Source organism: Spirosoma arcticum, assembly GCF_054779955.1.
The window spans coordinates 230687-288357 of the sequence record NZ_BAAGXG010000006.1; the positions used below are offsets into that span (position 1 = coordinate 230687).

At 54.8% G+C, this 57671-nt stretch carries 44 protein-coding genes (2 of these 44 running past the window's edge); 29 read left to right on the forward strand and 15 right to left on the reverse strand.

The window, feature by feature from the left end; all coding sequences use genetic code 11:
• The 3 genes from sov to ACYVHB_RS15450 all read left to right on the forward strand — a co-directional run.
• Positions 1-7106, forward strand: partial view of a T9SS outer membrane translocon Sov/SprA gene (gene sov / locus ACYVHB_RS15440; protein WP_461052920.1) — the 3' portion only. Its footprint begins 508 nt before the window's first position; the window shows 7106 of its 7614 coding nt (coding positions 509-7614); its start codon lies beyond the left edge, outside the window; its stop codon occupies positions 7104-7106.
• A gap of 318 nt (positions 7107-7424) precedes the next feature.
• Positions 7425-8582: a BamA/TamA family outer membrane protein gene (locus ACYVHB_RS15445; RefSeq protein WP_461052656.1), complete on the forward strand. Its 1158-nt coding sequence runs from the start codon at positions 7425-7427 to the stop codon at positions 8580-8582.
• A 99-nt stretch (positions 8583-8681) separates the two neighbouring features.
• The gene (locus ACYVHB_RS15450; RefSeq protein ID WP_461052657.1) at positions 8682-9740 is read left to right on the forward strand and encodes an aldo/keto reductase; all 1059 of its coding nucleotides are present in this window, start codon (positions 8682-8684) and stop codon (positions 9738-9740) included.
• A 71-nt stretch (positions 9741-9811) separates the two neighbouring features.
• Here the strand turns inward: ACYVHB_RS15450 and ACYVHB_RS15455 are convergent, their stop codons facing one another.
• The 5 genes from ACYVHB_RS15455 to ACYVHB_RS15475 all read right to left on the reverse strand — a co-directional run bounded on the left by ACYVHB_RS15455 (position 9812) and on the right by ACYVHB_RS15475 (position 14263).
• Positions 9812-10099, reverse strand: a complete 288-nt coding sequence (locus tag ACYVHB_RS15455) for a hypothetical protein (RefSeq protein WP_461052658.1) — start codon at positions 10097-10099, stop codon at positions 9812-9814.
• Positions 10100-10182: 83 nt separating this feature from the next.
• Positions 10183-10860 (reverse strand): pseudouridine synthase, encoded by a 678-nt coding sequence (locus ACYVHB_RS15460; protein WP_461052659.1) that lies wholly within the window; start codon positions 10858-10860, stop codon positions 10183-10185.
• A gap of 49 nt (positions 10861-10909) precedes the next feature.
• The gene (locus ACYVHB_RS15465) at positions 10910-11485 is read right to left on the reverse strand and encodes a DinB family protein (RefSeq protein ID WP_461052660.1); all 576 of its coding nucleotides are present in this window, start codon (positions 11483-11485) and stop codon (positions 10910-10912) included.
• An 87-nt stretch (positions 11486-11572) separates the two neighbouring features.
• Positions 11573-12604 carry a hypothetical protein gene (locus ACYVHB_RS15470; protein WP_461052661.1) on the reverse strand — a complete coding sequence of 344 codons (1032 nt, stop codon included), beginning with the start codon at positions 12602-12604 and terminating at the stop codon, positions 11573-11575.
• 330 nt (positions 12605-12934) lie between these two features.
• Positions 12935-14263 carry a DEAD/DEAH box helicase gene (locus ACYVHB_RS15475; RefSeq protein WP_461052662.1) on the reverse strand — a complete coding sequence of 443 codons (1329 nt, stop codon included), beginning with the start codon at positions 14261-14263 and terminating at the stop codon, positions 12935-12937.
• Between the two features lie 62 nt (positions 14264-14325).
• On the opposite strand from ACYVHB_RS15475, the gene ACYVHB_RS15480 reads away from it, so the two are divergent.
• From ACYVHB_RS15480 to ACYVHB_RS15500, 5 genes are all read left to right on the forward strand, one after another.
• Complete coding sequence (locus ACYVHB_RS15480; protein ID WP_461052663.1) at positions 14326-15654, forward strand: DEAD/DEAH box helicase; 1329 nt, start codon at positions 14326-14328, stop codon at positions 15652-15654.
• Between the two features lie 11 nt (positions 15655-15665).
• Positions 15666-16808, forward strand: coding sequence for a DEAD/DEAH box helicase (locus ACYVHB_RS15485; RefSeq protein WP_461052664.1), 1143 nt, complete (start codon positions 15666-15668; stop codon positions 16806-16808).
• 112 nt (positions 16809-16920) lie between these two features.
• Positions 16921-17814, forward strand: coding sequence for an alpha/beta hydrolase (locus ACYVHB_RS15490; RefSeq protein WP_461052665.1), 894 nt, complete (start codon positions 16921-16923; stop codon positions 17812-17814).
• A 73-nt stretch (positions 17815-17887) separates the two neighbouring features.
• On the forward strand, positions 17888-19288 hold the full coding sequence (locus ACYVHB_RS15495; protein ID WP_461052666.1) for a glycoside hydrolase family 88/105 protein: 1401 nt from the start codon (positions 17888-17890) through the stop codon (positions 19286-19288).
• A 114-nt stretch (positions 19289-19402) separates the two neighbouring features.
• Positions 19403-20119, forward strand: a complete 717-nt coding sequence (locus ACYVHB_RS15500) for an SDR family oxidoreductase (RefSeq protein ID WP_461052667.1) — start codon at positions 19403-19405, stop codon at positions 20117-20119.
• A gap of 3 nt (positions 20120-20122) precedes the next feature.
• On the opposite strand, the gene ACYVHB_RS15505 is transcribed toward ACYVHB_RS15500, so the two are convergent.
• Entirely contained in the window at positions 20123-20605 is a 483-nt protein-coding gene (locus tag ACYVHB_RS15505; protein WP_461052668.1) for an ankyrin repeat domain-containing protein, read from the reverse strand.
• A 181-nt stretch (positions 20606-20786) separates the two neighbouring features.
• On the opposite strand from ACYVHB_RS15505, the gene ACYVHB_RS15510 reads away from it, so the two are divergent.
• Positions 20787-22193, forward strand: coding sequence for a M16 family metallopeptidase (locus ACYVHB_RS15510; protein WP_461052669.1), 1407 nt, complete (start codon positions 20787-20789; stop codon positions 22191-22193).
• A gap of 3 nt (positions 22194-22196) precedes the next feature.
• Positions 22197-23594: a M16 family metallopeptidase gene (locus ACYVHB_RS15515; protein ID WP_461052670.1), complete on the forward strand. Its 1398-nt coding sequence runs from the start codon at positions 22197-22199 to the stop codon at positions 23592-23594.
• Positions 23595-23656: 62 nt separating this feature from the next.
• On the opposite strand, the gene ACYVHB_RS15520 is transcribed toward ACYVHB_RS15515, so the two are convergent.
• Complete coding sequence (locus ACYVHB_RS15520) at positions 23657-24454, reverse strand: cupin domain-containing protein (RefSeq protein WP_461052671.1); 798 nt, start codon at positions 24452-24454, stop codon at positions 23657-23659.
• A gap of 68 nt (positions 24455-24522) precedes the next feature.
• Between ACYVHB_RS15520 and ACYVHB_RS15525 the strand changes: the two genes are divergently transcribed.
• The 3 genes from ACYVHB_RS15525 to ACYVHB_RS15535 all read left to right on the forward strand — a co-directional run bounded on the left by ACYVHB_RS15525 (position 24523) and on the right by ACYVHB_RS15535 (position 29480).
• Positions 24523-27444: a M16 family metallopeptidase gene (locus ACYVHB_RS15525; RefSeq protein WP_461052672.1), complete on the forward strand. Its 2922-nt coding sequence runs from the start codon at positions 24523-24525 to the stop codon at positions 27442-27444.
• 108 nt (positions 27445-27552) lie between these two features.
• The gene (locus ACYVHB_RS15530) at positions 27553-28887 is read left to right on the forward strand and encodes a vanadium-dependent haloperoxidase (protein WP_461052673.1); all 1335 of its coding nucleotides are present in this window, start codon (positions 27553-27555) and stop codon (positions 28885-28887) included.
• A gap of 59 nt (positions 28888-28946) precedes the next feature.
• Complete coding sequence (locus ACYVHB_RS15535) at positions 28947-29480, forward strand: GNAT family N-acetyltransferase (protein ID WP_461052674.1); 534 nt, start codon at positions 28947-28949, stop codon at positions 29478-29480.
• Between the two features lie 11 nt (positions 29481-29491).
• Here the strand turns inward: ACYVHB_RS15535 and ACYVHB_RS15540 are convergent, their stop codons facing one another.
• Positions 29492-30835, reverse strand: a complete 1344-nt coding sequence (locus ACYVHB_RS15540) for a sulfatase-like hydrolase/transferase (protein WP_461052675.1) — start codon at positions 30833-30835, stop codon at positions 29492-29494.
• Between the two features lie 472 nt (positions 30836-31307).
• Between ACYVHB_RS15540 and ACYVHB_RS15545 the strand changes: the two genes are divergently transcribed.
• The 4 genes from ACYVHB_RS15545 (at position 31308) to ACYVHB_RS15560 (ending at position 34195) form a co-directional block, all read left to right on the forward strand.
• Positions 31308-32879: a serine hydrolase domain-containing protein gene (locus ACYVHB_RS15545; RefSeq protein WP_461052676.1), complete on the forward strand. Its 1572-nt coding sequence runs from the start codon at positions 31308-31310 to the stop codon at positions 32877-32879.
• Positions 32876-33394 (forward strand): RidA family protein, encoded by a 519-nt coding sequence (locus ACYVHB_RS15550; RefSeq protein ID WP_461052677.1) that lies wholly within the window; start codon positions 32876-32878, stop codon positions 33392-33394. The genes ACYVHB_RS15545 and ACYVHB_RS15550 overlap by 4 nt, the downstream gene beginning before the upstream one ends.
• A 183-nt stretch (positions 33395-33577) precedes the next feature.
• Positions 33578-33826 (forward strand): type II toxin-antitoxin system Phd/YefM family antitoxin, encoded by a 249-nt coding sequence (locus tag ACYVHB_RS15555; RefSeq protein WP_461052678.1) that lies wholly within the window; start codon positions 33578-33580, stop codon positions 33824-33826.
• Positions 33827-33883: 57 nt separating this feature from the next.
• Positions 33884-34195, forward strand: a complete 312-nt coding sequence (locus tag ACYVHB_RS15560; protein WP_461052679.1) for a type II toxin-antitoxin system RelE family toxin — start codon at positions 33884-33886, stop codon at positions 34193-34195.
• Between the two features lie 73 nt (positions 34196-34268).
• Here the strand turns inward: ACYVHB_RS15560 and ACYVHB_RS15565 are convergent, their stop codons facing one another.
• Positions 34269-35768: a hypothetical protein gene (locus ACYVHB_RS15565; protein WP_461052680.1), complete on the reverse strand. Its 1500-nt coding sequence runs from the start codon at positions 35766-35768 to the stop codon at positions 34269-34271.
• A gap of 161 nt (positions 35769-35929) precedes the next feature.
• On the opposite strand from ACYVHB_RS15565, the gene ACYVHB_RS15570 reads away from it, so the two are divergent.
• Positions 35930-37312 carry a glycosyltransferase gene (locus ACYVHB_RS15570; RefSeq protein WP_461052681.1) on the forward strand — a complete coding sequence of 461 codons (1383 nt, stop codon included), beginning with the start codon at positions 35930-35932 and terminating at the stop codon, positions 37310-37312.
• Between the two features lie 63 nt (positions 37313-37375).
• On the opposite strand, the gene ACYVHB_RS15575 is transcribed toward ACYVHB_RS15570, so the two are convergent.
• Positions 37376-38500 (reverse strand): helix-turn-helix transcriptional regulator, encoded by a 1125-nt coding sequence (locus ACYVHB_RS15575; RefSeq protein WP_461052682.1) that lies wholly within the window; start codon positions 38498-38500, stop codon positions 37376-37378.
• A 111-nt stretch (positions 38501-38611) separates the two neighbouring features.
• On the opposite strand from ACYVHB_RS15575, the gene ACYVHB_RS15580 reads away from it, so the two are divergent.
• On the forward strand, positions 38612-39664 hold the full coding sequence (locus tag ACYVHB_RS15580; protein WP_461052683.1) for a serine hydrolase domain-containing protein: 1053 nt from the start codon (positions 38612-38614) through the stop codon (positions 39662-39664).
• Between the two features lie 8 nt (positions 39665-39672).
• Here ACYVHB_RS15580 and ACYVHB_RS15585 read toward each other — a convergent pair whose 3' ends face one another.
• Both ACYVHB_RS15585 and ACYVHB_RS15590 read right to left on the reverse strand, forming a co-directional pair.
• Positions 39673-39993: a 2Fe-2S iron-sulfur cluster-binding protein gene (locus ACYVHB_RS15585; RefSeq protein ID WP_461052684.1), complete on the reverse strand. Its 321-nt coding sequence runs from the start codon at positions 39991-39993 to the stop codon at positions 39673-39675.
• A 124-nt stretch (positions 39994-40117) separates the two neighbouring features.
• Positions 40118-41122 (reverse strand): NAD(P)/FAD-dependent oxidoreductase, encoded by a 1005-nt coding sequence (locus ACYVHB_RS15590; RefSeq protein ID WP_461052685.1) that lies wholly within the window; start codon positions 41120-41122, stop codon positions 40118-40120.
• A 213-nt stretch (positions 41123-41335) separates the two neighbouring features.
• Between ACYVHB_RS15590 and ACYVHB_RS15595 the strand changes: the two genes are divergently transcribed.
• From ACYVHB_RS15595 to ACYVHB_RS15605, 3 genes are all read left to right on the forward strand, one after another.
• Complete coding sequence (locus tag ACYVHB_RS15595) at positions 41336-42667, forward strand: Gfo/Idh/MocA family protein (RefSeq protein WP_461052686.1); 1332 nt, start codon at positions 41336-41338, stop codon at positions 42665-42667.
• Positions 42668-42783: 116 nt separating this feature from the next.
• The gene (locus tag ACYVHB_RS15600; protein ID WP_461052687.1) at positions 42784-44670 is read left to right on the forward strand and encodes a heparinase II/III domain-containing protein; all 1887 of its coding nucleotides are present in this window, start codon (positions 42784-42786) and stop codon (positions 44668-44670) included.
• 44 nt (positions 44671-44714) lie between these two features.
• Positions 44715-45788: an amidohydrolase family protein gene (locus ACYVHB_RS15605; protein WP_461052688.1), complete on the forward strand. Its 1074-nt coding sequence runs from the start codon at positions 44715-44717 to the stop codon at positions 45786-45788.
• 21 nt (positions 45789-45809) lie between these two features.
• Here ACYVHB_RS15605 and ACYVHB_RS15610 read toward each other — a convergent pair whose 3' ends face one another.
• Together ACYVHB_RS15610 and ACYVHB_RS15615 are read right to left on the reverse strand one after the other, a co-directional pair.
• Positions 45810-46376 carry an SDR family oxidoreductase gene (locus tag ACYVHB_RS15610; protein ID WP_461052689.1) on the reverse strand — a complete coding sequence of 189 codons (567 nt, stop codon included), beginning with the start codon at positions 46374-46376 and terminating at the stop codon, positions 45810-45812.
• A 41-nt stretch (positions 46377-46417) separates the two neighbouring features.
• Positions 46418-46561: an SDR family NAD(P)-dependent oxidoreductase gene (locus ACYVHB_RS15615; RefSeq protein ID WP_461052690.1), complete on the reverse strand. Its 144-nt coding sequence runs from the start codon at positions 46559-46561 to the stop codon at positions 46418-46420.
• Between the two features lie 263 nt (positions 46562-46824).
• Between ACYVHB_RS15615 and ACYVHB_RS15620 the strand changes: the two genes are divergently transcribed.
• The 4 genes from ACYVHB_RS15620 to ACYVHB_RS15635 all read left to right on the forward strand — a co-directional run bounded on the left by ACYVHB_RS15620 (position 46825) and on the right by ACYVHB_RS15635 (position 52284).
• Entirely contained in the window at positions 46825-47562 is a 738-nt protein-coding gene (locus ACYVHB_RS15620) for a hypothetical protein (protein WP_461052691.1), read from the forward strand.
• Positions 47563-47700: 138 nt separating this feature from the next.
• On the forward strand, positions 47701-48108 hold the full coding sequence (locus ACYVHB_RS15625) for a VOC family protein (protein ID WP_461052692.1): 408 nt from the start codon (positions 47701-47703) through the stop codon (positions 48106-48108).
• Positions 48109-48519: 411 nt separating this feature from the next.
• A complete protein-coding gene (locus ACYVHB_RS15630; RefSeq protein WP_461052693.1) occupies positions 48520-49524 on the forward strand; it encodes a sterol desaturase family protein in 1005 nt (334 codons plus the stop codon).
• 24 nt (positions 49525-49548) lie between these two features.
• Positions 49549-52284: a T9SS type A sorting domain-containing protein gene (locus ACYVHB_RS15635; protein ID WP_461052694.1), complete on the forward strand. Its 2736-nt coding sequence runs from the start codon at positions 49549-49551 to the stop codon at positions 52282-52284.
• 49 nt (positions 52285-52333) lie between these two features.
• Here ACYVHB_RS15635 and ACYVHB_RS15640 read toward each other — a convergent pair whose 3' ends face one another.
• The gene (locus ACYVHB_RS15640) at positions 52334-53998 is read right to left on the reverse strand and encodes an ArnT family glycosyltransferase (protein ID WP_461052695.1); all 1665 of its coding nucleotides are present in this window, start codon (positions 53996-53998) and stop codon (positions 52334-52336) included.
• 236 nt (positions 53999-54234) lie between these two features.
• On the opposite strand from ACYVHB_RS15640, the gene pgi reads away from it, so the two are divergent.
• The 3 genes from pgi to ACYVHB_RS15655 form a co-directional block, all read left to right on the forward strand.
• Positions 54235-55893, forward strand: coding sequence for a glucose-6-phosphate isomerase (pgi, locus tag ACYVHB_RS15645; protein WP_461052696.1), 1659 nt, complete (start codon positions 54235-54237; stop codon positions 55891-55893).
• Positions 55894-56016: 123 nt separating this feature from the next.
• Positions 56017-56952 carry a mitochondrial porin family protein gene (locus ACYVHB_RS15650; protein ID WP_461052697.1) on the forward strand — a complete coding sequence of 312 codons (936 nt, stop codon included), beginning with the start codon at positions 56017-56019 and terminating at the stop codon, positions 56950-56952.
• Between the two features lie 180 nt (positions 56953-57132).
• Positions 57133-57671, forward strand: the 5' portion of a protein-coding gene (locus ACYVHB_RS15655) for a hypothetical protein (protein WP_461052698.1). 391 nt of this gene lie beyond the right edge of the window; only the first 539 of its 930 coding nucleotides appear in the window; the start codon lies at positions 57133-57135; its stop codon lies off the right edge, out of view.

A 57671-nucleotide genomic window follows, 5' to 3' on the forward strand; every position in this document is an offset into this window, starting at 1 on the left:
AGGGCAATTCTGGCAATGTACCCGCTCCTCAGCCGGGTGTGCCTGCCTTGCCGGACGCAACACCGGCTGGTACGCCGATACCTGGTCTGGCCCTGCCGCCCTCCCAGTTTGGAATGCCTTACCGACCGGCCGAAACGATCCCGTATTCGACCTATAACCGGCTTCAAAATCAGCGCGTTGAGCAGAACCTGTGGCGTGAGTTCGGTGCCCGGCGCGACGGACAGAGTGCGGTGAGCGGGCGTGGTCTGATTCCGAAACTGGAACTGCCGCCCATTGTCGACCGGCTGTTTGGGGGTAGCACCGTCGATTTTAAGCCAAACGGCTTCGTAACGCTCGATTTTGGTTATCTCTACCAGTTTCTCGACAGCCCGGTTATTCCAGTTCGGCAGCGTCGGCAGGGGAATTTTCTGTTCAACGAGCAGATCAGTATCAATTTCAACGGCAAAGTTGGCGAGCGGTTAGGCGTATTGGCCAACTTCGATACGAAAGCCAGTTTCAACTTTGAAAATGCCCTCAAAGTGAACTACAAGCCGGGCGGAGGACTGCCGGGCCTGGGCACGGGACAGGGTTTGCCGAACTTGCCCAGTGCACCCAATCTGCCGGGCGTGAACGGCCAAACGCCGGGCCTGCCGGGTTTCACCCCTCAGAACGAAAGTATTTTGCAGGGGCTGGAAGTGGGTAACATCAACTGGGCCGTTAACAGTCAGTTGATTCCGGGTGTGCAGAATCTGTTTGGCATAAAAACCCAACTGCGTTTCGGTAAACTCAACGCCACGGCGGTGGTATCGCAGCAGCGCTCGCGCAAGAGCGAGATTACCCTGCGGGGTGGCACCTCGAACCGGCCGTTCGAGATTCGGGCCGATCAGTACGACGAGAACCGACACTTCTTTCTATCGCAGTTTTTCCGTTCCATCTACGAAGGCTCCCTCAGGTCGCTGCCGCAGGTAACGTCGGGCGTGAACGTGACGCGCATTGAAGTGTACGTTACCAACCGGACCAACACGACCGAGACGCTACGCAACTTAGCCGGTTTTCAGGACCTGGGCGAAGGCAATCCGTACGCTCAGGCGAACCCGACGTTGCTGCCTTTCCAGCGTAACAACCGAACCCCCGCCGACAACCGGGCCAACGGTTTGTATGATAAGCTGATCAGCAACCCGTCCAATCCATTCCGGCAGGTCGACCGGGCGTCGGAAGTGCTGACAACGACGTATGGTCTCACCAAAGGCACCGACTTCGATTTGCTGCGGGGAGCCAAGCGTCTGACCGAGCGGGAGTTTAAACTACAACCCGAACTTGGCTATATTTCGTTGGTGACACCCCTGCGCAACGACGAGATTCTGGCTGTTTCCTACGAGTACACCTATCAGGGCCGACGGTACAAAGTCGGCGAACTGACGGAAGATTATCAGGCCCGCGACGACGACGAGGTGCTGGTGCTGAAGTTGCTGAAATCGGCCACGCTGCGCAACAATCTCCAGTTGCCGATGTGGAATCTGATGATGAAAAACATCTACTCGCTCAACACGGCGCAGATAACCCGGCAAGGGTTTCAACTCCGCATTGTGTATAAAGATGACCTGACGGGTGTCGACAATCCAAACCTACAGGAAAGTTCGTTGCGCAACGTTCCGTTGGTACAGGTCTTTAACATGGACCGGCTCAACCAGCAGTTAGACGCGCAGCCGGACGGCAATTTCGATTTCGTCGAGAACATCACCGTCGACAGTCGCTACGGGAAAATTATCTTTCCGGTGCTGGAACCGTTTGGTTCGTATCTGAACAGTAAATTCGGGCCGGGAGATGATGGGTCGATCCGGGCCAAGTACCTATTCAACGAACTCTACCGCACTACGCTGGCCGACGCGCAGCAGATTGCCGACAAGAACAAGTTTTTCCTGCGGGGGGCGTTCCAGTCGGGCAACGGGGCCGAGGTTCAACTGCCCTACGGCGTCAACGAGCAGTCGGTGACGGTGACAGCGGGGGGCGTACCGCTCTCGCCCGGCACCGACTACGTGCTTGAAGCCCAAACCGGACGGCTGCGCATTATCAACGAAAGCGTGACTAACTCGGGCCGCGAAATCAAGATCAGCTACGAGCAGCCCGACCTGTTCCAAAACCAGATCAGGACGCTGATTGGCACGCGGTTAGATTACGCCCTTAGCCGCGACGTTAGCTTAGGGTTGACGGCCATGCACATGAAGGAAACCCCCGCCGGGTTCCTGACCCGCGTGGCCATCGGTAATGAGCCTGTCAACAATACCATTCTTGGTTTGAGCGCCAACATCCGCAAAGACGCGCCCGGTCTGACGCGGCTGCTGGACGCCCTGCCGATGCTACAAACTAAGGAACCATCCACGGTTCAGTTCAACGCCGAAGTGGCGCAACTCTTCCCCGGCACCAATCCCCGCGCCCGCAACGACAGTTACTTAGATGATTTCGAGGCTGCCCGGACCATCTTCGACCTGACGCGCCAACCCACGCGCTGGCGTTTGGGAGCCACGCCCCAGCAGTTTCCGCAGGGCACGTTCCAGAATCCGCTGGAGTTCGCCTACAACCGGGCCCAAATCTCGGTTTATTCGGTCGATCCAAGTTTGTACACGCCCGGTAGCCAGGGTGTTACATCCAATGTGGACCCCGATGAGGTGAAAGGGTATGCGTACGAGCGGTTCTTCCTGCCGCAGGATTTGTTTCCGGGCCGCTCGACGCGGGTCGTGCAGTTGCCCGAGAGCATCTTAGACGTGTCGTACTTTCCGGCTGAACGGGGGATGTATAATTACAACCCGAACCTGAACGCCGACGGTACGCTCCCCAATCCCCGGCGCAACTTCGGATCCGTGACGCGGGCCATCGCGTCGGACATCGACTTCGACAACGCCAACATCGAAAATATCACGTTCTGGCTGATGGACCCGTTCGTTAAGGGACGGTTCGGTACGGTGCGGGGCAGTGCGGACGACAGCAAAAACACGCCGAACACCACGGGGGGCAAGCTGGTCTTTAACCTCGGCGACATTTCGGAAGACGTTATCAAGGACGGCCGGTACACATTCGAGAATGGCTTCCCGGCCGACGGCGACACTATGGGAGTCAATTCACGTAACGGTGGTACCGAACCCACTATTTGGGGCCGGGCACCCCGGCAGCAGTTCGTGACGAATGCGTTCCAGAGTGGTGGGCGCGAGAATCAGGACATTGGGTTGGAAGGGCTCAGGAATGATGCGGAAACAACGCGTTTCCAGCCGTACCTGAACGCCGTGCGGGCGCGGGTAACCGACCCCAACGTGCTGGAAGACATTACGCAGGACCCCTCCGGTGACGACTTCCGGTTCTACCTCGGCGACGAAGCCGACCGGCAGAAGTACATCGTGGCGCGGTACAAGCGGTATATGGGTATGGAGAACAACTCGCCCGAAAACACCTCGACTAATGCGTTTTTGACGCCCGCATCCACCACGCTGCCCGACATTGAAGACCTCAACATCGACAATACGGTCAACGACAACGAAGCGTACTATGAATACGAAATAGACCTCCGGCCGGACAGACTCGACGTTGGCCAGAACAAGTACATTGTCGACAAAGTAGTGGTGCCACCGGCCGACGGTGTTGGAGTGCCGGTGACCTGGTATCAGTTCAGGATTCCGGTGCGGGAGCCGCTGCGTAAAGTGGGCAGCATCAATGGGTTCAAGTCGATTCGGTTTGCCCGGATGTACCTGACCGATTTTGAGCAGCCGGTGGTGCTCCGGTTCGCGCAGTTGCAGATGGAAGCCAACCAGTATCGGAAGTACCTCGGCGATTTGAACCAGCGCGGACTACAGGAAGTCCCCGAACCCTACGATGCCGATTTCACCGTGTCGACGGTCAACATCGAAGAGAACAGTCAGCAGCAGGTGTCCCCAACGGGCGGTGGCAAATATGTATATTCAGTGCCACCGGGCTACGTCCGGGACCGCGATTTCACGCAGGTTAACCAGGTAGAACTTAACGAGCAGTCGATGCGGCTGAGCGTTACCAACCTGCGCGACGGAGACTCACGCGGGGCGTTCCGCAACACCAACATCGACCTGCAGTTTCGGGAGCGCATCAAAATGTTCATTCACATGCACAACACCGACAACGAAAGCGGGCAGGTGGGTGCCTTTGTGCGGCTCGGAACGGACTACACGGAGAATTACTACGAAATCGAAATTGGGGAGTTAGTCGCTACGGCCGATGGGAACCGGACACCGGAAGAAGTTTGGCCAGCCGCCAACGAACTCGACCTCGCATTATCTGAACTCATTAACCTGAAAGCGGAGCGTAACCGGAACTTCACCCGCCGGTCATCGCTGCCGTACACAATCACGTCGGCGAACGGACGGTATCGGCTGACGGTGGTGGGCAACCCGGATCTGAGTTCGGTGCAGTCGATTATGATTGGGGTGCGCAACCCGAAATCGTCCGACGAGCGGCCCAAAACGTTTACGATCTGGGTCAACGAACTGCGTGCCAACGGCTACGATCAGCAGGCGGGTGTGGCCGGTATTGCCGCGCTGAACATGAAATTAGCCGACCTCGCCACCGTTACGGCCTCGGGCCGCATCACCACGTTTGGCTTTGGGGGTGTGCAGACCAAAATTGGCGAACGCGCCCGTGAAACGACATCGGAGTTCGGCGTTTCGTCGGCCATTGCCATCGACAAGTTTTTGCCCGAGAAGTGGGGGTTCCGCATTCCGCTTTACGTCAACTACGACACCCGGAACGTGGACCCGCATTTCAATCCCCTTGACCCCGACACCCCACTGGAAACGTCGCTGACGACGCTGTCGGAAGGAGCCGAGCGTGACCGATACCGGAAGTTAGTGCAGGACAACACCACGCGCCGGGGTTACAACTTCTCGAACGTGCGGAAGGTGAAAACCAATCCGAGCGCCAAAGCGCACTTCTGGGACTTCGAGAACCTGGCGTTTACGTACGCCTTCAACGATACCAAGCGCACCAATATCCTGACCGACGAATACCTGCAGCAGCAGTACCGGGGCGGCATTGCGTACACGTTCGGCGCTCAGCCGAAAGCGTTTGAGCCGTTCCGCAACAAGGCCAGTTTCGATGCGCCGTACCTGCGGTGGCTCAAAGATTTTAACCTCACGCTGCTGCCGTCGTTAGTGTCGATACGGACCGATATGGACCGGAGTTTCATTAAAACCCAGCTTCGCAGCTCGGATTTAACGACCGACGGGATTACCCCGCAGTACGAAAAATATTTCCTGTTCAACCGCTATTACGACCTGACCTGGAACCTGACGCGAAGTTTAGTGCTGACCTACCGGGCGCAGGCCAACTCGATCATCGACGAACCGGCGGGCGACATCAACACCCAGTCCAAGCGCGACTCCATCGTGAACAGCATTCGGAATCTGGGCCGGATGAAAAATTTCGTGCAGGACATTCGGGCGACGTACCGCCTGCCATTAGACAAAATTCCGCTGCTCGACTGGCTGGCCGCCGACGCCATTTACGGCATTGGCTACCAGTTTCAGGCCAACTCGTTCGGTATTGCCGACACGCTGGGCGTACCGTTCGGCAATATCTTGCGCAACAACCGCGAACGGGGCATTACGGGACGGGTGGATTTGATTCGGCTGTACAACAAAATCCGGTACCTGCGCTTTGTTAATACGCCCGCGCCGGTACGCAAGAATTTTGCCCGCAACCCCGGCGACGTGGAAGACATTGTGCGGGGCGAAAGCAAGATCCTGAAAAACTTCACGCGGGCGTTGCTGACGGTGCGGGGCATCAACTTCTCATACACGGTGCAGGAGTCGACCATTTTGCCGGGCTTTTTGCCGACGCCGAGGTTCTTCGGCTTAGACGAAAACAACGCGCCGGGTCTGGGTTTCGTGCTGGGCAGTCAGAACCGGTCCATCCAGTACAAAGCTGCCGAGCGCGGCTGGCTAACGCCGAGTACGGTGCTCAACACGGCTTTCCAGCAGAACCTGACCAAAAAATTTAACGCCCGAACGACGCTGGAGCCGTTTAAGGATTTTAGAATGCAGGTCGAATGGCGGCTCGACCGGACCGATGCCTACCAGGAGTATTTCCGGCCTGGTGCGCAGGGCGGGCCGTTTGAGACCCAGTCGCCGGTGCGCAACGGGCAGTTTTCGATGTCGTTCTGGTCGTTCCGTACGGCGTTCGTTGGCTTGCGGGGGGATAACTCGTCGCCCCTGTTCGACCGTTTTGAAAGCTACCGTCAATTCTTTATCAACAAGTTGACGCAGTCGAACCCAGAAAAGGGTGGAGGCTACAACAAAACCTCGCAGGACGTGCTGATTCCGGCCTTCTTTGCGGCTTACAGCGGGCAGGACTCGGCGAAATTGGACAAGACAAAACTGAATCCGTTCTTCAATTTCCCACTGCCTAACTGGCGCATCGACTACAACGGCTTGTCAGGCTTAGCGTTTATCCGAAACCGATTTAGTGCGTTTACGGTTACGCACAGCTACACGTCGAACTACAGCGTTGGCAACTTCATCTCGAACTTGGAATATGGCGCGGCTTACGTCAATCTGGCCGTGCAGGGCTATCCAATGGCCAACCGAATTAATCAGCAGGGGCAGTTTGTGCCGGTGTTTGCGATGAGCACTATTACCATGTCGGAGAAGTTTGCGCCGATGCTGGGCGTTCAATTTCAGACCAAGAACCGCATTACTGGTCGGCTGGAATACAACCAAAGCCGCGACGTTGCCCTAAGCCTGTCGAACTCGCAGGTGGCCGAACTGACCAACAAGGACCTGACGGCGTCGGTGGGCTTCACGCGGCAGAACGTCCGGATTCCGTTCCGCATTAACGGCGCGTATAAGAAACTGAAAAACGATTTGACGTTCTCCTGCAACCTGACCCTGCGCGACACGCGGGCCATTCAGCGTAAATTAGACGATGAGTACATCATTACGGCCGGGAACGTGAACTTTCAACTCCGCCCGCAAGTGAGTTACATCGTTAGCCGCCGACTCAATTTCAATCTGTACTTCGACCGCACCTTCAACGACCCGCTCGTGTCGAATTCGTTCCGACGCGCCACGACGGCGGGTGGGGTGCAGGTAAAATTCAATCTGGCGGAGTAAGGCGGTACGAATCAACGGTCGTCCGGTTAGGTTGGCAAGTGCCCGAACCCAAACCGGGCGACCGTTTGTTTGCCGATCTGACAACCGGTACGTTTGTGGCATTAGACAGCAACAACGATGGAAACGTAGAACGAAGTGAAACCCAACGGTTGCGGCTTGGCGACAGGGTATCAACAACGAATTTTTTGGCTAGCAAACAGGCCGATGTTCACCGTTCATCAGCAGTCATCACCGTCGGATGAAATTAGGACCTGCTTTCGCCCGACCGGGTAACACAACGCCCCAGATTACGTTGGTAGTAAAAATAGGAACAGCGTTGTGAAAACAAGTCGATTGGTGGGATGTATGGTGGGGATAGCCTTGGCGGTGTCGTCGGCGTGGGCACAGCCGCAGACCGTGCCCCGATACGCTCAGCGTGGTGTCGGTCGGTTTATCTACCAAACACTCAACGATACCTCGTCGGCGGCTTCGTCGCGGGTGCTGGTTTTCCCGACGGCGGGGTTTTCGCCCGAAACGAGCCTGGAGCTTGGCGTCCGGGTCTTCTCATTGTATTTCGCTAAAAATGATACGACCGTCAACCGGCTCAGCGAACTGGTTCTCTACGGGTTCGTAACGTTGCGGGGGCAGTTCGGCGCTCAGCTTGAGAACGCGCTCTACACCGACAAAAACAAGTATTACCTGCTGGGCCGGGCGCGGTATCAGCAGTTTCCCCTGCTCTTCTACGGTGTCGGCCCCAACTCGAAACCGGATAACCCAGCGTTAGTGAATTCTAATTTCGTGCAGGTTCGGCAGCGGGCACTGCGGCAGATCATCGGAAATTTGTATGGGGGAGCCGAAGTCGACTTTCAAAGCCTGCACCGGGTGTCGTTTGAGGAGGTCGATCCTAACTCGTTCGACTTGCCGTTGGGTGGGGCGGGTTCAACTTCGTTCGAATTGGGTGGAGCGCTGGTGTACGACGACCGGAGAAACGTGCTGAACGTCAGGAGAGGGGCTTTCCTCGAAACAGCCGTGCTGCGGAACCTACCCCTCGGAAATGATTTTCAATTCAGTCGAATCTTGTTTGATGGCCGGATTTACCGGCCGCTGGGACGTCGAAACCGAGTGCTGGCGCTTCAGGCAACGGGCACGTTCATGCGGGGCGACGTGCCGTTTAACAACCTGGCGCTGCTGGGAGGTGAAAGCACGATGCGTGGTTATTACCTCGGTCGATACCGCGACAAAAACCTGCTGGCGGCCCAGGCCGAACTGCGCTGGCTGCCGTTTGGTTTCAGCAAACGCTGGGGTGGTACGCTCTTTGGCAGCTTGGGGACCGTGGCACCCACCGTCAGCCAGTTGCAACTCAACCAGGTGCGGTGGGCGGCCGGGGGTGGCGTTCGGTTTTTGTTCTTCCAGAAAAAAGACGTTTACCTGCGGGCCGACCTGGGCGTCACCCGCGAAGGCACCGGCCTGTATTTTTCGCTCGGCGAAGCGTTCTGACGTTCGTCACCAATTGAGGGGGCAACCTCTTTCGAAGCCATACGACTAACAATGTCGCTCGCTGACGGGTTGACCTACTGAAACCGCAACTACCAACTTATGAAATATAACCAACTCGGCAACACGGGTGTGCTGGTATCAGAAATCTGCCTCGGTACGATGACCTTCGGTGGTAACGGCTACTGGAAGGTCATGGGCGAACTTCAGCAGGACCCCGTCAACGACATTATTAAAACGGCCGTCGACAACGGCGTTAACTTCATCGACACCGCCAACGTGTACTCCTTCGGGCAGTCAGAAACGCTGTTGGGTCAGTCGCTGAAAACGCTGGGTCTGTCCCGCAATGAACTCATTATTGCCACCAAAGTGCGCGGCCGGATGGGAGAAGGCAAAAATCAGGTTGGCTTAGGTCGTTTGCAAATCATGCAGCAGATTGAAGACAGTCTGAAACGCCTGCAAACAGACCATGTCGATTTGTACCAGATTCATGGCTTTGATTCCATGACACCGTTGGAGGAAACCATGCGCGGGCTGGAAGACGTGGTCAGAAGTGGTAAAGTGCGCTACCTCGGCTGCTCAAATCTGGCGGCCTGGCAAGTAATGAAAGCCAACGGCATTGCCGAGAAGAACGGCTGGACCAAGTTCGTGTCGACCCAAAATTATTATTCCATCGCCGGGCGAGACCTCGAAAACGAGATCGTTCCGATGGTGCAGGACCAGCAGATGGGTATCCTGCCGTGGAGTCCGCTGGCGGGTGGATTTCTGTCGGGCAAGTACACCCGCACTAACAAACCCGAAGACGGATCGCGTCGGCTGAACTTCGATTTTCCGCCCGTCAACCAGGAGCGGTCTTATGACATTATCGAAGCGATGGAACCCATTGCTCAAGACCATGGGGTATCGGTAGCCCGAATTGCACTGGCGTGGGTGCTGGCCAAACCCGCCGTAACGAGTGTTATCATCGGGGCTAAAAACACCGATCAGCTCATGGATAACATCAAAGCCGCCGATCTCAGCCTGACCACCGAACAGCTTGACGCCTTAGACCAAGTCAGCGCGATGCCCAAGCCGTATCCGCAATGGATGATTGAGCGACAGGGTGGCGACCGGCTGGGACCATCGAACTTTGCGCCAAAACCGGTGGCGGAGATGAAATGAGCTTTGGGTGTTGTAGAACGGGTGTGTATCCTGGTCGTCGGTATGCCGCATCACCAGGATACACACTCGTTCTACAACACCCGGCCTGGTGAAGTGCCGTTTTGGCGGGACGAACGGCCCATGAGCCGGAGGGAAGCCCGCACATACTCGGTAGCGGTCTGGCGGATCAGGTCGGGGTCGTAAAGTCCTATGAACCGGCCCCGGTGCTCGTAGGCAGCCGTTTCGCCGGTCAACAGGTCGTAGGTGCCGCAGGGGAGGAGGTCGTGCTCTTCATACCCCCAGAACAGAAAATCGATGGCATCGGTCAGGTCCTCGAATCCAACCGCATGACACGTATCGAGTTGAATGAAAACGGCCATAAATCGCATACCGCCCCATACGCTAAAAATGGTGATGGGGTTGCGTTGCTCTGCTAAATAATCAGCGCATGCCTGTTTCTGGGCTACAGGGTATTTAATGCCGTATGGTCAATCTCAAACAGCGCTCTCAACATCCGCCCGAACTCGTCCTGCCAGGGTGCCGTCACCGTAATTTCTTCCGCCGAAACAGGATGTCGAAACTGAATTTGTCGGGCGTGAAGCAGCATCGTGTTCATGCCAAAACGCTCCAAAAACAGCTTGTTCTGCTTGTTGCAGCCGTGGGGCCTGTCGCCGATGATGGGATGCAGGATGTGGGCCATGTGTTTGCGCAACTGATGCATCCGGCCAGTGGTGGGCGTTAATTCGACTAATGAGTAGCGGGAAGAGGGGTGCTTGCCAAGCGGCATGTCGACCTCTGCACGTCGAAGCGTTTTCAGCAACGTAAACGCATTCTGTAAAACGCCCGGTCCGTCGTCGCGTCGGAGCGGGTAGTCAATGGCCTGCTCATCGGGCGTGTAGCCACGTACGATGGCAAGGTAGGTCTTGGCAACGTGTCCGTCCATGAACTGCTGCTGCATGGCGGCATTCATGGCTTCGTTAAGCGCAAACAGCAGCACCCCGCCCGTTTTGCGGTCGAGCCGATGAACGGGATACACCCGCTGCCCCAACTGATCGCGCAGTAACTGCACGGCAAACTCACTCGCGTCAGCCGCCATCGGCGACCGGTGGACCAGCAGACCGTGCGGTTTGTTAATGGCCACTAAATCAGTGGATTGGTAAAGAATAGGTACTGGGTTGGCCACGGATAAATTACGCCGGAAAGCCCGAACTTGCTTTCACTTCTTCGATTTGCTTGCGATGGCGTTCGCCGTGGGAAGCCAACAGCAGAATGGCCTGGTAGGCATCGAGCCAGCCGAGTGCAATGTGCCTGAAATAATGCGTCCGCAGATCATCGGTCACCGTGTGCACGTAAGAGATGACAGCGTCACGCTGTTGGTCGAAGTCATCCAGAGCCGCGCTTACCGAGTTAAACCGGCCCGTCGGCACAAACGGGTCGGGAGAGGGCAGCGTCACGGACCGGCTCCGAACGGCTTTGATCACGTCCACGTCCGAATACTTAATTTCGGTGCGTTTCTCCGGGTTTGCCGGGTAAGCCATGCCTTTCTGAATGGCCGCGAAAATGCCACGTTCAATCAGGGCAATGTGTTCGACGCACTCAGCAACGGACCAGCGATCAGCACCGGATTTATAACTAAGCTGGGCGTTGGTCAGGCCCGCGAGCGATTGATGCAGCGCGTCTTTGGTTGCCTTAAGCGCGTCGATGGCATAAGCCCGTTCCTGATCGGTAACGGGGCCGGTGACCGGCGCAGATTGTAGATTCTCCATGTATTCGTTCCGTGGGCTGAGAGTAGGCGTAAAGGTACAACCACCTGACTGCTACTACTGCTTTTTGAACGGCATGAATAGCGTCGCTTACTTACGATTCGCAAGCTGCTTCATGGCCTCTTCCAACTGAGCTTGTCTGCGCTTGACCGTTTCTAAATCCTGCGCCTGCTGCTGGTTGATTTTCTTCAGTTGAATTGTGTAGAGCGTCAACTCCTCTATTTTCTCTAACAGTTTGGCGTCCATTTTGGCTGCATCGACGCCCTGCTCAACTACCTCTTTGGCCGAGGGTACGCCCGGTAAATGTCGATTGATGTTGATGTATAGCTCGACCTCGGCTAATGACCGCAGCTTGTAGGCAGGTTCAAAAACAGTGTCCGACCAGTCAGCTACGTTACGTACCCGCAGGCGACCCGTTGGCGTCAACACCACCCTGCCGGTAGCATCTACTGTAAGTACATTATCGGCCACCGCCAACTGAGCAGGGCTTTCGGCGGTCAAGCGGCTAAGCCGAAGTCCCGATTCATGATCGGTTCCACTATTAACGTCTAAGCGAGCGGTGGGCGCTGACGTGCCAATGCCCACGTCGGCATTATTGCCCAGGATCAGCGCGTTGCTGGCTGTAACGCGGGCATTTGCGCCAACAGCGGTGGCGTTCATTAAATTTATACCGATACCCGTGGCGTTAGCACCAATCAGTGTATTATCGGTGCCCTCCTCGCTCTGTAGTCCCGTGCCCGTTCCAATACCAATGTTGCGGCTCCCCCGCTGATTGCGTCCACCCGCGTTGTAGCCCATATACACGTTGTCCGAACCGGTCGTGTTTACCTGGCCAATTTGATAGCCCACAAACGTATTCCGATTACCAACTGTATTGGGAGAACCCGCCTGGAACCCAACAAATGTATTCTGGCTACCCGATGTTGTACCCTGACCGGCCTGGTAACCAAGAAATGTATTGGCACTACCTCCGCTGGTTGTACTGGCTGTTGGACCAACAAACAACGTTATGTTGTTCGCATCTGACTGCATACTTAGCGGTTTTGCTTCGGGGGTAATAATCTGCTGAGCATAACCCGTGGTGAATGTTGTCAATAACAGGATGATAAAGTCTACTTTCATGATGGTTATCGATATTTTATACTAATATACTATATCGGTAACATAAATTAAAAATATTGATGAATTTTTGATTTACGGTAAGTAAAAAATAGTAATAGTAGCAATAAATGCTTAGGAAATGCACTATTTTTAGTAAACACGGCATTAGATCTGAGTGCGAAGCGACCGACCGTCTACGGGGCCATGAGCTAAGCCCGTATTCACTGAAATTTTTATCAACAGGTAAGGTGTGCTCTTACCATAGCGTCGATTCCGTTAAGAAAGGCTGGGTAATTGTTACGGCGAAGAACTATTAAGACTGGTAGATGAATACGCCTGAGCACTGACTTGTCAGCGGGCTATCTCAATTTTGTACTTTTTACCTTTCATTTTCTCGTCCCTGACTTTAGCCAGCAACGGCTTAACCTTCTCCCGTTTCACGGCCACAAACGACATGAAATCCTGCACCTCGATCCGCCCTACATCGCCTTTGTCGAGCTGGCCTTTTTGGGAGAAGAAGCCCACAATATCCACTTTGTTAAGTTTGCTTTTCCGGCCCCCACTGACGTAGAGCGTGACGAACTCCGGCGGGTTGGGCAGGGTGAACGGGTTGTCGGCTGGCAGAAGCAGCTCTTCCATTGATTCGGGCAGGAAGTCGGGGCGGAGTTCGTCGCGGTGCAAAATCACGTAAGCTGTGCCGGTGCGGTGCATCCGGGCAGTCCGGCCGTTGCGGTGGATGAACTCGTGCTCCTTTTGCGGCAGATGGTAATGAATCACGTGCTTCATTTCGGGAATGTCCAGCCCGCGAGCCGCCAGATCGGTCGTCACTAAATACGTCACGCTACCATTGCGAAATTGAATCAGGGCACGTTCGCGGTCGGACTGCTCCAAACCTCCGTGATACACTGTCGAGTAAATGCCACGTTCGTTCAGCAATTGGCTGGTGCGTTCGGCAGCTTCGCGGTGATTCAGGAAAATGAGCGCAGCTTCGGAATTCAATGAACATACTAAGCGAAACAGCGTGTCGATTTTGTCGGGTGATTCGGAATAAACCACCTTCATCGTCAGCGCAGACGGGCTGTCTTCGTCGGCCGTGAAGGTCAGCGTGACGGGCGCGTGGAGCCGGACGAAGTCAGGGATGCTGACGTCCGACGTAGCCGACACCAACACCCGTTTCCTGAGGTTGGGCAGATTACGGACGATAAACGCCATTTCGTCGTGGAAGCCGAGCGTCAGCGATTTGTCAAATTCATCGAGCACCAGCGTATGGATGCCATCCAGCGCAAACGACCGGCGTTCGATGTGGTCGCAGATGCGGCCGGGTGTGCCAATGAGCAGCGCAGGTGGGTTACTCAGGTTGTTAATCTCCGTTTCGACCGAATGCCCACCGTAGCACACGTTCACCTTATAGCCGGTCGCCATCTTTTTCCAGACCTGCTCAATCTGCATCGCTAACTCGCGCGACGGAGCCAGAACAAGGCACTGCACGCCTGAGCGACCCAGCTTGAGTAGTTCCAGAACGGGCAACAGAAACGCCACCGTCTTGCCCGACCCGGTGGGCGCGATCAGGAACGTGTCATTGTCCTGCCGGATGGCGTTCTGCGCGGCCTCCTGCATCGGGTTCAGGGCTGTAATGCCCAGATTGGCCAGGATTTGCGCGGGTTGTAAATCGGATATCATGGCGCAAAGGTACGGCTTATGGATTAACCGTACCTTTGTGGCTTATTACGATGCCAATTGCCATGACGTTCGACGAACTGAATCTGAATAAACCCCTGCTCAATGCGCTGAGTGATTTGGGCTACACAACACCGACGATTATTCAGGAACGGGTGTTTGCGGTGGCCATGTCGGGGCGCGACGTGTGCGGCATTGCGCAGACGGGCACCGGCAAAACCATTGCTTATTTGTTGCCCTGTCTGCGGCTGTTTCAGTTTTCTACCACCCGAATTCCGCAAGTGCTCATCATCGTGCCGACGCGGGAATTGGTGGTGCAGGTGGTGGAAACGGTCCGGGCGCTGACGGTTCACATGAACGTGCTGACGGTGGGTGTGTATGGGGGCGTGAACCTGAAACCACAAGCCGCCGAGGTGCAGCAGGGTGCCGACGTGCTGGTGGCAACGCCCGGCCGGTTGGTCGATTTGCTGATGAGCGGGGCCGTGAAGTCGAAAGCCATCAAACGACTCATCATCGACGAAGTCGATGAGATGCTTAACCTCGGATTCCGTACCCAACTGAAGACGATTCTGGACTTGCTGCCGCCTAAACGGCAAAATCTGCTGTTTTCGGCAACCCTTACCGACGAGGTGTCGGCGTTGATGGATACGTTTTTTACAAACCCCGTTCGGGTGGAGGCCGCGCCCGTGGGCACCCCGCTGGAAACCATCGATCAACGGGCTTACCAGGTGCCTAACTTTTACACGAAGGTGAATCTGCTGAATTTTCTGCTGCGCCAGAATGCTGAGATGACAAAAGTGCTCGTCTTTGTGGCCACCAAGCAGTTGGCTAATCAGTTATATGATGAACTGACCGGTGATTTTGCCGAGCAGGTTGGCGTTATCCACTCCAACAAAGCGCAGAACCAACGCTTCGACGCGGTCAATCAGTTCAAAGCCGGAACGTACCGAATTCTGATCGCGACCGACATCATTGCCCGTGGCTTAGACGTGGCCGAAGTGTCGCACGTAATCAATTTCGACCTGCCCGAGGTCGCTGAAAATTACATTCACCGCATTGGTCGCACCGGCCGGGCCGACAAAAGCGGCATTGCCATATCGTTCATTACCGAGCGCGAAACGGAACAGCAAACGGCCATTGAGCACCTGATGCAATACAAAGTTCCGATGCTGCCGTTGCCCGAGAACCTTGTCATTTCCGATGAACTGACCGAGGACGAACAGCCGAAAATACACATGAAAATTGTTGAGCCGAAAGCACCTAAACGGGAGGACATCGGCCCGGCGTTTCACGAGAAAGCGCTCAAAAATCAGAAAGTAAACGTCCGGCGCGACCATGCCGCCGAGAAAATGCTCAAGTACGGCCGACCCATTAAACGAAGCGGCAAAAAATAAGTAACAAGCTCATGTCTTTTAAATCTCTGGGCCTGTCCCAGCCGCTGGTAGATGCCGTAACCGAACTGCACTACGCAAAACCGTACCCCATTCAGCAGGACGCCATTCCGGCCATTTTGCAGGGGAAAGATATTCTGGGCATCGCCAAAACCGGGTCAGGAAAGACCGCCAGTTTTGTGCTGCCCATTCTGGAACTGTTTCACCGGACAAAAACCGTTACGACGAAACGCGTTAGTGTGTTGGTGCTGGTGCCGACGCGCGAGTTGGCCGCTCAGGTAGCAGAGGTATTCCAAACGTTTAGTGCTGCGCTGACGGCTCCGGTTAAGACGGTGGCGGTCTACGGCGGGGTGGCTATCAACCCGCAGATGGTGGCGGTCTACGGGGCTGAAATTGTAGTGGCCACGCCGGGCCGACTCCTGGATTTGGTGGCGTCTAACGCCCTGCGCCTGTCGGATGTTGAGATTCTGGTGCTCGACGAAGCCGACAAAATGCTGGATCTGGGCTTCGCCGACGAGATGGATCAGGTGTTCGACCTGTTGCCGGGTAGACGACAGACCATTTTATTTTCGGCTACACTGGGCGATGCCATTCAGGATATTAATCAGAACCTGCTGCGGAACCCGGTCAAGATTGAGGTAATCGAGGAAACGGAGCATCTGGAGTTGATTAAACAAACGGCGTATCGCGTCGATGCGGAGCGCAAGGGGCCGTTGCTGCGTTACCTGATTAAGTCGGGTAAAATGCAGCAGGTGCTGGTGTTCGTTTCATCGGTACGAACAGCCGATAATGTGGTGGTGAAGCTTACCAAAAACGGCATCCGGGCGGCTTCGATTCACAGCAAAAAAACGCAGGGTGCCCGCACGGATGCCCTCGCCCAGTTCAAAGCGGGGAAGCTGCCTGTGCTGGTCGCTACTGACCTGATGTCGCGGGGCATCGACATTCAGTTTCTGCCCTATGTCATCAACTTTGAGCTGCCCCGTTCGCCGAAAGATTACATCCACCGGATTGGCCGGACGGGCCGCGCGGAATCTCCTGGCGAAGCTATCTCGCTTATCATACCTGATGATGAGCATCACTTCAAAATCATCCAGAAAAAGATGGGCAAGCGGGTCGAGATGATCGACACGACTGAAATCGACCTGAGCGGCTATTAACCCCATTCTGGCTTCCGCCAACGCTCAATCACCAAACTCAAACATCGTTCCCGTCGTATGTGTTGATAGACGCCCGCAACAGAACCGGACCGACTCGTACATCGCACATAAAATGATTCTCTCGCGCTTCCTTTGGCAAATTCCTGCCGCCCTGATTACCGGGATAGTTTTTCTTTTTTTAGTCCTGATCGCCAATGAATGCGCGGTTGCCCGACCCAGCAAACGGACAAAAAACATATACTATGTAGCCGCCACGTCGCCCGATTTCAGCGCTGACCGGCATGTGCTCGACGTGTATCAGCCCAGGAAAAAATCGAGAAATTTACATCCCGTGATCGTTTTTATCCACGGCGGTAACTGGGACAGCGGTAATAAAAATCTGTACAGCTTCATCGGGCGCAGGCTGGCCAAGCAGGGGGTTGTCGCCGTCATTATCAATTACCGGCTTGCGCCTGATGTGGTTGTTCCCTGCATGGCCGACGATGCTGCCCGCGCCGTCCTATGGACTACCCGGAACATCGTCAATTTTGGGGGCGATCCAGCCCGAATTTTCACGATGGGTCATTCAGCCGGTGGCGGATTGGCTGCGCTGCTGGCCACCAAAGACGAACTGTTTACGAAACTTGGCCTGGGCCGTAATCCCGTTAAAGGCGCTATTCTTGATGATGCGGCCGGGCTGGATATGTACGACTATTTACAAAAAATGGAGTACGCCAACGACCAGCAATACTTAGTGCCATTCGGAAATGACCCGGCCGTTTGGCGGTCTGTATCGCCCATGTACTTCGTTGGAAAAACCAGCCCGCCGATGCTGCTCTACACGGGCGGCCGGACGTATCCCAGCATCACCAACAGCACCGCTAAGTTTGATAAGAAGCTTCAGGAGTTTGGCGTGACTCACACCTACTCGGTGTTGCCGGACAAGAAACACGTGGGGATGGCAACGCAGTTGTACTGGAAGAAAAACGTCATTTACCGCGATCTGCTCAAATTCGTGGGGGCGTAGCGTCGGTACTCAGAAAGTAAAACCGGGTATTGGCCGTCTTACGTCTAACAAACGTATATCGACTCGTGCTGGAATGACCTACACCACCGCCTTGCCCGCCCTTCTCTTACTGGGAGCCGCCATTATCACTCTGCCCGTATTGAGCCAGAGTACCCCGCCGAAAGCCAACGACTCCACCACGCCCCTGCACCTGCTGAAACCCGATTACCCGGTGCCCTACGGTCAGCCCAGCGTGGCCGACGTGACAAAGGTGCTGAGCCGGGTTCATGGGTATCTGAACGAGGTGACGCCAATGCAGGTAGTTGACCGGCAGACGAGCCAGACGATTACCGACTTCACGAGGTTTAACCCCAACGCCATTATCAAACCCGGCGATTATCGACTGACGAGTTACGAATGGGGCGTTACCTACACGGGTATGCTGCGGGCGGGCGAGGCTACCGGCGACCCGCGCTACGCCGACTACACCAACCAGCGGCTCACGTTTCTGGCTAATCTGATTCCGTATTTTCAGGCGCCGGTCAACGCCGACCCAACCGCCAATACCGGTACCGCACCGGCCGGTACGCCAGAGCGTCCCCTGCGGCAAATGCTGGCCCCCCACGCCCTCGACGATGCCGGGGCCATGTGTGCGGCCATGATTCAGGCCAGCCGGGGTGGGGGTGTTAAGGTTGATCTGCGTCCGCAAATTGACACCTACATCGATTACATCACCAAAAAAGAACACCGCTTGGCCGATGGTACACTGGCCCGCAACCGGCCCCAGCCCAACACGCTCTGGCTCGACGATCTGTTTATGGCCGTACCCGCACTGGCGCAGATGGGCAGGCTGACCGGCGACGCTAAATACTACGATGAAGCCGTGAAACAGGTGCTACAGTTTTCCCAGCGCATGTTTAATCGGCAAAAAGGACTGTACATGCACGGCTGGGTCGAAGGCATGAGCGATCACCCCGAGTTTCACTGGGCGCGGGCCAACGGCTGGGCCATCATGACCAAGGTGGAGTTGCTGGACGTGCTGCCCGCCAATCATCCGGGTCGTGCGGCCGTGCTCGACCTGCTGCTGGCCCATGTGCGCGGGTTAGCCGCCTGCCAGTCGGGGTCGGGATTCTGGCACCAGTTGCTCGACCGCAACGACTCGTACTTAGAAACGTCGGCCACGGCTATTTACGTGTTTTCCATCGCCAGGGCCATTAATCGGGGCTGGATCGACGGGCTGGCCTACGCGCCCATGACGCTGCTGGGCTGGAACGCCGTATCGACCAAAGTGACCGACAAAGGGCAGGTCGAAGGGACCTGCGTTGGGACCGGCATGGGCTTCGACCCGGCGTTTTATTACCACCGTCCCATTAACATCTATGCCGCCCATAGCTACGGCCCGGTGCTGCTGGCCGGTGCCGAAGTGATTAATTTGTTGAAAGGCAAAGCGTTTGAGATCAACGACAGTTCGCTGCAACTGACGCAGAAGCGGTGACAACAGACTTTAGACAAGGTTCTTTCCCGGTAACGGAAACATTCCCATCGCCCGCCGGGTTATCGCCCAAGTTTGCCGACGACTCAATCGGTGGCTGTTCAACTTACGTTTTTTATGGCAGATCATATCAGAACGGCGCTCATCACGGGCGGTTCAAAAGGCATTGGTTACGGCGTGGCCGAAGTACTCATCAACCAAGGTGTGAAGGTTGCGATCACCAGCCGCTCATCGGTGGCGGCTGAGTTGGCTGCGGCCAAATTAAACGAGATCAAGCCCGGTCACGCGCTGGGTTTGGCCGCCGACGTGCGCGATCTGGCGTCGCAGCAACGCGTGGTCGATACCATCGTTGAGCAGTGGGAGCGCTTAGATTACGTCATTGCCAACGCGGGGGTGGGCCATTTTGCGCCCATTCAGGAGCTAACGCCCGAACAGTGGCAGGAAACCATCGACATCAACCTGACGGGTGTGTTTAACACCGCCAAAGCGACAATAGCCGCCCTGACCCAAACCAAAGGCTATTTTATCACGATTGCGAGTCTGGCCGGGACGAATTTCTTCGAGAAAGGATCGGCCTATAACGCCAGCAAATTTGGACTGGTCGGTTTCACACAGGCCATCATGCTCGACCTCCGCAGCGAAGGCATCAAGGTAAGCACTATTATGCCCGGCTCGGTGGCAACGGAGTTTGGTGACAACGCGGTGAGTGAGAAAGACGCCTGGAAAATTCAGCCCGAAGACATTGGTGAACTGGTGTACGATCTCCTGAAAATGAATCCCCGCACCCTGCCCAGCAAGATTGAGGTACGCCCCACGCGGCCGGGTGGCAAGTAGCCGTCAGGCAAGCCACTTCATCGCTTCTTCGTTACCCTGCTGATGGGCCAGACCCCGCGCCGTCAGTCCCCGGACATCCTGAATGGATTGGTCGGCACCGCGTTCGACGAGCAGTTTCACGATCTGATTCCGACCGAACAGCGTGGCGAACATCAGCGCGGTGCCGCCATTGCCATTCTGAATGTTCAGGTCGGCATCGTAGTCAATCAGCAGTTGGGCGATCTCGGCATAACCCTTAAAACTAACGCCCATCAGGGCCGTATTGCCACTAACGTCCTGCACATCGACATAAGCCCCGGCCTCCAGCAGGAGTTTGGTGGCTTCGGCGTGACCATCGTAGGCGGCAACGACCAGGGGCGTGAAGCCTTTGTCATTTTGCACATTGATGTTCATGCCGTTATCAATCACCTGCTTGAGGTAAGCCGCGTCTCCCCGGCGGGCGGCATCAAAGAGCAAATCTTCAGGTTGAGCAGAGTAAAAAGACATGGATTGTTGAGGTTGCGTTCTGGTCAATTTATAGCAGTTACCAATCTAATAACTGAAAAGCGATCAGCTCGTTCAGGCTATTTCGTTTCTACTCATCCGCACGTTTTTCCGTTCAGCCAAAAACGCGATTAAAAAAAACACGAAATGCCTTATGTTTAAGCCAAACACTAACTCCATACGTATGCTCTTTATCAATCTACTAACGCCCCGACTACGAAGTCGCTTAGGTGGTTTGTCCCTGCTGGCGTTGCTGACGACGACGGTGGTCTGCGGGCAAACCGCGCCAGCCGCTACGCCCGTTGCTGGTTTTGCCATTCCGGTTGACTACTACAAACTGCCCAACGGGTTGCGGGTTGTTCTGTCGCCGGACCGCACCAGCCCAACCGTCACCACGGCGGTGTACTACAACATTGGCTTCAGGATTGAGCCGCGCGACCGTACCGGCTTTGCCCACCTGTTTGAGCACATGATGTTCCAGGGGTCGGAGAACTTGGGTAAGATGGAATTTATCCAGTTGGTGCAGAAAAACGGGGGCGTTCTCAATGGCTCTACGCGTTTCGACTTCACTAACTATTTTGAGACCCTGCCCGCGCACAAACTGGAAACCGCACTCTGGGCCGAAGCCGACCGCATGAAGGGATTGGCCATCACCCAGGAAAACCTGACCAACCAACAGGGCGTGGTGAAGAGTGAAGTGCGGGTCAACGTGCTCAACGCACCTTACGGTGGCTTCCCGTGGTTGGACATGCCGCAGTACGCTAACACGAACTGGTACAACGCCCACAACTTCTACGGCGACCTCAAAGACTTAGACGCGGCTCAGTTGGACGACGTTAAGAAGTTCTTCAAAACGTATTACGTGCCCAACAACGCCGTGCTGGCCATTGTCGGTGATTTTGAACCGGCGCAGGCTAAGCAGTTTATCGAAAAGTATTTTGCGGGTATTCCGTCGGTCAAGCTGCCCGCGCAGCCCGACATTTCGGAGCCGCGTCAGGAAAAGGAAAAGCGGGCGATCAAGAAAGATTCCTTAGCGAACAAACCCGCCCTGGCATTCGCCTACCAGATGCCCGAACGCAACACGCCCGAATATTACGCCATGGGCCTGCTCGATCAGCTTCTCCTACAGGGCAACGACAGTAAACTATATCAGACGCTGGTTCAGAAAAAAGGCTACACCAGCACCGTGTCCGGCGGCATCAACTACTTAGGCAATATGTTCAACTACAAAGGTCCGATGCTCTGGATGGGCGACCTGATCCACGACAGCGCCGTTCCCGCCGATTCAGTAGTGCGGGAGCTGGACCGGGTCATCGCCGATATTGATAAAAACGGCGTCGCCCAGCCGCAGTTAGACCTGGCGCGGGTGAAATTGCGCTCGGCCTTGTACGACAACGTCAGTTCCGGATTCGGCCGGGCCGACATGCTGGCGTCGCTGGCGCTGTTCGACAATAAACCGGACCGCATCAACACCCTCGAAGATGAATTTCGGAAAATAACTCCGGCCATCATCCAGCGCACCGTCCGCGAGTACCTGCGCCCCACCAACCGTACGCTCCTGTTTGTCGAACCCGTCAAAAAAGCCAACTGATCTATGAAACGCATTCTTGTACTCCTCACCAGCATAACCCTGACAGCGGGTTCGCTGCTGGCTCAGAAACAAACCCCGCCGGAGGGTGGGAAACCCAAAGATTTTACCCTGCCCAAGCGGCAGGCCATTACGCTGGATAATGGCTTAAAAGCGTCGCTGGTGCCCTACGGTGACGTCCCCAAAGTGACGGTCAGTATTCAGGTCCGAACGGGTAACATGCACGAGAAGGCCAATGAAGTCTGGCTCTCTGATCTGCTGGCGCAACTGATTCAGGAAGGGACGACCTCCCGCACGGCCCAGGCGCTGTCGGAAGAAGTGGCCCGGATGGGTGGCTCAATTTCGGTGTACTCCAACTTCAACTCGATGGTCCTGTCGGGTTCGGTGCTGTCGGAATACGCACCCGCCTTAGTGAGCCTGCTGGCCGACGTGCTGATGAATCCAAAGTTGCCCGCGTCGGAACTTGAGCGTCTAAAAGCCAACCTGAAACGGGATTTAACCGTTGAAAAATCACGGCCTCAGTCGCAGGCCAACGAAAAATTTGCGGCTGCCATGTACCCCGATCAGCCCTACGGACGGATTTACCCAACCGAGGAGATGCTGACGAGTTATGACTTAGCCAAAGTCCGGGGCTTCTACGACGCTCAGTTTGGGGCGCAGCGCACGCAGGTGTACGTAGCGGGTAAATTCGATCAGGGCGCGGTTGAGAAAGCTATTCGGACTTCGCTGGGTAGCTGGCGGAAGGGACCGGAACCGAACATACCGATTGCCAAACCGGCCACGGGGAAAGGGTTTGCCCTGGTCGACCGGCCCAGTGCCCCGCAGTCGACGCTGATTGTTGGTCTGCCAATGATTGACCCGTCGCAGCCCGACTACGTGTCGATGGTCGTGACTAATTCGCTTCTGGGCGGCTCGTTTGGGTCGCGCATCACGAGCAACATCCGCGAGAACAAGGGTTACACCTATTCTCCCTACAGTTCAATCAACACGTATTACCGGGGCGCGACCTGGACTGAACGGGCCGACGTGACGACGGCGAACACGGGCGCGTCGCTGAACGAAATCATGAAGGAGGTGAACCTGATGCGCAGCACGCCCCCCTCAAAAGCGGAGCTAACGGGCATTCAGAACTATGAGTCGGGGATTTTTGTGCTTCGCAACTCCAATCCGGGCGGTATTATCAACCAGTTGTCGTTCGTCGATTTTCACGGATTAGACGATAGCTACCTGAGCAATTACGTTAAAAACGTGATGGCCGTTACGCCGGAGCAGGTGCAGCAGACCACTCAGAAATATATCAATCCGCAGACCATGACGGTGATCGTCGTGGGCGACCGCAGCAAAGTAGAAAGCCAGCTAACCGATTACAAACCAGCCGGTAAACTGTCGGGGAGTAACAAGTAGGTATCACGGGCTTCAGTCCGCATTTTCACAGAAGTACGGGCTGAAGCCCGTGATACCTCTCACTACTCAAACTGAAACGCAAAATACGTGCAGCTTTTCTGCCGGGCCGACCGGTCCGCCGGTGCGGTTCGGCTGGTATTTTGAATGGCGTGGGGCACGTTGGATTCCAGGAAGATCAGATCGCCCACCGTGGCAGGGTGTAATTTGCCGTCGATGCTTTCCTGCGCCGAATTGTCAATCATCAGCAGGATTTCGGCGGCCCGGTGCGTGTGGGGCGGGTGGCTCCACAACCCCTCGTTGAGCGTCGTTACGTGCATCTCGAAGCGTTTGGTCATGGCCGTAGCGCGGTCGAACATCCGCCGAATACCGCCTTTATCATGCGGTTTAAACGCCACCTCATTCCAGTCGACCCAGAACGAGCCACCCGCTTTCTGGCCCCGCTCCGCATTGGCCGGTTCTTTCGATTCATACCGCATCACGTAGTAGGTGGCTGGTTTGTCGCTCTTGTTATCAAAGCCGTGTTCGTCGCCCGGCATCATCAAGGCGATGCTTCCGGCACCGAGCGTTTTCGTTTTACCGGCAATAGTCACGGTTAATTCGCCCTCTTTAATAATGATAAGCTCCTCGTCGTCATGGGTATGGGCCGGGTGCGGAGCCTGATGGGGTGGGAGGGTAGTTGCGTGAATTTTAATATGCCGGAAGTCGACCGTGCTGCCTTCCAGGAGCGTCCGTTGTTCGGAACTGGTCTTTTTCGTTACCGGCGCATTCGCCCACGCATAGACGCTGGACTCGATGGATTGTGCCCAGGCCGAGCCTGCTGTCAGCGTAAGTACGATAGCAAAAGTGATGGGTAGCTTCATAATCAATGGCGTACGTAAAGCCTGAAAAATTTCCTACTTTAGGGGCTTATTTCTGTAAAATACCTGACATGAAAAAAGTTACCGTTTATTGGTCAATGCTGCTGGTCTGGCTACTGGCAGGCACGGCCTATTCGCAAACGAAGTTAATAGAGAAGGTAACCCGCAGAGAAGGCGAGTTGCTCATTCCTTACGAAAAATACGTACTGCCCAACGGCCTGACGCTTATCGTCCACGAAGATCACTCCGATCCCGTCGTTCACGTAGACGTGACGTACCACGTCGGCTCAGCCCGTGAGGAAATCGGCAAGTCCGGGTTTGCTCACTTCTTTGAGCACATGATGTTCCAGGGGTCCGACCACGTGGCCGACGATGAACACTTCAAGATCGTGACCGAATCGGGCGGAACGCTCAACGGGACGACCAACAGCGACCGGACCAATTATTTTGAAACCGTGCCGAGCAATCAGCTGGAGCGGGCACTCTGGCTCGAAGCCGACCGGATGGGTTTTCTGCTCGACGCGGTGTCGCAGAAGAAGTTTGAAATTCAGCGGGAGACCGTCAAAAATGAGCGGGGCCAGAACTATGACAACCGCCCCTATGGCCTCGCAAGTGAATACACGCGCAAAACGCTCTATCCCTACGGACACCCGTACTCCTGGCTCACCATCGGCTACATCGAAGACCTGAACCGGGTGAACGTGAATGACCTGAAAAACTTCTTCCTGCGCTGGTACGGCCCTAATAACTCCGTGCTGACGGTGGGGGGCGACGTGGACGCTAAACAAGTGGTCCAATTAGCCGAGAAGTATTTCGGCCCGATCCCCAAAGGCCCGGCGGTGACGAAAACCGTGGTGCCACCGGTCGTGCTGGACAAGGACCGCTACGTGTCTTACGAAGACAACATCCGCTTTCCACGGTTGGACGTGACGTATGCGGGTGTGCCCCGCTTTCACCCCGACGAAGCCCCGTTAGACGCGCTGGCGGAGATTATCGGTGGGGGCAAAACGGCGCTGTTCTACAAAAACTTCGTGAAGAACGGGAAGGCGGTGCAGGCGTACGCCAACAATCCGGCGTCGGAACTGGCGGGTGAATTTGTGTTTTCCATCATGCCGTTTCCGGAGGTGCGGTTGGACACTACTGAAGCCATGCTGCGCCGGGCGCTGACTGAGTTTGAAGCCCGTGGCGTAACCGACGACGACATCGCCCAGTTCCGGGCTACCCGCGAGGCCGACATCATTTCGGCGCTGTCGAGCGTATCCGGTAAGGTGTCTCAGCTGGCTGCTTTTCAGACGTTTGTCGGTACGCCTAACTACCTGCCCCAGGAGTTGAAGCGGTACCGGGCGGTGACGAAAGCTGATGTCATGCGGGTGTATAATCAGTACATCAAGGGGAAACACGCGGTGGTGTTGACCGTTTACCCGAAGGAGAAGAAAGACATCGTAACGCACCCGGACAACTACACCGCGTCGACGGCGGGCTACCAGGCACCAGATTACGGCTACAATGGCCTGACGTACGCCAAAGCGAAAGACTCGTTCGACCGAAGCAAGAAACCCGCTTCGGGTCCCAGCCCGACGCTGAAAGTGCCGCCGTTCTGGACCGATAAACTGCCCAATGGCCTGAAGCTGATCGCGGCTAAAAACGACGAAGTGCCCACCGTGACGATGCTGCTCACCGTTAAAGGCGGGCACTACCTGTCGGCCAATGATCCGGCCAAAGCGGGTATTGCGCAACTGACGGCGGCCATGCTGAACGAAGCCACCCAAAAGTACACAACTGAGCAACTGACTGCGGAGTTGGAAAAGCTGGGCAGCAGCATTCAGGTTTACGCAAGTTCCGAAGAGTTGGGGGTTATTGTCGAGTCGCCCACCAAGACGCTGGACGCGACGCTTGCCTTAGTGGAAGAGAAGTTGTTTCGTCCGAAATTCGCTACTGACGATTTTGATCGGCTGAAAAAACAGCAGTTGGAGAACATTGCCAACCAGGGCACGCAACCCGTCGTGATTGCCAACAAGGCGTATAGCAAACTGTTGTACGGCAACGATAACATCCGGGGCGTCCCGGTTAGCGGCACGACCAAAACAGTGGAGAGTCTCACACTGGATGATGTGAAGGCATTTTACAAGGATAACTTTTCGCCTTCGGTGGCTAACCTGGTTGTTGTCGGCGACGTGGACCAGGCGACCCTGAAACCCAAGCTCGCGTTTTTGAGCCAGTGGGCGGCTAAACCCGTCAAACTGCCCAACGTGGCCGTTAAGAACAAAGTGGATAAGACCCGTATCTATTTGGTTGACAAGGACAAAGCTCCCCAATCGGAGATTAGAATCGGTTACGTAACGGACCTGCCCTTCGACGCCACCGGCGATTATTACCGGACGGGGCTGGCGAACTACATTCTTGGCGGAGCCTTCAACAGCCGCATCAACCTGAACCTGCGAGAGGATAAGGGCTGGACCTACGGAGCGCGGTCGGGTTTCAATAGCACCCAAACGCCCGGTCCCTTCACAGCCCAGGCGGGGGTAAGAGCTGCGGCTACGGACAGCTCGGTCGTAGAGTTTGTGAAGGAGATCACCAACTACGGCAAAACGGGCATCACGGACAATGAACTGGCGTTTCTGAAAAGCTCGGTGGGTCAGCGTGATGCGCTCCGCTACGAAACATCCCTCCAAAAAGCGTATTTCCTGTACGATATTATCAAATACGACCTGCCTAAAAACTTTGTGGAGCAGCAGAGTGCGATTCTTAAGAACATCACGAAAGCGGAGATCGACGCCATTGCCCGGAAACGGCTGCCCGTCAATAACATGGTCATTGCGGTAATTGGCAACAAAGCGCTCATCAAACCCGGTTTGGAACGACTTGGCTACGAAGTCGTGGAGCTTGACAAGGATGGTAACCCGATGGCTGCGGCTACTACACCCGCAACGCCCCCCGCCAAAGCCGGATCGTCGCCAGAGAAGGCTCCGGCTGACAAGAAGAAGACCGAGTAAGTAGTATAAATGCGTATAAACCCTTGTTCATAAGGGGATTATTGCGCTATGTCAATTAACGTAGTCGGATTTAGCTTTGCCTTACTAAATCTGACTACGTTAATTGACATGAGAATAATTCTTATTGCGCTCTGCCTGTTACTTGGTCGGCAGAGTCTCGCTCAGATTGAACCGGGGGCTGGTTCCTGGAAAACCTGGGTCATTCCGTCGGGCAAAGCGTATCAGTTACCGCCCCCGCCCGATGCTAAAGCCACGCAGTCCGAAGTAAAAGAACTGCTCGACGCGCAGCGTCAGCGAGACTCGTCGGCTGTGCGGCTCATTACCTACTGGAACGCCGGGGCACCGGGTTATCGCTGGCAAACCATCGCTGAGCAACTCTATCGTTCATTTCCACCCGCCTGGGTCCGGGCAAAAGCGCTGATGAACGTGGCGATCTACGACGCCACCATTGCGGCCTGGCAAAGCAAACAGGCGTACCGTCGCCCCCGACCATCCCAAAATAAAACCCTGACGCCTTACCTGACTGCCCCCGATAGTCCATCATACCCCTGCGAGCACTCGGTAACGGCGGGGGCAGCGGCCGCGATTTTGGGGTATCTCTTTCCGGCCAAAGCGGATTCGATCCGACGGGTGGCCGAGGACGTGGGGCGGTCGCGGGTGCTGGCGGGGGTGGCGTATCCCAGCGATGTGAAAGCCGGTTTTGAACTGGGTAAGCGCGTAGCCGAAGCGGTGATTGAGCGGGCTAAAACCGACGGGTCCGACGCCGTTTGGGATGGAAAACGACCCACCGGGCCAGGCCTGTGGAACGACAAACGACCGCCGATTACGCCGATGGCGGGGCATGATAAACCCTGGGTTCTCTCGACCGGTAGTCAGTTTCGGCCGGGACCACCGCCCGACCCGGCTGATGCTATGAAGGAGTTGAGACAGTTTAAACGGTCGCCCGCTGCCATGGATCGGGCGTTTTATTGGGCTTTTAACGATTTCTGGAGCGAGGCCGCGAATCGAAAACTGTTTGAAACGAACCAGCACCTCAACGCACCCCGGTCCGCCCGTGTTTACATGTTGCTGGCCGTTGCCGCTAACGATGGGGTTATTGCTTGTTGGGATGCTAAATACACCTACTGGTCAATTCGGCCCGATCAGTATGACACGACCTACGTGCCGCCCCTGTTGAGCACACCCCCGCACCCCGGCTATCCGTCGGGCCACGCAACGATTTCCAACGCACGGGCTACCGTGCTGAATTACCTGTTTCCGGAAGACGCCCGTTATTTCTCCGACAAAGCCAAAGAAGCCGCCGAGTCGCGCTTTGAAGGGGGCGTTCACTTCCGCATTGACAATGTCGTTGGCTTAGACATAGGCCATAAAGTCGGCCGGGAGGTAGTGAAACGGGCAAGGCAGGATGGGGCCGACGCGGGGGGCGAACTGGTCAGGAAGTAAGCGGCAGGATGCTGTCCGGGACAACCTACACATTCGTAACTCCGCTACCTTTGCGGTCTATGAACGATGCAACCATTTTGCCTGCCACTGAACAGGACATTCCGGCCCTGAGCGAATTAGTACAGAGCGCCTACCGGGGCGAAAGTTCGCGCCGGGGCTGGACCACCGAAGCCGACCTGCTCGACGGTATCCGAACGGACGAAGCCGGGCTGAAAGCGATGCTGAATAATCCGAAAGCTACCATCCTGAAATACGTAGACGCCGGTCAACTGATTGGCTGCGTGTATCTGGAGACGAAAGGCGATGCATTGTACCTGGGTATGCTGACGGTTTCGCCCGATGCGCAGGCGGGCGGCATTGGCAAGCAGTTGATGGCAGCCGCTGAGCAGGTTGCCCGCGACCGCAACTGCCGGGCCATGACGATGACGGTGATTCCGCAGCGCCACGAACTGATTGCTTTTTACGAACGGCGCGGCTACCGGCCCACCGGCGAAACCGAACCCTTCCCGATGGACGACCCACGTTTTGGGTTGCCCAAGCAGCCGCTGTCATTCATCGTTATGGAAAAACCCCTCGAACCTGTAGCAAGCTAACCGACAAAACCTTACTTCAAGGGCACGGGTTTAAGAACGCTGGTCTCCCATTTTGCATAAAGTGTCTGCATTTTCCCGAAGATGCGTACCTGTTTTTCCCGGAGGTTAGTCGCTTCGGTAGGATCTGTGGCTAAATCAAATAAATAAGCGTTGCCTTTTTCATCCTGTAGGTACTTCCAGTTTCCCTTCCTCAAGGCCTTATGTTGCATACGCTGAAAGATTCGCCAGTACAAGGTTCGCGAGACTTCGTTGCTCTGACCCGTCATCACTGGCATTAAATCGATCCCATCTGAACCCATATTGCCCGAAGGCTTGCCCCCTGCCAGCGATACGATGGTCGCTGTCCAGTCCATGGTGATGGCGACCTGATTGGTCATGGTGGCGGGTTTGATTTTTTGTGGCCACCGCACAAAGGCAGGCACTCGAATTCCACCTTCCCATAACTGCATCTTTCGACCTTTGTAGATGCCCATGTTCGAGAAGCGTTCTCCCCCGTTGTCACTGGTAAAAATGACAACCGTATTGGCGGCCAGATTTTGCTCGTCCAGTGCCTTCATGATGTCGCCAACGGCACGATCCAGGCTGCTCATCATACCCGCATACGTTGCTGGCGATCCTCCGGCAGTGAACGGAAGCGTATCAGAGTAGGCTTGTGCGCCGGGAGCCTGCCAGGGCCAGTGGGGCGCACTAAACATAAGCGACATAAAGAAGGGTTTGGTATGAGTCCGTTTGATAAGCTCAATTGCTTTCTCTTTCAGTAGATCAGTCATATAGCCTTCAGTAACTACGGGTCGTTCGTTTTCATAAAGATCGCGACGGCGGTTTTCAGGAGACTTGTGGGAAATATAGTCAACGGCTCCTGCTTTGAATCCGTAGAAATAGTCGAACCCGTTTCGCAGGGGGCTACATTCGGGTTTGATTCCCAAATGCCATTTGCCAATCAGGAACGTTTCGTACCCGTTCGCGCTGAGGTGAGTAGCAACCGAGGGATGGCTGGGCGTAAGACCCAGCATACTGTCTTTGGCTGACCCTTCTAACGGCTCAATTAAACCAACCGGGACACGGGCTGGATACTGCCCCGTCATGAACGCGGCCCGGCTGGGGGTGCACACAGGTGCCGCTGCGTAGGCATTCCTAAACGTCATACCCTGAGCGGCCAGTTTATCTAAGTGCGGGGTTTGATAATCCTTCCGTCCGTAACTACTTAAGTCGGCATAACCCAAATCATCCACCATGATGTAGATAATATTGGGGCGCTGGTTTTGCCCCCTTGTTCCCAGCGAAACAAAGCCAAGCAGGATAACGCACGATAAACCCCTCATTAACTGAATGGAAATGGTGGATCGTTTGCCCATAAACACCAGCTGTGTAAAGTGACTTACTCGAATTCAGTATCTGTCTATCACACATCATCTACCGTTTAGTCAAACGATAGCCCGGTTAGCAGGTGGACGGCCATTAGTGCCAATACCAGTCAGTGTTCAGTTCTAAATGTAGCGTAGTTTGAGTCACTGATTATGAACGATTTAGGCAGCGGTCATTTCCCTGACAGGACCGCCTTCAACTCACTGACCGTTTTATCGAAATACCGGCAAACAGCATGGGAAAGCAATTAACTTATGGTGAATGCATCGTGTATCGGTTGCGGTTGTTGCTTATGCCAAAAGAATCGTTTGAAATTAAAAAAAAGTCAGTCGAAAACGCTTATTCTTGTTGGAACAACCGGTAGCCAGTTGAACATAGCGTATACGATGCTGATGAAGCAGTACCGGGGAAGAAATGAAAACAAAACGTTTACGCCAGTTGAATTACCGAATTTGTTATTCTATGAAGCATTTGTTCCTGCCATTTCTTATCATTGGCACGGCCTGCGCCCAGTCGCCTGTTCGTACCATGACCACTGTCCCCTTTGTTAACAGCTATCAGCCGCCCACTTTTGCCGACGCCGACCGGTTGAAAAAGTTGGAAGCTGCGTTTCCCATCGTGGAGAAACTGTACCGCGACCGGGCCGAGAAGTTTCACTACCCAGGATTGGCGTTCGGGATTGTGCTGGACGGGCAATTAGTGTATTCGGGCGGGATGGGCTACGCCGACGTAGCGAAGAAAATACCCGCTACGACCAAATCACTGTTTCGCATTGCGTCGATGACTAAAAGCCTGACGGCGATGGCGATTCTGAAACTTCGCGATGAAGGCAAGCTGCGCTTAGACGACCCCGCCGAGCAGTACATTCCAGAACTAAAAACCCATAAGTATCTCACCACCGATGCCCCGCGCATCACGGTCCGCAACCTGATGACGCACTCGGCCGGTTTCCCCGAAGACAACCCCTGGGGCGACCGCCAGTTAGCCGACTCCGATGACGATTTACTGAACCTGATAAAAGGCGGTATCTCGAACGCCAATGTGCCGAGCTTCGCCTACGAATACAGTAATCTGGGTTTTGCCATGCTGGGCCGCATCATCACGGTCGTGTCGGGTAAGGCCTATCAGCAGTACATCACCGACGCTATTCTGAGGCCCCTGGGCATGAACGACACCCAGTGGGAATACACAAAGGTTCGGGCCGGGCGGCTGGTCCTCGGCTACCGCTGGCAGGACGAACAATGGTTGGAGGAACCGCTATTGCACGACGGTTCCTACGGGGCGATGGGCGGGTTGATTACGTCCATTGAGGATTTCAGCAAGTATGTGGCGCTGCATCAGGCCGCGTGGCCACCGCGCAACGATAAGGACTCCGGTCCGGTCAAACGAAGTTCTATCCGTGAGATGCAGCAGCCGTGGACGTTTGCGGGGATGAACACGCAGGCCAGAAATTCTGCCGGGCAGGTTTGCCCCGTCACGAGCGGCTACGGGTATGGATTAGGCTGGAGCCAGCCCTGCACGGGGCGCGTAAACGTGGGCCACAGTGGCGGACTGCCGGGTTTCGGCAGTCAGTGGCGCATCCTGCCCGACTACGGCATCGGCGTCATTGCGTACGGTAATTTGACGTATGCCGGGCTGGGATCGGTTAACTCGGCGGTACTGGATACGCTGGTGGCAATGGGTCAACTGCAACCGCGCCAACTGCCAGTATCGCCCATTCTGGCGCAGCGCAAAGCTGAATTAGTCAAATTACTGCCCGACTGGACGAACGCCGAACGCAGCGGCATCTTCGCCGAAAATTTCTTTCCTGATCAACCCATCGGGATCCGCCAGAAAGCGGTGCAGGATCTTTACGCCAAAGCCGGAAAAATTCAGCGCGTCGGCGAATTACTACCTGAAAATCAGTTGCGGGGTCATTTCGTGCTGGAAGGCGAACGAGCCAATATTGACGTGTTTTTTACGCTAACGCCCGAAAATCCAGCCCTGATTCAGCAGTTAGATTTTCGCGAAATACTACCCGCTAACCGACCATGAGAAGACACGTTTGTACCGTCCTGTTCCTGTTGGCCGGTGCCATCGTTACCCAGGCCCAATCCGTCGAGCAAAAGCTGACCAGCATGGGTCTGACGCTGTCGGCACCTACCAAACCCGTTGCCAACTACGTAAAAGCCGTCCGAACGGGCAACCTGATTTTTCTGGCCGGGCACGTCCCGACCCGCGCCGACGGTTCGCCAATCACCGGTAAACTCGGCAGGGACATGACTGTGGAACAGGGCTACGAAGCCGCCAAAGCCACGACGGTTTCGTTGCTATCGACCCTGAAAGCCGAACTGGGCGACCTCAGCCGCATCCGGCGCATTGTGAAAGTGACGGGCTTCGTCAACTCCACGCCCGATTTTCCCGATCAGCCCAAAGTCATCAACGGTTGCTCTGATCTGCTGGTTGCCCTGTTCGGGGAGAAGGGTAAACATGCCCGGTCGGCCGTGGGTATGGCTGCGCTGCCATCGAACTACGCTGTTGAAATTGAAATGGTTGTGGAAGTGGAGTAAGGACGGCAGCCTATTTCTTTTCAATAGCGCGTCCGAGACCGTTCCTGTTAATGTACTATAGTTACAGAATGCGAGAAAATTAATTTCATTACATTCTGTAATTATATCCACGAAGGGAAGGTTATTATTATATACAGCAAGCTGTCCGGCAGAAGCCGACTAGCATTTAATACCACAGTAGATATGTCAACTTGCACAGCCCAAGATGCCCGGAAAAACCTTTCGGATATTATTAGTAAAGCAGCTTTTGCAAACGAAGCAACGGTGATTACCCGCTCAGGGAAGAACGTTGCAGCGGTCATCTCTTACGATGACTACGAGCGATTTTGTCAGTTAGAGGACCAATTAGATGGTGAACTCGCCATGAAGCGTCTTGCCGAAGGGAACAAACGCCACGCATGGGATGCGGTAAAAGCCGAAAATGGCTTATGATGGTTGAGCTGGTCAGAGAAGTTTTCGGTTGATTGGCTTCAAATTCTAACCAGAACAATGGATATTGACGAAAATGAAGAAGATGAGCAGAAAGTTTACCGCGTTGAATTAGACGATGCAGCGAGCAGAGACTTTGCCAAATTAGCATCGAAGGCGAAAGGTCAGGTAGCAAAAATGATTGATACCTTAGTGGCTGACCCACGTGGAGGAAATGTGCGTGAGTCGGTCGGATTTAAAGGAGTATATCGAAAACGCACGGGTGATTACCGGGTAGTCTATACGATAGAAGAGGATGTGTTAGTAGTTATTGTTGTCGCTGTAGGACCAAGAAAGGACATCTACGAATTAATAAAGCGACGTATAAAGTGAGTAAAACGAAAAAGAGCACTGATCGATCAGTGCTCTTTTTCGTTGAGGATTACAGTATCCATTGTACGACCAGTCAACGTATGCACTGCCTGACCGTCTGTTCATACGTCGTGGAAACGTATAGGTCATACCCTTTCAAGCGAATTATCCGGTACGGCTGGCGCATGGGCAGCACCCGGCGGAGTCCCTGCTTGTCGTCAACGGGAATCAGCGCTACGTCGGCCGGGCGATACTGCTTGCCCGTGGGCCAAATGCCGTACTGACGATGGAAGAACGGCACCAAGTAGTCGAAGGCAAACACATTCGCATCGTGAGGCAGTTTGTCGGCTATACAACGCACCGTCGCCAGGTCAGCGCTCTGTAGATAAGCCGGGTCTTTATCGCGGGCGTAGCGTCCCCGGAGCGTATGCGCCCAGTCCCGAAGCGACGGGAAGTCGGGTCGGGCAACGTAGATGACGGGCACCTGAGCAATCAGTAAACCGGCCGCCATCAGCCATACCCGCGTGGGTTGAACGGGCCGGAACTCCCCGGCGAACTGACCTGCCAGCAGCGTTAGAAAAGCCGCCGAGAATGCCCACAGCAGAATAAAGCGGGGTGGCCAGGTCAGCGACACTAAGTAGAATAACGGCTGCCCATAATAGTGAACGCTTTGAACAAAGTTGAGCACAGTCAGCGTGATTACGCCCACGCCCCACAGCAGCAGCATCCGACTGGTAAAATACCTTCGTAACGGTCCCAGAAACAATAGCAGTACGCCCAGCACCGGCAGTAGCAGTAAAACTGACTGGCCCGTTAGCGTGAGCATCTGACGCCAGAAGGCTGATTCGCCAACGTTGTTTTTCAGCAGCGTCAGGGCCATCTGCAGGCGGGGTTCGGCAAAGTCGTTCTTGTAGCCAAGCCAAGCCATACCAGCCACAAAAACGGCTACCCACCCAAGTGCAATGAGCCAGAACCGCCCTTGCGTCAGCCACGCCCATAACGGCCGGGTGGGTTGCTTGCGCGTAAACTGAATACCCTCGTAGGCTAAGTGAATCAGTGCCGCCAGCACGGCCCCGTCTTCTTTCACCAACACAACACCCAGCCCGGCAACAACGGCGACTAATTGACTTCGGCCCATCAGGGCCAGCGCGAAAAGCAAGGCGAATGGCAGGTACGTCAGTTCGGTATGCCAGCCAATGTTTGGGTGGTCGTTGAGCCAGAACGATACGGGGCCGAATAAAATAACCAGCAAGAGCACATGACGAATCCAAGCCGGTGTCGTGCGCCGATGTAATTGCTCATTCACGGCGGTATAGCCAATGGCCAGTAGTGTGGCCTGCACCGCAAAGATGCCATACGCACCAGCCACCCGGCAGAGCGGTCCCCACAACAGAACGGTGTAATAATTATGAATTCGGTGGTGGTAGCCCCAGATGTTTTCGTACATAAACGGACGGCCATCCAGCCAACTGCGCGACATTTGCAGAAAGGCATACATGTCGTTGAATGTATAGCCGAGGGTTTGGAAACGCAGAATTTTAAAGCAGAAAAAGCCGATTAAAAGCAGGCCAATCCCGTACGTTGAACGTCGCATGGGTGTGAATAAAGTGAGTCACAAACCTACTGTGTTTCGGTCAATTTTAGGGGCGTTCTCGAAACGGCAGTGCAAAAACACAGTCCTTTACTTAGTTTTGCACTTTCGTCAGCAGCTACTCAACGCCATAGCTATTCTATTGAAACCGTAACTAATCCCGCATGACTGGTCTTGAACGCGACCGATGGATTGAGCGTAATCGCTATTATTACCGCTGTCTCCTCGATTTTCTTCGTTATAATATTCCTGCTAACCGTTCAGTTTTAGAGATTGGCTGCGGTACCGGCTACGTCCTCAATCAGTTGGCACCCGTGCGGGGGGTAGGCATAGATTCCAATCCCGATTTCATTGCCCACGCCCAGACGAAGTACCCGCAACACACGTTTTACACCCGCGATGCCAAAAATCTTGAGGGTATCGACGAGCAGTTCGATTTTATCGTTTTGAGCGATACCATTGGCGCGTTCGACGACGTGCAGCAGGTATTCAGCCAACTGCACCAGGTTTGCCATCCAACCACGCGCATCATTATTACCTATAAGAATTTCCTGTGGACGCCTGTGCTCAACCTGGCCGAAAGCCTCAGGCTCAAGATGCCGGAGCAACGCCAGAACTGGCTCGACCGGGCTGATATTGTCAATCTGTTGGATGTGGTGTCGCTGGATGTTATACGCACCGGCCGCAAGGTCCTCATGCCGCGCTACATACCCCTGCTGTCGACGTTGCTGAACCGCTACATTGTGAATTTGCCACTTTTCAATTACTTAGGGCTGTTCACGTTCATTGTTGCCCGGAGTATGCACGGTTTGAAACCACCCTCGGAGTACAGCGTAACCGTAGTAGTACCGGCCCGCAACGAGAAAGGCAACATCGACGACATTGTCCGGCGGACACCCCAGATGGGTCGTCATACCGAACTTCTTTTTGTAGAAGGCAACTCAACCGACGACACTTGGTCTGAAATTCAGCGTATTACCCAAAAGTACGCCCCGGTGCGGGACGTAAAGTGCGTGCAGCAGGACGGCAAAGGCAAAGGCGATGCCGTTCGGAAAGGGTTTGGCATGGCGACGGGCGACATTCTGATGATTCTGGACGCCGATATGACCGTGCCGCCCGAAGACCTGCCCAAGTTTTTCGATGCCATTTCGTCGGGTAAGGGCGAATATATCAACGGGACGCGGTTAGTATATCCGATGGAAAAAGAAGCGATGCGAACGCTCAATCTGCTGGGCAACAAATTCTTTTCCATCGCCTTTTCGTGGCTGCTCAACCAGCGCATCAAGGACACGCTCTGCGGCACGAAAGTACTGACGAAAGAAAATTACCAGCGCCTGATTGCCAACCGCTCCTACTTCGGCGACTTCGACCCGTTTGGTGATTTCGACCTGATTTTCGGCTCCGCTAAGCTCAACTTAAAACTGATCGAGATTCCCATTCGATACCGGGCCAGAACGTACGGAGAGACTAATATTTCTCGCTTCAGTCACGGCTGGCTGCTGCTAAAAATGACCTTCTTCGCACTCCGGAAAATCAAGTTTGTCTGATCTCATCTCCAGCCTATTAACTCAGCCAAAGGTTAGCACTGGCTGCTTTGAACCTGAACCTACCTATTTACCCAATTTCGCCTGCTTCCGGTAGACGCTGGGCGTCATACCCCGCTCCCGGCGAAAAGCCGCGTAGAACGTGCTTTTCGAGCGAAATCCCACTTCATAACCAATGCCCGACACGCTCAGATGCTGGTGTTTTGAATCGGTCAGCAGGCGGCAGGCTTCCCGAACGCGGTGACGGTTTGTCAACTCGTAAAACGTTTGCCCACCCACCTGATTAATGGCCTGCGAAAGTTGATTGGCCGATACGCCCAATGCCCGAGCTAATTGTGAGAGCGTTAATTCTGGCTCTTCGTAAGCACGGGAATTGATGATGTGGCGGTCGAGCCGTTCGAACAAAGCGGAGGCCGTCTCGGCGTTCAACGCTGAGCGTTGGTATTTAGCCAGCCCGTCAGGCTTAGCCTCCGGTTCAATTGCCGATACCGGAGCCAGGTTGATACTGTTCGATGACTGTTCGAAAAGTAATCGGTTAAGCAGATACAGCATTCCTACCGAACATACTACCGCAACCGCTTCCCACTGTTGCTTTCCGGCGTTGGTATCGGGCAAAAGAAACGCCCCCGTGCTGATGGCCATGCTACTCCCGCCCGTGAGCAAAATGGCTCCCGTCAACCGCCGACGGAGTAGGGGTACTGGCTGTTGCAAGGCCCGAAGCCACAGCAACCGCCCACCCATTCTGACATAGACCAGAATGTTCAGACTACGGAGCAACTGAGGCCAAGTATCGGCGGGCAGCAACCACTGACTGGTCTGTTCACGCCAAATCGGTAGGTAGCGCGGAAAAACAAAAATGGAAAGGAGTAAGGCCAGGATGTAGGGAACGGCGTGCCACAGATGCCGACGGTTGAGTTGAAACGTTGGTTCGGTGTTTAGGCGAAGGTACAAATACAGGCTCGGCCCCAGCAGGTAAGTCAGGCTGGTGTGCGTGAAGCGATTCAACCAGAACTGCACCGGCCAGGTCAGCCAGCCGTTTTGCCATACGATGTAATTGGCCATCAGCAAAATCATGGCGCTCAGAAATACCCAAAGCAGCACCCGCCCCCGGTGCGACGGAATCGTTAGCAATAGGTAAGTGCTCTGGACGAAGCCAACCAGATACAGCGCCGATGTCAGTGACCAGTACATAGAACGAAAATAAGGAATAAAAATGGCCCAAAGGGGTTCGATCCTACCCGTTCGGACGCACCGATGCATTGCGTCCGCTAATCTTGTACCCAAACACAACGAAATCGACTTATGAAAAATGCACTATTCCTCTTCGTAGCTCTGCTGACAGCAAGCTGTTACAAGCTCGACGATGACGTTTTCTCAACAGCTCAACAGGTTCCGGCGTTTCCGGGTAACGAGTGGGTGAAAATAGCCGATCCAGCTAAACAAGGTTGGTCGGCCGGGAAACTGAACGAAGCCCGGACCTACGCCGAGGCTATTAAGTCCGACGCCGTAATGATTATTGACGATGGGCGACTGATTGCGGCCTGGGGTGAAACCAGCCGGAAATACTACGTGGCTTCGGTGCGTAAAAGCTACCTGAGCGTGTTATACGGGTTTGCCGTTGGGCAGTCCGTTTCGCTGTCGGCCACGCTCGGCGAGTACAGTATCACCGACAAAGATCCGGTTCTGAACGCGGCCGAACAGCAAGCTACCGTCCGCGACTTGCTGACCTCGTCGTCGGGCGTGTATCACCCCTCCGCAGCCGCCGATAACAACGACAACCTCCCGGCCCGGAACAGCGTCCAGCCTGGTGCGCAGTTTTTCTATAATAACTGGGATTTCAATGCGCTGGGGACGATTTTCGAGAAGCGGACGGGCACTAAAATCTACGAAGTATTCAACCAGCGCATTGCCCGGCCGGTTGGTATGCAGGATTTCAACTACCAGCGCGACGGCCGCTACGACTACAGCAAGGTGTCGGAACACCCGGCTTACCACTTCGACATGACCGCCCGCGACATGGCCCGGTTTGGTTTATTAATCCTCAACAATGGCAACTGGAACGGTCAGCAACTCGTACCGGCCGCGTGGTTAGCCGAAAGTACGACGAGTAAAATCACCGTTCCTGACAGCTACGGGGGCGGAAGCTACGGTTATATGTGGTGGGTTCATGACGGCGGTGAGTTTGCGAGTGCCGGTCTGTCGAAGAAGGCGTTTTCAGCTCAGGGTACCTGGACGCAGTTGATCCTGATTGATCCCGAAACGCGGTTGGTTGTTGTTCACCGAGCTTACAAACGCACCATCGACGGTCAGAAAGTACTGACTTTGTTGCAGAAGATTATGGCCGCCCGCAAATGAGAAAGTTCCTACTGCTCCTCGCCCCGAATCCGGAAAATGCCCCCTTCGAGCCGTTCGTCCACGCGGATTTGGCACGATAGGCGGCTGTCGAAACCGGCGTCGGGCAGGGTGTCGAGCATGTCTAATTCGGCGTCCTGCGCCGGTGGCAGGGCATCAAGACCGTTCAGCACCTGTACGTGACAGGTAGCGCAGAGGGCCATGCCACCACATGTCGCCAGGATGTTGTAGTCCGACGCTTTCAGCACTTCCATCAGGCTTAGGTTAATGCCTTCTGGAATTTCCAGCGCCTGCCGCTCGCCGTCACGGTCTTCAATGGTAAATTGGATCATGGGGAAAAAGTTGTAAGTAACAAGTGCGTAAGTAGTAAGTGGCTGACGCATCAATAGCACTATTCGGTTTCGTACTGGTGTAACGGCCAGCTACTTACGTGGCTTACTACTTACAACTACTTTTTTAGAACGTCGGTACGCCGTTAACCGTTGTGTATTTGAAACTCAGTTTCTGGTTCGGGTACACGTATTTGAACGCGCTTTGGCACATCAGGGCGGCTTCGTGGAAACCGCACAGAATCAGCTTCAGCTTGCCCGGATACGTATTGATGTCGCCGATGGCGTAAATGCGCTCGACGTTGGCTGAGTAGTCCGTCGTATCCACGTTAATCGCTGATTTGTCGATGCTCAGACCCCAGTCGGCGATGGGACCAAGTTTGGGCGTCAGGCCGAAGAGCGGAATCAGATTATCGGCGGGCAGGTTGGTTACGGTTTTGTCTTTGGCCGTGATGCTCACTTCGTTTAAATGCCCGTTGCCATTGATGCTCGTAATGTTCGACTGCAGCACCAGATTGATTTTGCCCTGATTAGCCAATTCAAACACCTTCTCGGCCGAGTCGGGCGCCCCCCGGAACGTATCGCTGCGGTGAACGAGCGTCACTTCTTTAGCAATGTTGGCTAAGAAAATCGTCCAGTCGAGGGCTGAGTCACCCCCACCGGCCAGCACCACGCGCCGGTCGCGCAACTGTTCGGGATTCTTCACCATGTAGGCAACGCCCTTGCCCTCAAACCGCTCCAAATTCACAATCTCCGGCTTGCGTGGCTCAAAACAGCCTAATCCACCCGCAATCACCACAACCTGACAGTGCACAGCGGTACCGTCGTTAGTGGTAATGACGTACGATTCATCGACCTGCTTTTCTAACGACTCGACTCGTTCGCCGAGCGAAAATGTCGGATGAAACGGCTCGATCTGCTCCATCAGGTTATCGACTAATTGCTGGGCGTTGATGGCCGGGTAGCCGGGAATATCATAAATCGGTTTCTGCGGATAAATCTCGGAAAGCTGACCGCCCACTTGCGGCAGGGCGTCGATCAGGTGGCAGCGCATTTTTAGTAAACCCGCTTCAAAAACGGCAAACAGGCCCACCGGACCCGCGCCAATGATGCATATATCGGTGGTAATCATAGGTATAAAACACCCTTAACAGGTGAATAATTCGACCGTAAAGGTAGCGTTGCGCTCTGGCGGTCGGCTATCACTAATTGTGATGAGGGATAACGGGACGGAATGCCAGGGGCTTATTCTCTGCGGGCATGAATGGGTAAATCGGCCACAAATCTCCTTCTTTCACTACTAAACTCGTAGCAAATAGAACTGGCCAAATCAATCGTCTTTTAGATGAACTCACGCCGACAATTTCTACAGCAATCCTCCCAAATAGCCGCCGGAGCGTTGCTCCCCGGCCAACTGGTTACCGCTACGTCCCAACCCCCGGTTGTAGCTGCCGTCGATACGCTGTCCGTGGCCCTGATCGGGTGCAACAGCATGGGCTGGGCCGATCTGACATCGATGCTCAAACATCCGGGCGTTCGCTGCGCAGCCCTCTGCGACGTGGATCAGAACGTGCTGACCAAACGGGCTGCCGATCTGGAAAAACTAAATTCGGTGGCTGCGACTCCTAAAGCAACTTTATACAATGACTTCCGGAAACTGCTGGAAAACAAAGACATCGACGCCGTTATCGTGGGAACGCCCGACCACTGGCACTGTATGCCGACGGTGCTGGCTTGTCAGGCCGGAAAAGACGTGTACGTGGAAAAGCCGCTGGCTAACTCCATTGAGGAGTGCAACTTGATGGTTGCTGCCGCCCGCAAACACAACCGCATTGTGCAGGTGGGGCAGTGGCAGCGCAGTGGCGAACACTGGAAAGCGGCCATCGACTACGTTCGGTCGGGTAAGGTGGGGAAGGTTCGGCTGGTCAAAACCTGGGCCTACATGCCCTACGGCAAAACGTTTCCGGTGCGGCCCGACGAACCGGTGCCTGCGGGTGTCGACTACGGCATGTGGCTTGGCCCGGCTCCGGCGCGACCGTTCAACCGCAACCGGTTCCACGGCAGTTTTCGGTATTTCTGGGACTATGCCGGGGGACTGATGACCGACTGGGGTGCCCACATGATCGACATGGCATTGTGGGGCATGAACGTCACCACGCCTAAATCGGTGGTGGCAATGGGCGGGCGGTTCGGCTTTCCCGACCACGCGGGCGAAACCCCGGACACGATGCAGACGGTCTACGAATTTGACGAGTTTACGGTGCAGTGGGAGCAGGCCATCGGCATCGGCCGGGGTCCCTACGACCGGGAGCACGGCGTCGCGTTTATCGGTAACCTCGGTACGGTCGTTGTTGACCGCGACGGGTGGGAGGTATTGCCCGAAGCCGAGAACGGCAAGTACCTGACACCCGCCATGCCGCGCCAACAACGGTCCGGCAACGATCTCGACAAGCACACGCTCAATTTCGTGAACTGTGTGCGAAATCGGCAGCAAACCAATGCGCCGGTCGACGTGGGCCGGAACGTAGCGGTCAATGCCCAGTTGGGAAATATGGCCTACCGGCTGGGCCGGAAGTTAGTTTGGAATGAAACCACCCAGACGGTTGCCAACGATGCAGAGGCAGCCAGTTTGGTCAGCGCTCATTACCGCAGCCCCTGGAAATTGCCCGTCGTGTAAGGAAACCGTCTGATCGCGGTGTGGTGTGGCATTCCTGATCGAGCGCTTCGTCGTGAAATTTGCTTCATGGTATAAAAACAGGACGGACCGCTTTTTGAACAAACCCACGTTCTATAATGAGAGCTAATTTACGATTCCTGCACGTTGCTGTTTTAGTGGCTCTGTCAGGTTCTAACGTAGCTGCACAGGATAAACCCTTTGGCCCTACAACGAAGTTTCCAGCTCATCCCCGCATCCTGTTGCTGAAAGGTGAAGAAGCGTCTCTGAAACATGCCATTGCCGCGGATAAAACCTGGAGTAGCGTCCACCAGGTCATCCTGGCCGAATGCGACAAGATGCTGGCAACTGCACCGGTCCAGCGCATTCAGATTGGGCGTCGGCTGCTCGACAAGTCGCGGGAAGCGTTACGGCGGGTGTTTTTTCTGTCCTACGCCTGGCGGATGAGCGGGCAGGAGAAATATGCACAACGGGCCGAAAAAGAATTGCTGGCCGTGTCGGCGTTCAGCGACTGGAACCCATCGCACTTTCTGGACGTGGCCGAAATGACGATGGCCGTTGCTATTGGCTACGACTGGCTGCACGATAAACTGTCCGAACAATCCCGTTCCACGATCAAAGAAGCTATTCTGAAAAAAGGCATCGAACCATCGCTCGACCCGAAAAATAACGCCTGGCTGAAAGCAACCCACAACTGGAATCAAGTTTGCAACGCGGGTATAACCTACGGTGCGATGGCGATCTATGAAGACCAGCCGGAACTGGCCAGAACCGTCATTAACCGGGCTATCGAAAGCATCGTGCTGCCAATGGGCGATTATGCGCCGGACGGTGCTTATCCCGAAGGCTACAGTTACTGGGGCTACGGAACCAGCTTCAACGTGCTGTTTATCAGTGCGATTGAAAAAGCACTCGGCCAGGATTTTGGCTTGTCTAAGCAACCCGGTTTCCTAAAAACGGCTGGGTATCTGGCGAACATGACCGGCCCAACGGGCAGCTCTTTCAATTACTCCGATGCGGGAACCGGCGGCAGCTTACAGCCCGCTATGTTCTGGTTTGCCAATAAAACGAAAGATCCGTCCCTGTTGTGGGTTGAGCGGGGCCGCTTGCTGAACGGTGAAGCCACTAAAAGCGTAAGTGACCGACTATTCCCGGCTATCCTGCTGTGGGGAGCCGCGATGGGCATGAACGACATCAATAAGCCTCTCTCGACAGCGTGGGTTGGTGATGGCAAAAGCCCGGTGGCGCTAATGCGAACGTCCTGGACCGACCCGGCGGCTATCTACGTGGGTCTGAAAGGCGGGTCGCCGTCGGTGAATCACGCGCACATGGACGTTGGCTCGTTCGTGATGGAAGCCGATGGCGTTCGGTGGGCAATGGATTTCGGGATGCAGGATTACAACTCGCTGGAAACGAAAGGCGTAAAGCTGTGGGGCAAAGAGCAGGATTCGCAACGCTGGGAGGTGTTCCGGTATTCTAACCTGGTGCACAACACGCTGACTGTCAACGGTGAATTGCAAAAAGTGGATGGTAACGCGCCCATCACCAGTTCGTCTAACAGCCCACAGTTTCTGAACGCTACCACCGACCTGTCCGAATTGTACAAAGGCTCGCTTGCCAAAGCCAACCGGGGACTGGCCATCGTCAATCAGGCGTACGTGGTAGTACGGGATGAACTTGAAGCTTCGTCCAACCCGGCAACCGTGCGCTGGAACCTGCTGACGTCGGCCAACGTAAAACTGATTGACAAGAACCGGGCGGAGTTGACCAAAGACGGCAAGAAACTCATTGTTCAGGTACAGGAACCCACCGACGTGACGCTGAGAACCTGGTCGACCGAGCCACCCCGTGACTACGACGCCCCTAATTCCGGAACAACGCTGCTCGGCTTCGAGATGACGATGCCCGCCAACGCTAAGGGCAATCTCACCGTCCTGCTCATCCCCGAAAAAGCCGCCACCAAACCGATGGCCCCGGTGCAGCCGTTGGCGCGATGGCCCCGGTAGGCACTACAAACAAACGTCTTCGGCCAAGAAATAAAGCCTATACCATGCACACAAAGCTCTTTCTCTCCCTACTGGTAATAGCTACCGGCCTGTGCCGGGCGCAGGACGTTGATAAGCTACTGCTGAAAAACTACCGTCCGCGTTCGATTTATAACATACCGGTTTCCAGGGTTCCCAAAGCGAAGTACCCGGTTATTGATATGCACACGCACGCCTACGCAAAAACCGCCCAGGAACTGGCGCAGTGGGTAAAAACGATGGATCAGACCGGCATCGAAAGGGCCGTGATTCTGTCGTACGCTACCGGTGCTGCGTTTGATTCGATCTATGCTGCCTACAAAAAGTACCCTAATCGGTTTGAGGTCTGGTGTGGCTTCGATTACACGGGCAAGGATCAACCCGGTTGGAGCGAAAAAGCCGTCAGGGAACTGGAACGCTGCTACCGCGCGGGCGCTCGCGGTGTCGGCGAACTGGGCGATAAAGGATTGGGCGAGTTTTACTCAAAGCCCACGCCCGGCTACGGCATCCACATTGATGATGCGCGCATGAAACTGTTACTGCAAAAATGCGCTGAACTTAAGATGCCGATCAGCATTCACGTGGCGGAACCGTACTGGATGTATGAGCCGATGGACTCGACCAACGACGGCCTGATGAATGCGTACACGTGGCGAATCGACAAAGGTAAGCCGGGGCTGCTCGGTCATGCTGCGTTGATTAAAACGCTGGAAAACGCCGTTCGCGACAATCCCAACACCATTTTCATTGCCTGCCACTTTGCCAACTGCGAACACAACCTGACCATACTCGGCGGTCTGCTCGATAAATACCCGAACCTATACGCCGATATTGCCGCCCGGTATGGCGAAACCACGCCCATTCCGCGCTTCATGGCTACTTTTTACAAGAAGTATCAGGACCGGCTACTGTATGGTACCGATATGGGCATGAACGCCGGTATGTACGCTACCACGTTCCGTATTCTGGAAACCCTCGACGAACATTTTTATGACCACGACCAGTTCAGCTATCACTGGCCCTGCAACGGCTTTGGCTTAGATGACAAAATCCTGCAAAAGGTGTATCGCCGGAATGCGCTCCGTATCTTGGGCAAATAACCCATAGTTCGCTTCTTATCCCTACCTGCGGCTGTTCATCTGCCTGAAGGTTTCGTCAATCTCCTGCCGTGAGGCTGTCCGGTATTTCTCGGACGTGCCATAGCCAATTTCCAGCGCGCCTGCTTCAAGCCCTTTCATCATCGCATCGGCAAAATCGCCGACCGGTACGCCAAACGTGTGTAGCCCCGCACCGCCGAGATCAGTATTGACAGCGGGCGGCACCAGTTCAATAGCCGCAACTGATGTGCCGGATAACTGATGCCGCAGCGACATCGTGAACGAGTGCAGGGCCGCTTTCGTGGCGCTGTAGATGGGCGCAAAAGCACCCGGCACAAAGGCCAGACCAGACGTTACGTTGATGATAGCGGCTTTCGGCTTCTGCTGTAGATGCGGTATGAACAGCGTAGACAGATGCAATGGGGCTTCCAGATTGATGGCAATTTCCGCCTGACTCTCGCTCCAGTTCCCCGAGCCGCTGGTCAACGGCATCCGGCGCTGAATGCCAGCATTATTAATCAGCACGTTGACCTGCGGGAAATCGCTGCGGACCCAATTGAACAGGGCCACCCGGTCGGATGCCTGTCCCACGTCGCACTGGCGCGTGTGGAGCTGCGGGTACTGCTGGCGTACTACTGGCGGGCTTCCTGCAACTTGTCGTTCCGGCGTCCGCAGATGATTACCTGACTGCCCGCTTTCATAAATCGTTCGGCCAGTGCCCAGCCAATGCCGGACGCTCCGCCCGTTATCAGGACGGTGTTTGACGTTATATCCATACGTAATTCGATTTCTTGTAAAGGACCAGTTTTAAGCAGTTTTGTTCGGTTAGAGGCAAACGTTCGATACATGTAACCGACAGTTTACGCGTGTGTAGAAATTAGGTAACGATGCCCACCAACGCCAATGATGCCTCTCCTGGTTTAGTGCAGGCGAATACATCATTACGTTCAATAAATTCATTCACCAACTAATTTTGGTTTTCAGTAACTTGTTCTGGCTGTTTTCGCCATGCGCCTGCCACTCAAAATAAAGCCGAACAATGGACTCCAAGACTCAGGAAAAAGATAAAGCAGAAAGTGGGATAGCCCGGTACGTAGGTGTCATTGGCTCGGTAGTTACTATTATGCTGACGTTATACAACACATTTGTCATTGAAACACAGCAAAATAATTTGAAAGAACTGGAAATTAAATTGCAGGAACGAGCTACAGGTCTGGATGAATCTCGGGAGCGGGTTGATCGGTATAAATGGGTCCTGAGTCTTTTTCCGGCATTGGATGACACGGACGAGCGTAAGCGCAATTTCACCACCAGTCTGATGAGGTTAGCCTTAACTAAGGATGAAGCACAACAGCTATTTACTGGTTTCCAAACATCAACGGACAAAACGCTGCAATCCGTTGGTCAATCCGGCATCATTGCCCTTCAAAATGAACCTATCGCCTTATTAATTGCCAATATGAACGCCAGCTCCGCCGATATACGAAAAAAGACGGTAGCTAACCTGATTACTACTTACCAGTCCTCGTCACAAGCGATTAGTCTCACGCTTCAGCTATATGAGCCAGAACGTATCAACGCCTTGTCACCCAGCGGCTTAATCAACGGACTGGTATTTTTAAAAAATACAGATCCTAAGGCCTGGAAACTCCAGCAAATTCAACAGGGCCGGGATGTGGTTGCTCGTGTGAAAGAGAAAGCCACAGGACCGCAAACCCGGCAGGTAGCTGCTGAACTACTCACATTTCTGACCTCCATCAAACAAGAAAGTTTGTAGAAGGCAGCAAGTAAGCTGCTCCTGATTCGGTGTTGTAAACATGTCTCGATTACCCCCTGAGGTAGGCACGTTTACCCACTTCCCCTTCCGCGTTTGGCCCGTATTTTTGTTATGTAAAACACTAAACAACAAGTACGTATGGCAACTCAAATCTTTGTTAATCTGCCGGTTAAAGATCTGAACAAATCGGTCGAGTTCTTCACCAAACTTGGCTACAGTTTTAATGCCCAATTCACGAATGAGGACGCGACGATGATGGTTATTGAAGAGAACATATCCGTCATGCTGCTGGTGGAGAAGTTCTTCAGAACATTTACCAGCAAAGAAACCTCCGATGCCGCAAAAAGCACCGAGGTGATCGTCTCCCTGTCAGCCGATAGCCGGGAAAAAGTGGATGAGATGGTAAACAAGGCCATCGACGCGGGCGCAGCTACACCGATCAAGCCGTTAGACATGGAAGGCATGTACGGCCGTAGTTTTGAGGATCTGGATGGTCACCACTGGGAGTACATGCACATGGATATGAGTGCCATGAATCAGGGATAGTCACCGCCGGGTGGCTTGCCACAATTATGCCTAAAAGCGCCTGACCAGCAACGTTGCTGGTCAGGCGCTTTTTTATGGTATGGCCACTCAACATACAGCGCACCGCCGGGCATATAACGAGAAAATTAGCAGCCTGATAAAATAGCAGTAAGGCGGTTGGCTATCTGGCTATCAATTCCGGGACTATCCCTGTCAACTACGGGACAATGTACTCTACGGGCAAACACCTGTGAGCTCAATGGTATACATTTAATAGCCCGAACCCGCTGGCTTTTACTGAATAGCCAGGCGATAGTCCATACCCATGAAGCGGTATGTAGACAGTTGGCACAACGGCTGTAATCAATTCTACGCTGCTCTCTCACAAAGCAGGTGCTCTCCAGTCAGTCCACACCCCTCAGCTAATCGATCATGGACATTCTGAACGTGTTGTTAACCGAGTTTCTTGATTTTTTCAGGCTCGGTGGCCTGTACGATATATTAAAATCGGGTAATTATTCATCACTAAGAACAGTGAACGGACTCATTGCCTTTCTGACGCCACTGGCTCCCCTTGTTATCTTCGGCGAAATGGCTCTTCTCCTTTTCGGAGACAGAAAGAGCATCAAAGGCTATAAAATGAACCTGCTGGTGATTTTCGTCAACCGGATTTTAGGCCATCTGGTTAGTTTTTCCGTTATTTTGTTTTGCTACGGGGTAGTTAGCAGCTACGCCTTCTTTACCGTGTCGTGGTCATGGCTCTGGTGTGTTTACGCGTTTGTGTCCTATGAACTTGGCACGTACATTTATCACTACTCTGCGCACAAGGTCAGGATTTTGTGGTGTTTTCACGCTGTGCACCACTCTCCCGAGACCTTGAATGCGTCGGTAACATTACGAACATTCTATTTAGAGAATTTATACACGGATTTAATCAGAACTTCAATTGTGGCTATAGCCGGTGTACCACTTGCCCTGTATTTCTTCGTTATGACGGTCGACAGTATTTGGGGAGCCTTCGTCCATATCAGTGAAAAAGTACTGGTAAACGGGCGATTGGGGCTGGTCGAAAAATTTATACTGACTCCTTCGCACCACCGGGTTCACCATGGACGAAACCTTCTGTATTTAGACAGTAACTTTTGTGGGATGATTCCTGTCTGGGACCGCCTTTTCGGAACCTACCAGGAGGAAAGGGCCGACACACCCGTGGAATTTGGTCTTAACCGACTCATTAATGGGGATAATTTCTGGGCTGTTTATTTTGGCGAATTTCCTTTATTGTGGACGGATATAAGATCGGCTAAAGGCTTGACGAACAAGATCAAATATGTTTTCATGCCCCCCGGCTGGCACCCCAACACGTCCCATTTTACGGTTAAGCAGTTAAAAAAGAGCGTTGTTGCTGGCGTACCCGAAGAGGAAGTAGGCCGGTAAAATAATTGAAGTTTTTCAGGATTTATGAAACGACATACTGTCCACTGGTTAGTGGGTTTATTGATGTTCCCCCTACTAACTACTGCCCAGATTCAGGTATCATTTCCCGTTAGCCGGGCTGTTTTTCAACGGTCTGCGAACAACGAAGCGAAAATTCACATCAATGGCTACTATACCCAGTCCGTAACCCGGATCGAGGCCCGTGTGCAGGCCCGCAACGGCCAGGGTGTATCGTCCGACTGGGTAACGATTCAGGCCAGTCCCGCCGGAGGAAACTATGCCGGTGATCTCACCGTTGCGGGCGGCTGGTACAACCTGGAAGTACGGGGTATGAACGGCGATCAGTCCGTGGGCACAGCAAGTGTCGAACGGGTTGGCGTTGGCGAGGTGTTCATCATCGCCGGTCAGTCGAATGCGCAGGGTGTGTACGACGACATGCCCAGCGCGACGGATGATCGGGTCAATGGCCTTAACTACTACGATGCCAGCGAATCGGCGGGTGATCCACCCACCGATGTGTTGACTCGATTCACTCACCTGGATCGGGGGGGCGTAATCGCTCCGCGCGGGATCGGTACGTGGTGCTGGGGCCGACTGGGCGATTTGCTGGCGCAGCGACTAAACGTACCTATTCTGTTTTTCAACGCCGGGTACGGCGGAACGACGATTCAGAACTGGCGGCAGAGTATTGAAACAGGACGCACGGAAAACATATATATATCGGGAACCTACCACCGGGACGGTCAGCCGTACGCTAACCTGCGGTCCACTCTCCAGTTCTATACGCACATGCTGGGCGTACGGGCCATTTTGTGGCATCAGGGGGAGGCCGAAAATTACGTCCATACCTCCGGTAGCCGCTACGGTAGTGACTTACAGTTCGTGATCGACCGGAGTCGGCAGGATTCGGGCAAGAACATCGCCTGGGTAGTGGCACGCGCGTCCTACACGAGTGATTTGCGGGGCGGGCGACCGGAAATTATTGCCGCTCAAAACCAACTGATTAGCTCAGCACCGAATGTGTTCCCCGGACCCGCGACCGATGAGATACAAATTCCCCGGCAGCGCCCGCCCCGTCGGCAGGAAACTTACGACGATGTGCATTTTGATGTCGACGGGCTGGTCGATCTCGCCAATGCCTGGAATAACAGCCTTACGGATGCCTTTTTTGCCCGTGCCCTGCCCCAGCCACCCGTTCCTGCCCCAACGGTTTCCGTTTCGTGCTCAACCACCAATCAACTGGCAATTGCCGTGAATGGATCGTTTTCGTCGGTGAGTTGGAACACCGGTGAGGCAGGCCCGACGATTACAAAAGGAGCCGGTACGTACCGCGCTACGGTAAAAGATGCGGTCGGGAATGTATTGCTTTCGCCTATGGTCCGGGTATCCGATACTCCTACCATTCAGGCGTCGGGTCCCACCACGTTCTGCGCCGAAGGCAGCATTCAGTTGAAGGCGTCCTACGACAACAACATTATCTGGACAACGGCATCCACCGGTCAGGAGCTGACCGTGACAACGGCGGGTGATTATTCGGTGCAGTATCAGGATGTGAGCGGCTGCCGCTTCGTTTCCCCAACGGTATCGGTTCGGGTAAATCCGCTGCCCCCCAGGCCCACCATTACGGCCGCTGCCCCCACCACGTTTTGTCAGGGCGAGAGCACCCAGTTAAGTACCGATGAGAACGTTGCCTACACGTGGAGTTCGGGGCAAACTTCGCGCCGTATCGACGTGCGGACCAGCGGAGCCTACACCGTAACGGTGACCGACCAGAATGGCTGTACCTCGCCCCGGTCGTCGGCATTAGTGGTGGTGGTGAACCCGCTGCCCCCGACGCCCACGATAACAACTAATCGAAGCACTACCTTCTGCGCCGACCAGCAGGTAACGCTGACGGCAACCGAAGACCAGCAGTACCAATGGACAAGCGGGCAAACCGCCCGCGCCGTCACCATCAACCAATCCGGTCAGTACACGCTGCGCACGCAGAATCGGTTTAACTGCCTTTCGGCACCCTCCGCTCCCGTTACGGTACTGGTCAATCCGTTGCCGCAGGCTCCCACGCTTACCGCCAGTGGCCGAACCATTTTTTGCGAGGGCGATCAGGTTGTGCTAACGGCGAATAGCCCGCTGAAACCAGTCTGGATAACCGGCGATTCGACGCGCACCATCAGCGTACGCCAGTCAGGAGTTTATACGGCACGGGTTGAGGATAGCAACGGTTGTTTCTCGACTGCTTCCCCGGCCTTACCGGTCGACGTGAAGCCCGTACCGAGCGTTCCCCTGCTGAGTCAGACCGGCACCTACACGCTGGAGGTGACGGGTTTGTTGCCCGGAGACTACTACCGCTGGCTACTGGACAGGGACACTCTCCTAATTCGGACGGCAACCGTTAAAGCCAGTCGGTCCGGCACGTACTCGGCCCAATCGTTTATCATCTACAGTCCGACGCTGACGTGTTCGTCCGCTTTGTCGAATCGGCTGGACTTCACGGTCGAAACGGCAAATCAGGGATTGAGTATCTACCCAAATCCCAGCCTGACCAAACAGGTGTCGGTCGAAACATTGGCTGATCTGACCGATGCGGTCATTCGCGTTTACACCCTGACCGGGCAGGAAGTTGCAACGGTTGGAGTTCCGGTTTTCCGTGAACGACAGCGCCTGGATTTCACGACGCTGCCGAATGGCATGTACATCATGCAGGTTCAGGCGGCTGGTTTTGTGGTTGCCAAACGAATACTGATTGGCGTTGGTAATTGAAGCCCGCCGGGTAGTAACGTAATTTTACTGCTACGAACAAAAAAAAATCTTACTTCGCCTTCCGCCAGTAAAATACGAATCCGTTTTTTTCGCCGGTGCGTCGCACGTCGGGCAGGGAGTCGAGGTGAGTAGGAGCGAGGGAGCTTTTGCGGATGAACAGCACATCCTGGTCAATTTTTCCGTGTAGCAGCCAGTCGTCGTTGTAGTAATTCGGATTCGTGACGGGTGGTTTTCGGGTGTAAAAAAACGGGCCGTAACTTCGGTAGCCATACGTGCGCACGTACACGGGTTGCCCCTGGGTTTGCTCAAAAAACCGCATGGCCCTCCCCTGCGAAATGCCTTCAATGCGGCCAATGAAAAACCAGAGCGTCAGCGTAATGAACACAGCCATGCCGATGAATAGCGCCACCGACGCCTGTGCCAGTCGGCGGCCGCTAAACCAGCGCAGGGTCACGAACAGGACAATCAACAGCCAGACACCGGGCAGCGCTTCCCAGCCCGTCCAGCGGATGGCCGCGTTGAGGTTGCCCTGCGTAAAGGGGTCCTGATCGGCCCACGATTTTACCAGATCCATGCGTTGCGCCAGAATTGGTGCCGCAATGATAGCCACCACGAAAATGCCCCCCACCCCAATCAGGCCCGCCCGCAGGTAGTTGTTGAACTGGATTTTGCGGGTCTCGATGTGCGTTAGGGTCAGCGCTGCGAGATACGTCAGTGGAAAATAACAAAGCGACGAATAGTGCACGATTTTGGACTGCACAACGCTGAACAGAATCAACACAACCCAGAACAGCATCAGCATCCACCGCCGGAATTCGCGCTGGTAACTGCGTTCGATAAACAGCGGGGCAAACGCCCGGATGGCAAAGATCGACGCCGGAAAACAACCCACCAACAGCACCACGACGTGGTAGCCCGGAAAACCGCCGTGTCCCGCGTCGGGGGTGCTGAACAGCCGGACGTTGTAGGTCAGAAACTCGCGCACGAACACGGGGCCATGCAGGTAGGTTTCCAGCCCGCCCCAGGCCAACCCCGCCCCGGCAGCCGCCACTGAAAAGCCGATGAACTGGGGGGGTGAAATAAACCACCGGAACCGGCTCAGCGACCAGTAGACCAGCAGCACCAACCCCACAATCAGGTAAGCAACGGGGCCTTTGGTCAGGATGGCCAGCCCCAGCATCAATCCACCACCAATCAGGTACGACCACTCCGGCTTTGGGGTAAGCATGGGCGTCGTCAGCCGTTCGCGCTTCCACGACGCGAAGATAACGTTGACTAAGCTGGCAAAAATAAACAGGTTGAAAAACGGGTCGATGATGCCGGAGCGGAAGTACAGATGGGGCGTTACGGACCCCAGATACGCCAGCGACCACAGCAGCCCGAAGCGGTGCCCGTGGAGCTTTTGGCCGAGATGGTACAGGTAAACAAGCGTGATGATGCCGCAAATGGCGTTGGGTAAACGGGCCGAAAACTCGCTAACGCCAAAGACGTTCATCATCGCTGACTGGCACCAGAAAAAGAACGGCGGCTTCTCGAAAAACGGCTTGTAGTCGATGTGGACGCGCAGGTAGTCGCCGAGGACAGTCATCTCGCGGGCGCATTCGGCGAAGTTAATCTCATCCCAGTCGAACAGCCGGACACCCCCCAGAAAGGGAATGAAAAACAGAGTACCCAAACCGGCAAGCAACAGGGAATAAACAAGTTTTTGATTCATCAACCCGACTATTGGTAAGAAAGCTTTCGCATCTATTACGAACGAAGCCGCAAATTAGCCGAAAAAAAGATTGCGGGGGATTGCCGATATTCGCGCCGACGATTTGAAACGGTTTGTGGTTTGTGAGTTTGTAGTTGCGGTTCCCGCCGGGATTGACGCATGAACAGTTCGCGTCAGTCCCGGCGGGGAACCGCAACTACAAACTCACAAACCACAAAATCACAAACTAACTTCCCATGCTCCCCAATCACCGATTCACCGAACTCCCGGCCTACGCTCAACTACAGCGTCATTATGACGCGCTGAGCAGCCGCCACCTGCGCGACCTGTTTGCCGAAGACCCGGAGCGGTTCACCAAGTTCACGCGGCAGTTTGACGATATTCTGCTCGATTTCTCCAAAAACCGCATCACCGACGAAACGCTGAGTCTGCTGCTGCAGCTCGCCGAACAGGCCGGACTGACCGACGCCATTGGCAGGATGTTTTCGGGCGATGCCATCAACCAGACCGAAGGCCGTGCCGTGTTGCACATTGCCCTGCGCAACCGGACCAACACGCCCATTGTCGTGGACGGTGAAGACGTGATGCCCGAAGTAAATGAGGTGTTGTCCCGGATGAAGTCGTTTACGGAGCGCGTCCGGTCGGGGGACTGGAAAGGGTACACCGGCGCGGCTATTACGGATGTCGTCAACATTGGCATCGGCGGCTCCGACCTCGGCCCCGTCATGGTGACCGAAGCGCTGAAACCTTACGCCGACGACCAAAAACTGCGGGTGCATTTCGTCTCGAACGTCGACGGGGTGCACATCTACGAAACGCTGCAAACCGTCCGGCCCGAAACGACGCTGTTCCTGATTGCGTCCAAAACGTTCACCACCCAGGAGACGATGACCAACGCCCAATCTGCCCGGCAGTGGTTTCTGGACAACGGCGGATCAGAAGGCGACATCGCCAAACACTTCGCGGCCCTCTCGACGAATAAGCAGGCCGTCGAAAAATTTGGCATTGATCCCGACAATATGTTTGGCTTTTGGGATTGGGTAGGGGGGCGGTATTCGCTCTGGTCGGCTATTGGGCTGTCGATTGCGCTCTACATCGGTTTCGACAACTTCGAGGAATTGCTGGCGGGTGGCCACGCGATGGACGAGCACTTTCGCGACACACCCCCGGATCAGAACCTGCCGGTCGTGCTGGCGCTGATGGGTATCTGGTACAATAATTTTTTCGGAGCGCAGACGGAAGCGATCCTGCCTTATGACCAGTACATGCATCGGTTCGCGGCTTATTTTCAGCAGGGCGACATGGAAAGCAACGGCAAGTCGGTGGACCGCACCGGGCAGCCCGTCGATTACCAGACTGGCCCGATCATTTGGGGCGAACCGGGCACGAACGGGCAGCACGCATTTTACCAGTTGATTCACCAGGGTACGAAGTTGATTCCGTGCGATTTTCTGGCTCCGGCCGTGAGTCAACGTCCCCTTGGGGAACACCACAAAATTCTGATGGCGAATTACTTCGCGCAGACGGAAGCGCTGATGAACGGCAAAACCGAAGAAGAAGCCGCCGACGAGCTACGCAAAGCGGGCAAAAGCGAGGATGAAATTCGGGCACTGGCGCCGTTCAAATCGTTTTCGGGCAACCGGCCAACCAACTCGATCCTGTTCAGAAAGCTGATGCCCCGAACGCTGGGCAGTCTGATTGCGCTCTATGAGCACAAGATATTCACGCAGGGCATCATCTGGAACATATTCAGCTTCGATCAGTGGGGCGTGGAACTGGGCAAGCAATTGGCGAGCCGGATTTTGCCCGAATTGCAGGACGACGCGCCCATTGACACACACGACAGCTCGACCAACGGGTTGATGAATGCGTTTAAGACCATGCGCCGGGGATGAAACCAGCCCGGCGTTTGCTAAGAAATTGGAATAATCAAAAACAATAGCTTCCAGTGGCCTGTTAACGGGGTGTAATTACGATTACACCTTTTTTTTGTACAACTCAACGAAAAAGTAAAAGCAATGAAAACTCAAGCTACAGTGCTGGCAGTATGCCTGCTAAGTGTTGGCGTCGCAACGGCGCAGACCACCACAAACTCATCGTCGACGGGAAGCACCACGACGAACTCTACCTACGGCACAACGCCAGCAACGACCGACGTAAACAGCACGTCGGGTACAAACTCCACCTACGGCACGTCGCCATCGAGCCTGTCCAACGGCAGCGGCTCAACCATGAGCAACGGAACGATGAACAGCAACGGGTCAACAACCAACGGTACGGGTGTTGGAACAACGGGCAGCACGACGACCAACAGCATGACTTCGCCCGCTTACGGTACGACGACAACAACGACCACCGATGCCTACAACACAACGGGAACGACGCGTACCAAAAGCGGAAAAGATTACAAGAACTTTGTGTTTGGGGTGTATGCAGGATTGAACACGACTAAGTTTAAAGGCGAGGACGTTGACACGGAAGGTGACTTGTCGGGCCGGTTGGGCTATCAGTTAGGCTTCTTCGTGCGGGGCGGTGGTCGGCTTTATGGTCAGATCGGGGCTGAATATTTTGCATCCAGCTCAAACTACTTCACGACGGGTTCGGGTCAGAGCGCACAGAATATTCAGGATCAGATTAATATCAAATACATTCAGGTTCCGGTGTACATCGGTTACAAACTGGTGGAGTCGGACCGGGGTATTTCGGCCGTGCGGCTTCAGGTGGGTCTTGAATATGCCAACCAGATCGGCTCGGACGCTAATCAGTTTGGCGATCTTGACGGATTCAGGGTTAAGAGCGGTACGTTCAATGGATTGGGTCAATTAGGCTTCGATGCAGGTCCAATTTTTCTCGATCTGACCTATCACTACGGCTTTAGCGATGCGGTTAGTGGAACCGGCTTCAACGGGTCGCAACGCCGGATTGCCAGCGCCAGCGTTGGTTTCAAGTTCTAACCGGATGCTTCATCCGCAAAACGAGCTGCCCGCACTGGGTGGCTCGTCTTTTTTTAAGAATTGCCTAATGAACCGATTCAGGCAAACATTCCAATAAGTGATCGGTTGTAGAAAAGATGCGAATCCACCGCACCGGCGGACCGGCGCGGATTACTTGTCCATTTATCAACTCAACACGTTATGAAAAACCAATTCAGAATCGCCCTGCTGCTTGCAGGCATGTGCGGCACAAGCGTTGTGTTCGGCCAGCAAAATTCAAATGACAGCCGCTATGATCGGGACAGCGAATCGCGCCGGGACGAACGACGGATGGACAACGACCGCGACAATGACCGTTCCTCCCGGCGGGAAGAGCGTCGCGAGGAACGACGGGTAGAAGATCGCTTCGATGATCGCCAGGAGTTCAATCAGCGCAACGAAGAAAACCGCCGGTATGACAATCGCTACGAAAACCGGAACAGCAATCGGCAATACGACCAGCAGGATTTGAGTCGGGCCTATGATGAGGGCTACGAAGATGGGCAGCGCAGCCAGGAGATTGAGGAACGAAAGGAGCGCCGGGAAAACTACAAGAACTTTACGTTCGGCGTTTACGCCGGTGCCAATTCGACCCGGTTTGAGGGTGAAACCGTGGCAGGTGAGCGGCTGACTGGCCGGTTAGGGTATCAGTTAGGATTTTTGGTGCGCGGTGGCGGGCGCATCTATGGTCAGATCGGGGC

Excerpts from the sequence above, each read along its gene's own strand:
- ACYVHB_RS15450 (WP_461052657.1), top strand. The coding sequence starts at position 8,682 with ATGAAATATAACCAACTCGGCAACACGGGTGTGCTGGTATCAGAAATC.
- ACYVHB_RS15455 (WP_461052658.1), bottom strand. The coding sequence starts at position 10,099 with ATGGCCGTTTTCATTCAACTCGATACGTGTCATGCGGTTGGATTCGAG.
- ACYVHB_RS15465 (WP_461052660.1), bottom strand. The coding sequence starts at position 11,485 with ATGGAGAATCTACAATCTGCGCCGGTCACCGGCCCCGTTACCGATCAG.
- ACYVHB_RS15470 (WP_461052661.1), bottom strand. The coding sequence starts at position 12,604 with ATGAAAGTAGACTTTATCATCCTGTTATTGACAACATTCACCACGGGT.
- ACYVHB_RS15475 (WP_461052662.1), bottom strand. The coding sequence starts at position 14,263 with ATGATATCCGATTTACAACCCGCGCAAATCCTGGCCAATCTGGGCATT.
- ACYVHB_RS15480 (WP_461052663.1), top strand. The coding sequence starts at position 14,326 with ATGACGTTCGACGAACTGAATCTGAATAAACCCCTGCTCAATGCGCTG.
- ACYVHB_RS15485 (WP_461052664.1), top strand. The coding sequence starts at position 15,666 with ATGTCTTTTAAATCTCTGGGCCTGTCCCAGCCGCTGGTAGATGCCGTA.
- ACYVHB_RS15490 (WP_461052665.1), top strand. The coding sequence starts at position 16,921 with ATGATTCTCTCGCGCTTCCTTTGGCAAATTCCTGCCGCCCTGATTACC.
- ACYVHB_RS15495 (WP_461052666.1), top strand. The coding sequence starts at position 17,888 with ATGACCTACACCACCGCCTTGCCCGCCCTTCTCTTACTGGGAGCCGCC.
- ACYVHB_RS15500 (WP_461052667.1), top strand. The coding sequence starts at position 19,403 with ATGGCAGATCATATCAGAACGGCGCTCATCACGGGCGGTTCAAAAGGC.
- ACYVHB_RS15505 (WP_461052668.1), bottom strand. The coding sequence starts at position 20,605 with ATGTCTTTTTACTCTGCTCAACCTGAAGATTTGCTCTTTGATGCCGCC.
- ACYVHB_RS15510 (WP_461052669.1), top strand. The coding sequence starts at position 20,787 with ATGCTCTTTATCAATCTACTAACGCCCCGACTACGAAGTCGCTTAGGT.
- ACYVHB_RS15515 (WP_461052670.1), top strand. The coding sequence starts at position 22,197 with ATGAAACGCATTCTTGTACTCCTCACCAGCATAACCCTGACAGCGGGT.
- ACYVHB_RS15520 (WP_461052671.1), bottom strand. The coding sequence starts at position 24,454 with ATGAAGCTACCCATCACTTTTGCTATCGTACTTACGCTGACAGCAGGC.
- ACYVHB_RS15525 (WP_461052672.1), top strand. The coding sequence starts at position 24,523 with ATGAAAAAAGTTACCGTTTATTGGTCAATGCTGCTGGTCTGGCTACTG.
- ACYVHB_RS15530 (WP_461052673.1), top strand. The coding sequence starts at position 27,553 with ATGAGAATAATTCTTATTGCGCTCTGCCTGTTACTTGGTCGGCAGAGT.
- ACYVHB_RS15535 (WP_461052674.1), top strand. The coding sequence starts at position 28,947 with ATGAACGATGCAACCATTTTGCCTGCCACTGAACAGGACATTCCGGCC.
- ACYVHB_RS15540 (WP_461052675.1), bottom strand. The coding sequence starts at position 30,835 with ATGGGCAAACGATCCACCATTTCCATTCAGTTAATGAGGGGTTTATCG.
- ACYVHB_RS15545 (WP_461052676.1), top strand. The coding sequence starts at position 31,308 with ATGAAGCATTTGTTCCTGCCATTTCTTATCATTGGCACGGCCTGCGCC.
- ACYVHB_RS15550 (WP_461052677.1), top strand. The coding sequence starts at position 32,876 with ATGAGAAGACACGTTTGTACCGTCCTGTTCCTGTTGGCCGGTGCCATC.
- ACYVHB_RS15555 (WP_461052678.1), top strand. The coding sequence starts at position 33,578 with ATGTCAACTTGCACAGCCCAAGATGCCCGGAAAAACCTTTCGGATATT.
- ACYVHB_RS15560 (WP_461052679.1), top strand. The coding sequence starts at position 33,884 with ATGGATATTGACGAAAATGAAGAAGATGAGCAGAAAGTTTACCGCGTT.
- ACYVHB_RS15565 (WP_461052680.1), bottom strand. The coding sequence starts at position 35,768 with ATGCGACGTTCAACGTACGGGATTGGCCTGCTTTTAATCGGCTTTTTC.
- ACYVHB_RS15570 (WP_461052681.1), top strand. The coding sequence starts at position 35,930 with ATGACTGGTCTTGAACGCGACCGATGGATTGAGCGTAATCGCTATTAT.
- ACYVHB_RS15575 (WP_461052682.1), bottom strand. The coding sequence starts at position 38,500 with ATGTACTGGTCACTGACATCGGCGCTGTATCTGGTTGGCTTCGTCCAG.
- ACYVHB_RS15580 (WP_461052683.1), top strand. The coding sequence starts at position 38,612 with ATGAAAAATGCACTATTCCTCTTCGTAGCTCTGCTGACAGCAAGCTGT.
- ACYVHB_RS15585 (WP_461052684.1), bottom strand. The coding sequence starts at position 39,993 with ATGATCCAATTTACCATTGAAGACCGTGACGGCGAGCGGCAGGCGCTG.
- ACYVHB_RS15590 (WP_461052685.1), bottom strand. The coding sequence starts at position 41,122 with ATGATTACCACCGATATATGCATCATTGGCGCGGGTCCGGTGGGCCTG.
- ACYVHB_RS15595 (WP_461052686.1), top strand. The coding sequence starts at position 41,336 with ATGAACTCACGCCGACAATTTCTACAGCAATCCTCCCAAATAGCCGCC.
- ACYVHB_RS15600 (WP_461052687.1), top strand. The coding sequence starts at position 42,784 with ATGAGAGCTAATTTACGATTCCTGCACGTTGCTGTTTTAGTGGCTCTG.
- ACYVHB_RS15605 (WP_461052688.1), top strand. The coding sequence starts at position 44,715 with ATGCACACAAAGCTCTTTCTCTCCCTACTGGTAATAGCTACCGGCCTG.
- ACYVHB_RS15615 (WP_461052690.1), bottom strand. The coding sequence starts at position 46,561 with ATGGATATAACGTCAAACACCGTCCTGATAACGGGCGGAGCGTCCGGC.
- ACYVHB_RS15620 (WP_461052691.1), top strand. The coding sequence starts at position 46,825 with ATGGACTCCAAGACTCAGGAAAAAGATAAAGCAGAAAGTGGGATAGCC.
- ACYVHB_RS15625 (WP_461052692.1), top strand. The coding sequence starts at position 47,701 with ATGGCAACTCAAATCTTTGTTAATCTGCCGGTTAAAGATCTGAACAAA.
- ACYVHB_RS15630 (WP_461052693.1), top strand. The coding sequence starts at position 48,520 with ATGGACATTCTGAACGTGTTGTTAACCGAGTTTCTTGATTTTTTCAGG.
- ACYVHB_RS15635 (WP_461052694.1), top strand. The coding sequence starts at position 49,549 with ATGAAACGACATACTGTCCACTGGTTAGTGGGTTTATTGATGTTCCCC.
- ACYVHB_RS15640 (WP_461052695.1), bottom strand. The coding sequence starts at position 53,998 with ATGAATCAAAAACTTGTTTATTCCCTGTTGCTTGCCGGTTTGGGTACT.
- pgi (WP_461052696.1), top strand. The coding sequence starts at position 54,235 with ATGCTCCCCAATCACCGATTCACCGAACTCCCGGCCTACGCTCAACTA.
- ACYVHB_RS15650 (WP_461052697.1), top strand. The coding sequence starts at position 56,017 with ATGAAAACTCAAGCTACAGTGCTGGCAGTATGCCTGCTAAGTGTTGGC.